Genomic DNA, 57,671 nt, shown 5'->3' with positions numbered 1-57,671 from the left:
AGGTAGAAGGTTATGACGAGGCAATGAGAACGATAGAACCAAGTACAGTTTGTAAAAAAGTAAATAAAGTTGCACAGAAGAAATAAAGCATTTAGACATGATGAAGATTGAAGACTATATTAGAAACATTCAGGATTTTCCGAAAGAAGGGGTAGGGTTTAAAGATATCACACCTCTGCTTAATTGCCCTGAAGCGATGGAAGAAGCAACTAAGCGATTATTAACCCTAGTAGGAGATAAAAAAGTTGATCGCGTGGTGGGAATGGAAAGTCGCGGTTTTTTCTTTGCTACCTTGTTGGCAAAAGAACTAGGAGCGGGTTTTGTACCCGTTAGAAAACCAAGAAAGTTGCCTTTTGAGACGATTGCTCAAGAGTATCAATTGGAATACGGGACTGATATTCTAGAAATGCATGCAGATGCAATTAAACCTGGAGAGAAAGTATTGATTCACGATGATGTATTGGCAACTGGTGGAACAGCAGAAGCGGTTTGTAAATTGGTAGAACGCTTAGGTGGGGAAATTGTTCAAGTTAATTTTTTAATGGAACTTTCTTTTTTACATGGGCGTGATAAGCTGAAATCGTATGAAGTGAAAAGTTTATTGACGTATTAAAAAATATAGAATTCACATTTATATTAGATATAAAAGGCGTATAGTGCACACTATATGCCTTTTTTTTATTCAAAAGAAACAAGAAGAAGGCGCGTTTTTTTTAATTAATAGAATGATACGAGAGTTAAGGAATCACTTAATCGACGATGTTAAGGGATATTCACCGCACTATTTAAAGGGAATTGATCATTTTGAGCATAGCGTGAAAGATGTTTTTTACACGTCTTTTTCGTTAGGCTGTTTATTTTTATCATTCGCATTCTTTTAATTTAAAAATAAACATACTTTCTAGTCGAATTTGTACTTCTATTTTGAAAGTTTCACTTTCATATTTAATCTTGAAAAACAAGTAGAAAATTTATTTTTAAATGCTATTTGTTTGTGTTTTAGTGATTTATTTGCTTGTAAAAAGAAAAAAATGATTATGAAACTTTTTAAATTTATGCTAGGTAGTTTATCGGTGGTATTGTTTGCGAATTGTTCTTCATCCGATGTGCAGATAGATGAAGAAAAAGAAGGAATACTTGTAGTAAGTAGAATTATGTATGATTATGAAATTGCATCTGTGACAAATGTAGAAGATCATGCTATCTATCATGAGCCTACACACTATATTTCTTATGATAGCAAGGGAAAAATCGCTTTTGTAGATAAAGTTGAATGGCTAGAAATGGGAGAAGATGTGGATAATAGAAAATACACCAAAATTGTTTATGCTTATGATGATAGGGAAAGATTAGTTTCCCTTACCCGTATGGATACCCAAAGTATGAAAGTATTCAGTAAACTGAATTTGAGCTATAATGGTTTAGGACTATTGATCCAATCTGTGGATGAAATAGAAAATACAGTGCTAAATTATGGGTATAATGCAAAGAATGAAATGATTTCAATTAAAGGACAGGACAAAGGACAAGTGGTTTCAATGAAATTAACCTATAATCCTACAGGGGATTTAATAGGAGTTTACGATTTGGATCATGCTAGTTCAAAGAAGAAGGATCATGCGTTTTCTAGGGAAAGCATTAAAAAGAATAAAAATTTAGATTTTTTATTTTCAAATTTTCCTTTGACTCCTTGGATAAATACTAAAGTAGAGGAAGGTTTTTTGGATTGCGATGACAAAACTTGGCAAATCAGGAATGATGTTTTTACGACTAATCCTTTGTATTCAAAACATGAAATAAGTTATACGGACAACGAGGTTACGTTAAAGTACCATTACAGTTTGGTTTATAAAAGGCTGCGTATAGCAAAGTGAATCAGCGATAAAAAAAGTTTATCCTGGTATAGAGGATATACCAATGTAAGATACATCCTTTAATCATCTTCAAACGCTTGCAAGAGAGTATTCGTATATACTTTTGCAAGCGTTTTTTTTTTGGAATTATCTCTGATGCTGTAGCTGTAAATAAAGAATTGTTTATCCCAGTGTATGCTTAGTATTGAGTATACAATGGGGCGTTTTTCCATAAGAGGTTCAGGAGTGATAGCGCAACGCTAGCCATTTCTATCTTGTATTTTCTAGTTTTCGATGGGCTTTTTAATCCAATTTAAAGGTCTTTTTTATAATCGAAATTCGATAGGAAGTGAATTTTTTATGGTGTAAAAGAAGAAAGAAAAGAGATTTCAATTAAAAAAACAGTTCTTCTCATACGTAAAACAACATAATGTAGAGCTAATTTATCATTTTGAAGACAAGTTGAGATGTTGGTTTAAAAAATTTTTTAGGCGTAGTATATGGATTGCCTTTAAGGGTTGTTTTGGTTTTAAAATAAATACATTTTTTTAGAGATAATTTGGTTGTATTTTGAAAAATACAGTTTTGTTTACAAAGTTTAAGCAGATAGGAAAAATAGACATTTAGTTGTTAACTGTTTGTTTTTAAGTGGTTTGTTTGCTACTGTATAATTTTAAATAAGTAATTATGAGTTTATGTCGATTTGTAAGAAACTGCTTTTTAGCCGCTTTCTTTTTTAGTTGTTCAACAGAGAACCAAACGGATTCAGAAGAAGCATTAATTGTCGTCGATAAAATGGTGCGTTCCTATGTGATAACTCCAAAAGTGTTTGATGGAAAAAATAGCCTTCAATATGAGATTGTATATACTTTTAATTATGATAAAAGAGGGCGTATTATTTTTGTAGATGGGAATCACTACCTCAATGTGCCAAACAATTGGTATCGAAAGTATACTAGAACAACGTATACATATGATGAGGTAGGAAACATTGTGGGTCTAGTTTGTATTGATTCACAAAATGGAAAAACACTGAATGAATTAAGTTTGGAGTATAACAAGTTAGGGTTACTTATTAGATCCGTTGATAAAGTGAGTAATGAGGTTTTAAATTATGAATATAACACAAAGAATGAGGTTGTATCCATTAAAAGAAAAGTGAATGATACCTGGTTGGTTTTGCGTTTAGAATACAATATTGCAGGTAATTTGAGTCGAGTGTATAATCCTAATCACGAGACAAAAGAAAAAGATAAGCATTCTGAAGTTAGACATAGTGAAGAAAATTTAAATTTTTTATATGCAAATCTTTCTTATGGAGTTCAATTGGTACCTTGGATTGACACAAAAAGTAAAGTAAATTTTTTGAATTGTGATGGTATGACATGGGCCATTGAGAATCAGTATTCTACTGACTATATGTTACCTTCTGCACATGAAGTTCGCTATCAAAAGGATGATGCTACATTTGTTCATTTTTACACACTTGATTATAAAAAAGTCCATATGAAAAAGTAAAAAAACAATACGAAAGGCAATGGAAAGGCAAGGTATTGGTTGGAATATTTTGCTTTTTTTGGTTGTAATTTGTTGATATAGAGGGTTGTGGTTGTGTAATGTTATTTTTTTCAAAAATACTTGCATATTAAAATTATTATTAGAAAACTTTGTACCAACCCAATAGGGGTATACACAAGAAATGAAGAAAACAGTAGTACATATTACTTTAAAAACGACTAGCATGGCTTCGGCTACTGCTGCTGTTTTCTTGTTATCTACTTCGCGGTCTTCGCGGTCGCGGGCTTAATTTTTTAAGCATTCTTTTTTCATTGGGAATTTTGTTGTTCCCAATCCTATAAATCTATCAAATTTTAATGTATTTCAACGAGATTGAAAGAGAGGTTCGTGCGTTTTAGCAGGTTCTGTTTTTGGCTTTGTTGAATTCTAACTATCTGTTTTTGAGATGAATTCAAATCAGTTTATTGTTATACCAGCGAATGAAACACACGTTGGTTATGCCGCACAAATTTGCGATGAAATGGCACTTTCTGCTCAAGCTCGTGGTACGGGAATTGCAAGGAGAAAACCTGAATATGTGGCAAACAAAATGCTAGAAGGAAAGGCTGTGATTGCTTTACATCAAGATGGAACTTGGGCAGGATTTTGTTATATCGAGACGTGGAGTCACGGCGAATATGTAGCCAATTCAGGTTTGATTGTCAATCCAGTATTTAGGAAGGAAGGATTAGCCAAAGCAATCAAGAAACGCATTTTTGACCTGTCGAGAGCCAAGTATCCTCAAGCTAAAATCTTCGGATTGACTACGGGTCTTGCTGTAATGAAAATCAATTCTGACCTAGGCTATGAACCCGTTCCTTATTCTGAGCTTACACCGGATGAATCCTTTTGGAAAGGATGTGAGAGTTGTGTCAACTTTGCGATTTTACAGAGCAAAGAACGAAAGAATTGCCTGTGTACCTCCATGTTGTGGGATCCGATAGAAAAAGAAAGAGAACTGCGATCAAAAATTGACCAGAAGACCAAAGCGAAAGTACGCTTGAAAGAAATGCAGAAAAAATATTCTTTACTGAAAAAACTGCAAATGAAATTCAAACAAACGGTAAAGAAAACGCATCTATTTTAAATTTAACAAGAAACAAAATGAATAAAAAAATAGTTTTAGCCTTCAGTGGTGGATTAGATACTAGCTTTTGCGTGATCTACCTAAAAGAAGAATTGGGATATGAAGTACACTCTGTAGTAGTAAATACTGGGGGGTTTTCTCCAGAGGAATTGAAAGAGATTGAATCTAAAGCCTATAGTCTTGGAGTAGCCTCTCATACGACAATAGATGAAACAGAAGCATACTATACCGATTGTGTGAAATATTTGATTTTTGGGAATGTGTTGAAGAATGCAACTTATCCTTTGTCAGTGAGTGCAGAACGTGTATGTCAAGCAACGGCAATTGCAAACTATGCAAAGAAGATACAAGCAACAGCTGTAGCACACGGCAGTACTGGAGCAGGAAATGATCAAGTGCGTTTTGATATGATTTTCAATATTTTAATTCCAACTATTGAAATTATCACGCCGATTCGCGACTTAAAATTAAGCAGAGAAGAAGAGATTGATTATTTAGCCAAGCACGGTGTCAAAATAAATGCTGAAAAAGCAAAATATTCTATTAACAAAGGATTGTGGGGAACTTCAGTAGGTGGAAAAGAAACCTTAACTTCTAATCTATATTTACCAGAAGAAGCCTGGCCAACTCCAGTGAGCAAAGCAACCTCAGAGGTTGTTGAAATTGTGTTTGCTCAAGGAGAACCAGTTGCCTTAAATGGTGTTCCAATGACCCCTACTGAAGTCATCCAACAATTGCAAGAACTCGCACAACCCTTTGGTATTGGAAGAGATATACATGTGGGAGATACCATTATTGGAATTAAGGGAAGAGTAGGATTTGAAGCAGCTGCTCCTATTATTTTAGTAAAGGCACATCATGCCCTTGAAAAACATACCCTCACCAAATGGCAGTTGAGTTGGAAAGAACAATTGAGTACTTTTTATGGCAACTATTTACACGAAGGACAATTTCACGACCCTGTGATGCGCGACCTAGAAGCGTTCTTGTCTAGTACCCAACAAACGGTTCATGGAAAAGTATGGGTTGAACTTCATCCTCACCGTTTTATCGTACAAGGAATTGAATCAAATAACGATTTGATGTCCAATGCATTCGGTAGTTATGGAGAAATGAATAATACCTGGACAGGAGAAGATGTGAAAGGGTTTTCGAAAATATTTGGCAATCAAGTGATGATCTGGCATAAAGTAAATCAACAGGAAGATGAATAAGGATAAAATTAAAGTAGGTATTGTTGGTGGTGCAGGTTATACAGGTGGAGAGCTTCTTCGTTTGTTACTGAATCACCCAGCTGTTGACTTGGTCTTTATTCATTCTAAAAGTCAGGCCAATAAACCTGTTTACACCGTGCATGCAGATTTGTTCGGCGATACGGAGATGCTGTTTACTGCCGTGATTCAACAAAATATTGACGTTGTTTTTTTGTGTTTAGGACATGGAGATTCACAAGTATTCTTAAACGAAAACCATTTTGACCAATCAATTAAAATTATTGATTTGAGTCAGGATTTCAGATTGAAAAAAGAAGGAAACCCCTTTGTTTATGGCTTGCCAGAGTTGAATAGAGATTTGATTAAACAAGCTAATTATATTGCCAATCCTGGTTGTTTTGCCACGGCTATTCAATTGGCTTTATTGCCGCTAGCAAATCAACAAGAGTTGCCGAAATCGATTTATATACAGGCTGTTACGGGTTCAACAGGGGCAGGTCAAAGTTTAGCAAATACGTCTCATTTTAGCTGGAGAGCCAATAATTTGTCTGTGTACAAAGCATTTACGCATCAACATCTAGGAGAAATAGGTGAAAGCTTAGCTCAATTGCAACCCAATCACCCAGCTATGCTCAAATTTATACCAGAACGCGGTGATTTCGCAAGAGGAATATTCGCTAGCGTAGTGATGGAATCAACGCTGAGTATTGAAGAATTACAGGCCTTGTATGCTAATTTTTATGAAACGCATCCCTTTACGCATTTTAGTAAAGAAGGTATCCATTTGAAACAAGTAGTAAACACCAATAAATGTTTGATTTCTATAGATAAAAATCAAGACGATGTATTGATTACAAGTGCGATTGACAACTTACTGAAAGGAGCTGCTGGTCAAGCGGTTCAAAATATGAATCTCCTTTTTGGATTAGAGGAGAAAACAGGATTAAAACTGAAAGCATCTGCTTTTTAAACCAGATAAATTATGATGAAATTATATGATGTATATCCTTTAAATCCCATTGAGATTGTTAAAGGACAGGGAAGTTATGTTTGGGATAACAACGGACAAGCGTATTTAGATTTATATGGAGGACATGCTGTTATCTCTATCGGACATACACACCCTCATTATGTTAACCGTTTAAAAAAGCAGTTGGATCAAATTGGATTTTACTCTAATTCAATTGAAATTCCCTTGCAACATCAAGTAGCGGCTCTATTAGGAGAAGTATCTGGATTATCCGATTATCAGTTGTTTTTGTGCAATTCGGGAGCTGAAGCGAATGAGAATGCATTGAAAATTGCTTCTTTTCACAACGGAAGAAAAAAGGTAATTGCATTCGAAAAGGCATTCCACGGCCGAACTTCTTTAGCGGTTGCAGCAACGGATAATCCAAAAATTGTAGCGCCAGTCAATGAGACAGAAAACTTAATCTTCTTGCCGTTTAATGACGAAGAAGCATTAGAAAAAGCATTTGCTACTTATGGAGAAGAAGTAGCAGCGGTTATCATCGAAGGGATTCAAGGGGTTGGAGGAATTCAGGTAGCCACTCCTACTTTTTTACAACAAATAAGAACCTTAACAATACAATATGGTGCCGTTTTTATCGCAGATGAAATTCAATGTGGATACGGTAGAACGGGATCTTTTTATGCGGTTAATGATGCAGGAGTACAAGCAGACATTTATACGATGGCGAAAGGAATGGGGAATGGATTTCCGATTGGTGCTCTGGCATTAGCTCCAATCTTCAAACCTTGGCATGGTCAATTGGGAACAACATTTGGAGGAAACCATCTAGCTTGCGCCGCAGCATTAGCCGTTTTAGAAGTGATGCAACAAGAGCAATTGGTCGTTCATGCTAAAGCAATTGGAGATTATCTATTGACAGAGTTGAAAAAACTGGATAAAATACAAGAGGTGAGAGGAAAAGGATTGATGATTGGTATTGATCTTGCGCCAGAATTAAAAGAGGTTCGCAAGGACTTGCTAATGAAAGATCACATCTTTACAGGGAATGCGAGTCCAAATGTGATTCGTTTACTACCAGCCTTGACAATAAGTGAAGTAGAAGCAGATCTCTTTCTCGATAAATTCAGTAAAAGATTACAACAGTATTAAAAGCAAAAACCAATGAAACAATTTTTTTCAGTACACGATATACCTTCTTTATCAGAAGCAGTGAAAACAGCATTGACTTGTAAGGCAAATCCTTTTCAAAATGAAGCCTTAGGAAAGCATAAGGTAATTGGATTGGTATTCTTGAATCCGAGCTTGAGAACGAGAATGAGCACCCAAAAAGCAGCCATGCAATTGGGAATGCAAGTGATGGTGATGAATATGACTTCAGATGGCTGGGCATTGGAAACAAAAGACGGTGTGGTGATGGATGGCAATACAGCGGAACACATCAAAGAAGCCGCTGCTGTAATGGGGGAATATTGTGATATTTTAGGGTTGCGTTCTTTTCCTGGATTGAAAGATGCTGCAGAGGATTATAGTGAAGAGCTCTTTCACAAGTTCGTTCAATACTGTGGGAAACCAGTAGTGAGTTTAGAAACTGCAACCAGACATCCCCTACAAAGTTTTACGGATCTTTTGACCATCATTGAAAAGGGCAACTTTCTATTTGATGAAAGCAAAAACAAATATGTGCCCCAAGGGAAAAAACCAAAGGTTGTATTAACCTGGGCTCCTCATGTGAAAGCTTTGCCACAAGCGGTTCCCAATTCATTTGCCGAATGGATGATTCAAGCTGAAAAAGAGGGATTAATCGACTTTGTTATTACTCATCCAGAAGGATATGCCTTGAAAGAAGAATTTACACAAGGCGCAACAATAACAACGAACCAAATGGAAGCTTTACAAGACGCTGATTTTGTGTATGTAAAAAATTGGTCAAGCTATGAGAACTATGGGCAAATTACGTGTACAGACCCTACTTGGATGTTGACTTTGGATCATTTACAAGATACGAATCAAGCCAAAGTAATGCACTGTTTGCCTGTAAGACGCGATGTGGTGATTGCTTCAGAAGTGTTGGATAGTGCGCATTCAATTGTCATTGAAGAAGCGGGGAATAGAGTTTGGGCAGCTCAAGCAGTTTTACAAGAAATGTTGAAAAATAAAGAATGATGCAAAAATTAACCGTAATTAAAATAGGCGGAAATATAGTTGATGACGAAAGAGCGCTAAAGGATTTCTTGGATGCTTTTGCACAACTTAACTCGCCTAAGATTCTGGTACATGGAGGAGGTAAATTAGCCACTAAATTAGCCACTGAATTGGCTATTCCCACAGCAATGGTAGAGGGTAGAAGAATTACCTCTGAGGCGATGTTACCCCTTACTGTTATGGTTTATGCAGGATTGATTAATAAGCAACTTGTGGCTCAGTTACAGCAGCGACATTGTGATGCCTTAGGGGTTTCTGGAGCAGATGCACAGCTCATCAAAAGTCATAAACGCCCGATAGCGCCTATTGATTATGGTTTTGTGGGAGATTTTTCACCTCAAGATGTGCATCATACTCGATTAAAACAACTGTTAGAAATCGGACTATGCCCTGTTTTTTCTGCGATTACAGCCAATCAAGAAGGACAACTATTAAATACAAATGCAGATACAATTGCGTCAAACCTAGCCATCGCTTTAGCAACAGACTATCAAGTTGAATTGGTTTATTGTTTTGAACATGCAGGAGTATTACGCGATATAAAGGATAAAAACTCAGTTATTCCCTCTATTCATCCGTCGAATTTCGATCAATTGAAAGAGGAGGGCATTATTTCAGAGGGCATGTTACCTAAAATAGCAAATGCTTTAGCTGCTGTTGAACAAAAGGTGCATCGAGTTTGCATCAAATCAGCACAAGAACTGTTGATACAAACAGCGGGGACAATCATTAGTCAATAAACAAGAAAGAAGAAATGAAAAAAGAGCTAACTATAGAAGCGATTCAGTTGTTACAAAGTTTGATTGCAACTCCTTCATTTAGTAAAGAAGAGGGAAATACGGCAGCATTAATTGCACAATTTCTCGTGAAACACGGCGTTTCTATTCACCGTGATTTACACAATGTTTGGGCATTTAATAAGCAGTATGATCCAAAGAAACCAACAATTTTGTTGAATTCACATCACGATACAGTGCGTCCAAATAAGGACTATACTAGAGATCCGTTTCAACCGGAAATAATTGATGGCAAGCTCTATGGATTGGGAAGTAATGATGCAGGAGGTTGTTTGGTTTCACTCTTGGCTACTTTTTTATATTTCTATGAACAAGAAGGACTAAAATACAATTTTTGTATGGCAGCAACAGCAGAGGAGGAAATATCAGGAACGGATGGTTTGGAATATGTAATCCCCCAATTAGGGGAATTGTCTTTTGCGATTGTGGGAGAGCCTACTCAAATGCATTTAGCGGTAGCAGAGCGTGGATTAATGGTGTTGGATTGTGTGGCTCACGGCCGTTCGGGACATGCAGCACGTAGTGAAGGTGAAAATGCTATCTTAAAAGCGATGCAAGATATAGACTGGTTTACTTCGTATCAGTTCCCTAAAGTATCAGAAGAATTTGGGCCGATTAAAATGAGTGTCACCATGATCCAAGCGGGAACTCAGCACAATGTTGTACCTGCAAGCTGTGATTTTGTCGTAGATGTTCGCGTTACAGATGCCTACACCAATGAGGAAGTCTTAGCTTTAGTTCAGGAGCATGTGAACTGTGAGGTACATGCGCGTTCTACGCGTTTAAAACCTTCCTCCATAGCAAAAGAACATCCCATCGTCCAAGCAGGAATCCAACTAGGACGTAATACCTATGGATCGCCAACGACAAGTGATCAAGCGTTGTTGGATATTCCTTCGCTAAAATGTGGTCCTGGCGATTCCGCTCGTTCACATACTGCAGATGAGTTTGTGTATGTCAGTGAAATCGAAGAAGGAATCTCACTTTATATTGAAATGTTGAATCAAATCGTGAAGTAAAATGAAGTTATGGCAAAAAAATACAACAGTAAATCAGGCAGTAGATACGTTTACTGTTGGACAAGATAGAGCGTTGGACCTGAATTTGGCTCCATTTGATGTGCTGGGTTCGTTGGCGCATACTCAAATGTTAGAAGAGATAGGCTTATTAACTCAAGAGGAATTAGCGCTTATTCAAAAAGAATTAAAAGTGATTTACCAAGAAATCATACAAGGGAATTTTGAAATTGAAGAGGAGGTAGAGGATATCCATTCTCAAATAGAATTGCTCCTGACGAGAAGAATTGGTGAAGCGGGAAAGAAAATTCACGCGGGTCGTTCGAGAAATGACCAGGTATTGGTGGATTTAAAGCTGTATTTCCGTTACGAAATTGAGGAAATTGTAGAACAAGTGAAAAGCGTATTTGAGACGTTTCAACGTTTGAGCAATCAACACAAAGAAGTACTGATGCCTGGGTATACGCATCTACAAATTGCCATGCCTTCTTCTTTTGGTTTATGGTTTGGTGCTTATGCAGAGAGTTTAGTTGATGATTTAGAAATGATGTTAGCCGCTTGGAAGGTAGTCAACAAAAATCCGTTGGGTTCAGCAGCAGGTTATGGTTCTTCTTTTCCTTTAGATAGACAAATGACAACTGATTTATTGGGATTTCAATCGATGAATTACAATGTTGTCTATGCGCAAATGGGAAGGGGAAAGAGCGAGCGTATTTTAGCCCAAGGGTTAAGTGCTATTGCTGCGACTTTAGCGAAATGGGCAATGGATTGTTGTTTGTATATGGGACAGAACTACAACTTTATTGGATTTCCAACGCATTTGACTACGGGGTCAAGTATTATGCCTCACAAGAAAAACCCAGATGTATTGGAGTTAATTCGATCTAGATGTAATAAGATTCAAGCCCTCCCCAATGAAATTGCATTGATGACCACAAATTTACCTGCGGGATATCACCGAGATTTACAATTGTTGAAAGAAAATCTTTTTCCTGCATTTACTTCTTTGAAGGAGTGTTTGGAAATGACGCAATTGATGTTGGACAATATACAAGTGAACACTTCCATTTTGACAGATGCTAAATATGATTATCTATTTAGTGTTGAGGTGGTTAATCAATTAGTATTACAAGGTACACCTTTCAGAGAGGCTTATAAAAGCATCGGTTTAGCCATTGAAGAGGGAGGGTATCAACCGAGTAAGGAAGTGAATCATACTCATCAAGGAAGTATAGGAAACTTAATGAATGAGGAGATAAAGGAGGCTTTTGAGGTTGTATATCAAACCTTTGAGTTTGATCAAATAAAGAATAAACTAGTACGTTTAGTGTTGTGATAGATTGTAAAAAGGCTTAGAAAATTTTTTCTAAGCCTTTTTTTGTTAAATTTGTAAAAAAATATACATATTGTAAGATGAAAAAATTAATTGGGTTGATGTGTTTATGCCTTGTAGGATTAGTATCTTGTTCGAAAGATGATAATAAAGATGATGATGTGGATCCTATTTTCGAATTAGAGTATAAACCTCTAAAAAGTTTGAAAGAGTTGGAGACCAATGACACCTATTATTATGCAGGAATAAAAATAGGAGATCGCAAAGTAGGATTGTTACCTTCTAATTCAACTTCGTGTACCAGACATGATAGGATTCACGCAAAGTTTGGTAATAATACACTGAATTATATTGTTTTCTATAGAAATGGCAGAGGTTGCGATGGTGTTCAAGAAGTTAGATTAGTTAAGAATGTATTAGAAAACGACGGGATTTTACATACCGTTGTCTTAGGGTCCTTAGATAAATTAGATAAATTGGTTATTGATGATGAAGGTCGTATTCCTTTAGAAATTGGATTCCAAGGAGAGTATCTACGTATTGAAGATAGAATGTCTAATTATAAACGCACAAAACAAAATGAGAAAGTATATCTTTATTTTGAGAAGATAAGCTTGTAAAATAAAAAAGGCTACTTTATGTAGCCTTTTTTTATTATATATCGTCATAATTGATGTGAATTTCATCTGAGGTAACAATCGCTTGACAAGATAAGATCAACCCTTCTGCAACTTCGTCATCGGATAAGATACTATTGCGTTTCATTGTAGCAGAACCCTTAGTTACTCTACACATACAAGAACTACAAATACCACCTTGGCACGAATAAGGAGCATCAATTCCTGCTTCTAATACACCGTTTAATAACGCTTGACTTTTCGGCATCTCAAAAGTAGATTCCTCATCGTCTACAATTACGGTCACTTTAGTACTTCCTCCTCCTGTTTCTACTGGATTATTTCCATCAGTATTAGGAGTGAAAATTTCAAATAGAATTTGGTCTTTCGCTATTCCTTTTGCTTGTAGTGTTTCACTTACTACATCAATCATCGTTTCAGGGCCACACAAGAAATAGTTGGTAAACGATTTATCTTGGTGTTTGTTGTTGACTACAAAATTAATGGCAGCTTTGTCAATGCGTCCAAAAAGAGAATCGTTTTCTCTCATTCTCGAATACACAAAGTGTACGTACAATTGTTCTGGATATTGCTCTTGTAATTGGTGTAGTTGGGTATGAAAGATGGTCTCTTCTGCCGATTTATTTCCATAAACCAATACAAATTTACTGTTCGGCTCTTCGTTCAATACCGTCTGTAAAATAGACATTACGGGTGTAATACCACTACCTGCAACAAATGCAGCATAGTTATTCGATGCTTCCGCATTGGGAGTAAAAGTAAAACGACCCTCAGGTGTATCTACTTCTAATTGATCTCCTACTTTCAACTCATTATTGGCATACGTGGAGAAGGCTCCCTCTTCTACTTTTTTGACCACAAGGCGAATCTCTCCACTTTGAGGAGTAGAACAAATTGAATAAGCACGTCTTATTTCTTTGCCGTTATATTCATATCTAATGTTGAGATATTGACCTGCAACAAACTCATATTCTGATTGTAAGGCTGCAGGAATATCAAATACGATAGATACCGCACTTGGAGTTTCTCTTCGAATCTCTTTTACCGTTAATTTGTTGAATCTTGACATCGTTTAGTTCTGTTTAAGTTCGCAAAAATACAAAACCCACCGAGTAAAAGGAAGTTTTACTTCTTGGTTTAACTAAAAATATTATACCTAATTGTTTTAGGTATCAAAAAAAGACTATATTCGCAATACCTAAGATTCTTATATATGGCAAAACAACAACAATTATACAAAGGGAGTTTGAATACGATTATTATGAAGTTATTGGCGGAAAATGGTCGGATGTATGGGTATGAAATTACTCAGAAAGTTAAAGAAATAACAGCAGGTGAGATGAGTTTAACTGAAGGTGCTCTTTATCCAGCGCTACATAAATTAGAAGCTGATGGTTTTTTAGATGTAGATATGGAACGCGTTGATGGACGGGTACGAAAGTATTATAAACTAACAGAGAGTGGCGTGAAAGAAACGGATAATAAACTTGAAGAATTGGAGAATTTTATCCGCAATATGCAACACATTGTCAATTTAAAATTGACGTAAAGTTTTATTAACTCTAATGCACTGCAAATCAATGAATAGATTAACTCGAGAACGGCTAAATCATATTGAAGAGCGATTACGTCAAAAATTTAAAAACGAATCAAAGCAAGCTTAGTTTATTTCTATTAATCATTACTTATGCAAATACTTACCTCCAACCAACTCCAGCATATAAATCAATTTTTAATTGAGCAGTATCGCTTGTATTATATTGATATTCAGTCAGAAGTAGCAGATCATATTGCTTCAGATATTGAAGTAGAATTGCAATCGGGAAAAAGCTACGAAGAAGCCTTTGTTCTTGTTTTTTCAAAATGGGATGCACTGTTGAAACCCGCAAAAGGTTTTTTTAGGGGTATTCCTCGTTTTGTTGCCAATCAATGGAGCAAAGATCGCTTGAAGCGGGGTGCTAAAGCTTGTTTGTTTGGTGTTCTAACTACATTACTCCTTGGAGGTGTATTTTTTCGTTGGATTGATTTAGACGAGAATATTCTATGGGGAATAGGAACCTTACTTGCACTCTATGTAAGTCTGGGAATTTTCTATTGGCTCAATCGCAATTTAGTCAAAGAGGTACCTTTGCATACGGTAGCCGGTACTTTTCTGAGAGTTGAGCTTAAGCGATTGGGATGGGTACAAAGTGTTTTTGTCATTATGCCTTTGTTGGGGCAAATGAAGTTGATACCACAAGGAGAGTTGATTTTTTATAGCTATCTCTTCTTGGGATTTGTAATGCTATTCTACCTGATTCATTGGAGAATAGATTATCAAAAAGAAAAGTTATATCAGATAAAATGGAAAACCTTATAGCTATTGTTTATGAGAAAAGTGACGCTAGAAGAAATAGAACAATTACATCTTTTTGTTCGTAAACATTATGTTGAATTCTACGATGTAGAGATGGAATTGGTGGATCACTTAGCCAATGATATCGAGATACAATGGCAAGAGGATCAACAATTGTCGTTTGATGTTGCATTGAATCGAGCGTTTAAAAAATTTGGCATCTTTGGTTTTAGCGATGTCGTGGAACAAAAAGTAAACGAATTGAGTACTAGTTACTATAAAAAGAGCTTTCGTTTGTTGCTGCACTGTTTTACAATTCCTAAGATTGTAGTTTCAACGGCTTTGTTTTTGGTGCTTTATGTGTTTTTTCGATACCTAAGTAATGCCTATGCTCTTTATGCTAATGAGGTTATTAAAGGTATATTGATGGGATTAATAGTGATTCAATTTATTCAATTGATGCGAAGACGAATCAGATACAAAAAAGAAAATCGAAGACAATGGTTACTGCATGCGGTGTTGTTTAATTTAGAAATTTGGCCGTACTATTTGATGTTCATTTTTTTGTTCCAGAGTTTTTTGCTCGCGAGAACAACTACTTTTTTATTGGTATTACAGGCATTTGTTGTGACATTGAGTATTTTGTATGTCTATGTTTTAAAAGCAATTGTTGTTCCTCAAATAGAAAGGGATCTAGAACAACAAAAAAGGCAACTCTTGTTTGTCGGATAAAAAGAAATATACAGCGACCTATAGGTCGCTTTTTTATGTTTTAAAAAGGGAAATTTAAATCGCATTTTGTAAAAGTGTAACAGAAACGAAAGAGTAGCGTCTTATTCTATATCAACCAAAAAAATAGAGTATGAAACAACTATTCACCTTGTTTTTGTGCTTTTTATCGCTCGTTTCTTTTGCGCAGGTAACAGGAACGATAGTCGATCAAGAAGGAAAACCCATTAGTTATGCTACAATTATGCTGGAACAAACCCAGCAGGGAGCCATAAGTAATGATAAGGGATTATATGAGATTAAACCTAAAACCCAAGGAGATTTTACACTTGCTTTTCAGTTTTTAGGCTATAAAACGGAACGCAAAAAAATTTCCTACCAAGGAAAACCACTAACGGTAGATATCGTTTTGCAAGAGGAGGAATTCCAACTAGACGATATCGTAATCAAGGTAGGTAAAAACCCCGCGGATGATATTATCCGCAGAGCTATCGCTAATAAAGAGCAAAATACAAAGGGAATGGCTGCTTTCTCTGCAGACTTTTATTCTAAAGGAATGATCAAGAGTTTGAAAATTCCAAAATTCGCCCAAGATAAAGTATTGGTAAACGGAAATAAAATGGCTGGATTGGATTCTCTTGGACAAGGAATTCTATATTTATCTGAGACCGTTTCGGAATTAAAATATCAAAAACCCAATCAGTTAAAAGAGCATATTATCGCTTCTAAAGTTAGCGGTAATAATAATGGTTATAGTTTTAATACTGCAGATGAATCATTTTATGATTTCTATGAGAATCAACTGAATATTGGTGATTTTGGGATGCAAATGATTTCTCCTTTGTCTAATCAGGCTTTTGCCTTCTATAAATATAGTTTAGATGCGACTTTTAAAGACAATGGTGTGCTCATTAATAAGATAAAAGTGACGCCAAAGGTTAAGAATCAACCTGTTTTTTATGGGGATATTTATATTGTAGATACGTCTGCTGCTTTATATGGAGTAGATATGACTGCAACAGGGGTGAGTCTACAACAGCCCTTTATTGAAACCATCACAGTTAGTCAAAATTTCTTTTTTAATGCGGAGAATCAAACTTGGGTCAAACGTTCACAAACGTTGGATATGATGATTAGCTTATTGGGTATTAAAGGACAAGGAACTTTTTTAAGTGTGTTTAATAATTACAACTTTACACCTAATTTCACCAGAGCAGATTTTGGAAAAGAAGTGTTGTCTTTTGCCAAAGATGCTAATAAAAAAGAAGATGATTTTTGGACCAATCACCGTTTGTATCCCTTGTCAACAGAAGAGGTGAAAGATTACCATTTTAAAGACAGTATCCGAGTACATAAAGATTCACCAGCGTATAAAGATAGCATTCGTATGGCACATAATCGTTTTGAGGTACTATCTCCTATTACAGGTTATACTTACAAAAGTAAAAGCGAGCGTTTTGCTTTCAATTACAAGGGGTTAATTGAATTGGATAAAATAGGATTTAATACGGTACAAGGATTCTTTATGGGGACGGGACTTGATGCTACGTTCTATGGAGCAGATAAGAAGTCCTATACGCGTGCAGCGGTAGAAATGAATTATGGTTTTGCTTCAGAACGCTTCAGAGCGTACGGAAGTTTGAGTCATCGTTTTAATGATGTTCATAAGTCATTGATTTATGTAAAAGGAGGAACGAAGATTGAACAGTTTCACTCCGATAATATTAGCGAGCAATTCAATAGTTTATTTTCGCTGTTGTTCCGAAAAAACTTTGCTAAGTACTACAACAATGAAAAGGCCTATATTGGATATCAGGGTAAATTTATGGAGGAAGCTTTATCTCTTACCTCAGAGATTGGGTATGAACAAAGAAAACCGCTGTTTAACAACGCTAATGGATCTTTCTATACAGGAAGCAGAGCGTATACATCTAATGACCCTACAAACCCTTTAAATGATTTAAGTGCGCCCATCGATTTACATCATGTATATAAATTTAAAGTTGATGCCAATATCCGTTTAGGTATGACTTACGTTTCTTATCCTGATAATCGTTGGTATATTCCAAATGCAAACTATCCTAAAATCAATGTTGGCTATGAAAAAGCTTTTGGGGGAAGTTTAAATAACTACAATTACGATTTAGTTAAGATGGGTATTTCACAAGAAATTTCATTGAGCAATAAAGGGGAATTCTCGTATAATATTAAGGGAGGACACTTTTTCAATGCAGATGGTATTTCTTACGTGGATCGCAAGCATTTTACAGGGAATCAAACCCACTTAAATATAGAGAATGATCGTTTGAGTTCTTTTAGTTTGTTGCCTTATTACAGTTTAAGTACCAATAAATCATATGCGGAAATGCATGTAGAATACAATTTCAAGGGGTTTATTATGAATCGCTTACCTTTATTGAAATGGACGGGTTGGAATGTAGTTACAGGTTATCACAATGCAATGATGTCCGATACAAAGGCATATCAAGAATTCACAGTAGGATTGTCAAATATAGGATTTGGAAGTATGAAAGGGTTTCGCGTAGATTATGTACGCGCTTACCAAGGCAGTAACTTCTTCAAAGATGGTTTTATGTTTGGATTTAAAAAAGACTTTTAAAGTTAGTTGAATATTTTTGGATTGGAAGAGAATTTAGTTTATTAAGTGTACAGTCCAATAAAAAAAGCCCGATACATTGTATCGGGCTTTTGTATAATTAGAAGTTTGATTTAAACTGCTCTAAGAAGCGAACATCGTTCTCATAGAACATGCGAATATCGCTGATTTGGTATAACAACATGGCAATACGCTCAATTCCCATACCGAAGGCAAATCCACTGTATTCATTCGCATCGATGTTGCAATTGGTCAATACGTTTGGATCAACCATACCACATCCCATAATCTCTAACCAACCTGTTCCTTTGGTGATTCTATAATCCACTTCAGTTTTCAATCCCCAGTAAATATCTACTTCAGCACTTGGCTCTGTAAATGGGAAATACGAAGGGCGTAAGCGAATTTTAGATTTACCAAACATTTCTTTGGTAAAGTAAAGTAAGGTTTGTTTTAAATCAGCAAAAGACACGTCTTTGTCGATGTATAATCCTTCTACTTGGTGAAAGATACAGTGAGAACGAGAAGAGATATCTTCATTTCTGAATACACGTCCTGGAGAAATGGTACGCAAAGGCGGTTTGTGATCCTCCATATAGCGCGCTTGTACCGATGAGGTATGCGTACGCAATAAGTGTTGTGGATTTGACTGCACGAAGAACGAATCTTGCATATCACGTGCTGGGTGATAGTCAGGAAAGTTCAGGGCAGAGAAGTTATGCCAATCGTCTTCAATTTCTGGACCTTCAGAAATAGTAAAACCAATACTGTTAAAAATATCAACAATCTGATTTTTTACAAGTGAAATAGGGTGTCTTGATCCAATAGACATAGGATAACCTGGACGTGTTAAATCGCCATATAGCCCTTGTACATTTTTAGACTCTAGTTCTTCTTGGATTGTTTTTACTTTAGTCTCAATGGCGCTTTTTAGCGTATTAATCGCCTGACCAAATTCCTTTTTCTGATCGTTGGAAACGGTTTTAAAATAGGCAAATAATTCGTTTAAGATTCCCTTTTTAGAAAGGAATTTAATTCTAAAAGCTTCTAGTTGTTCTTTGTTATCGGTTTGGAAGTGTTCTGCCTCACCAATGTATTCTTTTATTTTATCTATCATTTTAAGTAAAGTAAAAGGCAAATTTACTGCTTTTCATTTAGACATAAAATTTAAAGCAAGCTAAATTTTTTATTTATGTGCGTTTTAGTCAATATATTTTAGTTCTAAGAAATACTGCACAATGGCTTCTTTCATTAAAACACTTTGTTCTCCTGCTCGCAAAGCGGGTAAATGTTCTTTTACGTTATAATGAGGCCAGCCGTCGTTATCATAGTGATCAAATTCATAATATCCATAGGGTTCCAGTAGGCGGCATATAGCAATATGCATCAAATTAACTTTATCGTCTTTTTTATATCGTTTTTTGATTTTACCTAATTCTTGAACGCCAATAAGATAGATGATTGCTTCTAGATCGAGGACCTCTCCATCTCCAAAGCGAGTAGATATCTTTTGCACGACATCTTCCCACCTCTGTTTTAATTGTTCATCTCTTGCCATCTTGTTGTTTGTTTGAATGAAACAAAGATACAATTTACTTATGACACAGATTTATAGAAAAAATAATAATTTAGTGGAATATAAAATGAGGATAACATGATATTAGATATGTTAGTTGTATTGGCTTTGGCCTTTGGTATATTTAAAGGGTTTAAAAACGGTTTTTTTGTTTCTGTTGTTGCCTTTTTATCTCTTTTGATTGGCACGATGGGGGCCTTGAAATTTTCCAATGTGGTCAAAGATTTTCTGCAACAAAAATGGGGTTGGGAGTCTAGCTTTTTGCCTGTATTATCTTTTGTTATTGCTTTTGTATTGGCCATCTTAGCGGTTCGATTAGCCGCACAAATTACAACCAAGATATTTGAAGCTGCTTTTTTAGGTTTCTTTAATCGCGTGTTAGGAGCCCTATTTCAAATTCTTGTCGTAATTTTAATGATGAGCTTAGCTTACGCTGTTATGGATCAGATAAACAGCCGTATTACCCTGATTGGTCCCGAAACTTTAGCGAATTCTAAAAGTTATAGCGTTTATCTTTTCGTTGCGGAACACATCTTCCCTAGTTTGTTTGAAATGGTGAAACACCTATTTGAAAAAAGCGTAGATGTTTTGCAAACACCTACGCCAGAATCTATTTAAATTTCGCGAATAACATCTTTATTGATCCAACCAACTTCTTGGTTGTCTAGGCGGACTTTTAACCAGAGTCCTTTTTCTTCCAAGATATATACTTTCGTTCCTTGGTGTAATTCTTTGAGCGTAGAGGAAGTCGTCTTTGCTTCTTCTTTCATGTCTACTTTAGCTTTGAAAATAAGCGCTGTTACACTGTTTTTCGTATAATTACTTTCAAAGGAAGCTGCATAAAGACTTCCAAGACCGATGACAACACTAAGTATCATACCAACAAATAAAAGGCGTTTGATGTTGCTGTTGTGACTAATAAAGTACACCATAAAGCATATTAACAGTAGTATACTCGATAACGTTGCTACAATAGCCCAACCATCAACAGATAATTTACTCAAAGATTGATGGACAATATCTGCTTTGTCGTATTCCTCAATGAGGGTTATGTCATCTTCTAAATGCTCTTTGGTAAAGTTCAAATTGGTCTTAGCCTCTTGCATGGAAGGATTCAATTTCAACGTTTTTTCATAGTAGTAAGCCGCGTGAACATAGTCTCCCGTTTTAAAGTAAGCATTCGCCAGGTTAAAATATAACTCGGGTGAGTTTTGATATACATGCTCTAGTGCGAGATAACCTTCAATAGCCTCTTTGAAATGTTCCTTCTGAAAAGTCGCATTCACTTTGTCAAAAGACTTTTGCCAATCTGCAGGTTGAGCATAACTAACGATGCTCACTAAGGCAAAAACAAGATAAAAAGTTAGTTTTTTCATTAGGACTTAAATTGTTTTTCCAATTGATCAATGACGTCAATGGCCGTTTCGTAATCTTTAATTATATCAACTTGATCTGTTGGCGTATAACGCGCCCATTCACAAGCATTTTTCAAATTCATAAAAGAATCAATAGCGGTTTCGCTAATGGATTTTTCCTGTAAAATTTCCGTGATATTCTCATTGCTCATCTCACTGGTTTCCATGGTCAATTTGGCCTTTAAGAAGTTGTGTAAACAACGTTCTAAAGCTTCATAGAATAAGTCTTTATTATTCATGTGCTTTTTCGCCTCACTTAAGTACTTCTTCGCTAAGCGATTGTTTCTCTTTAATTTATTTCCTTCTATATCGTTTGCTTTTGCTTCTTTTAGGCGGGTTGCAATGGCGAATAAAGGCATGATCACTAGCGGTGCAAGAAGTAAGAAGTAGAACAATGTAGTATTCCAATACGTTGGTTTCTTTGATTCTACAAAGGTCAACGTGGTTTTATTTTTTTGGAATAAGTCTTGATCGTCTGCTTGATCTGTACCAGCAGCTTCTTTATTTGTTGGCAACATCGGACCATCTAATACGTGAATCTTTATCGTATCTGTAGTAATCGTCTTGTATTGTTTGGAAGCCAAATCAAAGTACGAAAACTCCATAGGATCAATGTTGTATTCTCCTTTATACTGTGGAATGATTGTATATTTATTGGTTCTATTTCCTTGCAAGCCGAAAGAAGTAGGATTAAGTTTTTCTGAATATTGAGGGTCGTAAACCTCTAAAGCAGAATGGGCTACTGGAGTAGGTATCGTAACGAGGTTGAGGTTTCCTTTTCCTGAAACAGCAACTGTTAAGTATAAAGGTTCCCCTGCCTTTAATTCAGTAGTAGAAGGAGTTGCTTTCATTGAAAACTCACCTACACCTCCTGAAAAACTGGCTGGCCTATCTTTTTGCGGTAAATCTTGTGCGTCAATGGTAATAGTTTGTGTACTGAAGTCTTTTTCAATTAAACCATATTCTGGAAAACCAAAAAAATCTCGACGTCCTGTAGGAACTTCTACCTGAACAGTTAATGAAAGAGGTTTTATGACGTGTTTACCTACTTCTTGTGCCATGATAATATCCTGTTTCAAGACGATGTAGTTGTACATTTCTCCCTTGTATTTGCCCTGTTTTAATTCAGGACGTTGAGGCATTTCAATATTATAGGTCCAAAATTTATCGTAGGTCGGGATTTGATTTCCTCTATAACCACCAACATTGGCGTTGAAATACAATTTGTATACAATCGTAACGGGTTCATTGATGAAAGGTTTCGTCTTAGAAACTTCTGCAACTAAATGAACTCGATCTAAGGTACCTTGTTGTATTTGGTTTGCTTGTTGACGAGGATCTTGACGTTCTACAGCATCCGTTACTGTAATGGTAATTGGATTGGTCGTATAGGTTTCACCTTCCATAACAATACTGGCTTTACCAATAACTATTTTCCCTTTTCTTTTAGGTCTCAAAAGGTAAGAAAATGATTTTTTGAAGGATTTTTTTCCATTCATCCATGCATAGCTTACGGCACTATTTGGTCCACCAACAACGGTAAACCCCTCGAAATTTGGAGAGCGAAATTCGTCTCCGTCGCTATTCATTGTAAATTCAATCTGAATAACGTCATTTAAAGGTACTTGTTCCTTGTTTACACTCGCTTCGAAAGTCGCTTGTGCAGCTAAAGATTGTGTGAAGAGGACACAAACCAATACAAGATATAGATGTAATGTTTTCATAATTTAAAGCTTACCAATCTTTTTTACGTTGTGTGGATACCCCTTGTGCTTCGGCTTTTTTATCTCCTTTTTTGTTCTTGTCTATCAATCGTTGTTGTACCGCCTGCTCATCGCGATTCACCGCATCTAATATACGCTCCATCTGCTCTTTGCTTTGTTGCTGTTTTTGTTGTTGCGGATTCGGTTGTTGTTTTTGATCTTGATCTTTATTGTCTTTATTGTCCTTGTTGTCTCCTTGATCTTTTTTATCGTCTTTCTGGTCGTCCCCTTTGTTATCCTGCTTATTGTCTTGCTTGTTGTCTTGCTTGTTGTCTTGCTTGTTGTCCTGGTTCTGATCTTTATTTTGATCTTGGTCTTGGTCTTGGTCTTTATTCTGTTGATTTTGATCTTGGTTTTGATCTTTATTGTCTTGATTATCCTGATTTTGATCGTTTTGAGGATTCTCTTCGTTTAGTTTTTTTGCTACGGCATAGTTGTAACGCGTTTCATCGTCTTTGGGATTATTTCTCAACGCATTTTTATAGGCTTGTTCTGCCGCTTTATAGTTTTTTTCAGCCATATAAGCATTGCCTAAGTTATGATAGGCTTGATGCTTAGCTTCTTTGGTTGTTGCTTCTTTGATTGCTCTAGTATAGGCTGAAATAGCTTCTTTGTTTTGTTTTTGACGAATAAGACTATTCCCTAAATTGTAAGTAGGGGTTTCTTTTTTCTCACTCTTTGATGAGGCAACGCGATAAGCTGCTTCTGATTGAGTGAATTGTTTGTGTTCATAGGATTCATTTCCCACCGTTAATGCGCGACCCGCTGATTGTGCCCAACTAGATAGAGAGGCAAACAAGATCAATCCAAAAGTCAAATATAGATGTTTCATTTTTTTCCAAGTATGTGCATTATTCTTTTTCATTGAAGAGATTTAACTGCTTCATCCAACTCGTTTTGCGTTCTAGAATGAATAAATCAATGCAAAGAAGTAAAAAGGCTAAGCCTAAAAACCATTGAAATTGCGATTGAAATTCAGCGATTTGTTGGGATTCGAAATCCGTTTTTTCAATTTTATTGAGTTCATTCGTAATAAGGTCAACAATTTCTTGCGTATTTGACCCATAAAAGTATTTTCCTCCCGTAGCATCTGCAATGTGTTTCAAGGTAGATGGATCCAATTTGGTGATAACAACTTCGTTGTCCCAGTCTCTTTTATATTCTATACCTTTTGCCGTTTTGATGGGAATAGGTCCTCCTTTTTCGGTTCCAACTCCGATAGTGATAATCTTGATGTTTTTCTCCTTGGCTAGTTGGATGGAGGAATCAACACCTTCACCGTGGTCTTCTCCATCGGAAATGAGAATCATTACCTTACTCGTTCTCGGGTTATCAAAGTAATTACTCGCTACGTGAATGGCTTCTTCTAAGGCCGTACCTTGTGAAGATACCATATCCGTATTCATCGATTGCAAATACATTTTGGCCGCATAATGATCGGTTGTAATTGGTAACATAGGGAAGGCACTTCCGGCATATCCAACAATCCCAATACGGTCTGGACCCAAGCTATTGATAATCTGTGAAGTTAGCTGTTTCATTTTTGCCAATCGGTCAGGAGCCATATCCTGAGCAAGCATACTCTTGGAAACGTCTAAGGTAAACACAATATCTACTCCTTGTCTTTTTACGGTAACAATGCGTGTACCTATTTTTGGATTCACAAGCGCCAATACAATACAGATTAAGGCAGCCAAGTATAAAGCTGCTTTGATGATTGGTTTATTGGCAGATTTATTTGGAGCTAATGCTTGCAACGCTTTGGACGTTGCAAACGTTTTTTGCACTTTCTTTTTCCATAGTATTTCCCATACCACTAACAAGGCAATAACAGCGATTGCTATTAGTAAAAGAAAATATTTTTTGTCATCTAATTCCCACATAATGCTATTAAATAAATCCTCTAAAAAGTGTTTTACTTAGAATAAAATCTAATGCTAATAAGATAAAAGCAAGGAGAGCGAATAATCTGAATTTTTCGTCTGTATTGACATACTTTTGCTCATCTATTTTTGTTTTTTCTAGCTGATTGATTTCGTCGTATATATTTTTAAGACTTTGCGTATTGGTTGCTCTAAAATATTGCCCTCCTGTTTCTTTGGCAATCGTTTTCATCAATTCTTCGTCCAATTCAACTGGAATTTTCTTATAGAGTAATTCTCCATTAGGATCAAATCCAACAGGTGATTCTGCTAATCCATTGGTTCCAATTCCGATGGTGTAAATTTTGATGTTGAATTCTTTGGCAATTTGAGTCGCCATTAAGGGATCTACTGTTCCTGTGTTATTTACTCCATCTGTCAATAGAATGATGATTTTACTTTTGGCTGGACTGGTTTTAATGCGGTTAATTGCAGTCGTTAATCCCACGCCAATGGCTGTTCCATCGCGTAAATCATCGGAGTATTTAATGTCGCGAAGTGAATTTAAAAGCAAGGTTTTATCACTCGTTACCGGTGTTTTTGTATAAGCTTCTGCTGCGTAAATCACAATTCCGATGCGATCAGCCACACGCTGACTAACGAAATCACCAGCCACTTCCTTCAAGGCTTCCAAACGGTTGGGCTTTAAGTCTCGGGCTAACATACTGCCCGAAATATCCATGGCCATCACAATATCAATCCCATGCGTGGAGTGGATCTGATGGTCCACACTAATCACTTGCGGACGCGCTAAAGCAATAATAAGTGCACTTAGTCCGAGGGTTTTTAATACAATGGATAGGGGCAATAAGCGTACTAATAACGAAGAATGCCCCGTAAAAGCTTCTATTGAACTTAGTTTAATCGTCGCTTTTTGTCTTTTTCTGTTTCTATACCAAATGAAGATAACAAGAGGTAATAGCAGAAACAACCAAAAGAATTCAGGATGTAAAAAGGTTGCATTTCTCATCGTTACTGGTCTTGTTTATACTGCATAGAATCGAATACTTTTTCGGTAATCTCATCTGCATATTGATCTTCTGTATGGTGAAATACCCATACCTGATTTAAAACGCTTTTACTTTCGTGACTCAACACACAAGCAAAAGTTATTTTTTGATTTTTCCCTTTGTCTTTCTCTGATTTAAGGATAAAGCTCCCTTGAACTTTTAATCCCGTTAATCCTGAAGCATTCTCAAATTTCTCATGCGTTAGCTCAATGCCATCTACTTCGTGATTTTTGATAATTAATTTCAAAGAATGATCAAGAATCTCTTCTTCTGTATATTTAAAGTCTTGACCTGTCAGAATGGTACTTAAAGTAATGAAAACAGGATCTCCTAATTCACCACTTTTGAACTGTTGGATGTTGTCAATTCCATCTATTCCACTGTCTCCAACTGTAGGGTCATTTTTTCTTACCAATACCTCAGGTGTGCTTACAGTTAATCCTATTCCACTGCCGTAAGTACTGTTAATCCACTCCTGCTGGAGTAGGCGTTTAGATGAGTTGAAGGTAAATAAGCTCAAGCTTTGTTCTGAAGTAATATTGATTAAATAGATAATACCTACCAATAACATTAAAACAGCTGAAACTGCAGTAGGAATACCAAAACGCACTCTTTTTCTCTTTCTTTTGCGTTCTTCTCTCAATCGAATACGCTCTGTTTGAGTTGCGGCAGAAATTGGATATGCCGTGTTTATTTCATTAATGATATTTTGTGTTTTAGATGTATCTGCAGCAATTTCGTTATCAGCTGGTTGTGATTTGGCAAACTTAACTAAATCGGCCGTATCTAAAACGCGTTTGAATTCGTTGATAATTTTGGGATCAATTTTGATTTCCTTATCGCGTAGTGTATTCTTTAAAATGGAAACTGTTTCAAAGGTGGTTAATTCACGGGCGGAAATGCCAAAGGTATCTTCAATAAATGCGCGTGCAATATCAGTCATCTCGGAATAATAGGGCTTTGCATCTCCACGAGTCCAATTTTGTTTTTCTTCTAATTGCTTTAACTTAGTTACTGCTTTTTCGAAAGGCGTACTATACTTGTCATCCTCTGTGAGGTTTTTATCTTGTAATTTTTTGATAAAGAAATAAATTACAACTCCAATGAGAATAGCCAAAAGGAGAAAGGCCAGGTAGTACCAATTGGTAGAAGGCGCTGCTCCTGTTTTGGATATAGATTTAATATCGTATAAAGGCGTTTTTAATGTGTCTACTACGACGTTCTGAACGTTGATGCGGATCGAATCTGTCTTAAACATCTTCGAATCAATGATAATAGGTAATTCCGGAATGGTGTAACTGCCCTCGTCGAATTGCGTTAATTCATAAGTCTTAATTAATTCAACGAAGTTGTCTTTTTCAATCGTATCAACGGGAAAAGAGGTTAAAATCTCTAAAGGGCCTAAGGTTTCCGATTCGGGAAATACGACCTTACTGCCTTTAGAAGCCATAGTGCGAATGCTATATTGAATAGGTTCACCTATCTTAATATTCGTTGTGTCTACTTTTGTTTCAAGAGGTAATTGAGCTAACATCAACTGAGATGATAACAAAAGAATAAGTACGCTTAAAAGATTGTATTTTGTTCTATTCAGTGTCATTTTATCTAGCTTTGAAATACCCTAATAATTTTTTTACATAACTCTCATCTACGCGCATGTTGATTACACCTGCCCCACATTTTTGAAAGGTCTTTTTGAATTGATCTTCTTGTTTTAAAAAATGAGCGGTATATTGATTTCTCACTTCTTTACTTCCCGTATTGATTAAGATTTCTTGTCCTGTTTCTGCATCATAAGCGTTGATAAGTCCTACGTTAGGTAGCTCTTTTTCTCGTTCATCATAAATGCGAATCCCTGTGATATCGTGTTTTTTTGCTGATATCTTTAAGGTACTTTCGTAGGGAGGTGTCACAAAATCAGACAAGAGGAAGACAATTGCTTTTTTCTTGATTACTTTTGATAGGTAAGCCAAGGCGAGACCTACATCTGTTTGTTGACTTTTGGGTTTGAAATCAATCAATTCGCGAATGATTCTCAACACGTGCATTTTTCCTTTTTTAGGGGGCACGAATAACTCAATTTGGTCAGAAAATAAAATAAGTCCAATTTTATCGTTGTTTTGCGTAGCAGAAAAGGCTAGGGTAGCGGCAATTTCTGTAACGATATCTTGTTTGAACGTATCCGTTGAACCGAAGTTTTCCGATCCACTGATATCTACCATAAGCATTAGCGTCAACTCTCTTTCTTCTTCGAAAACCTTGATATAAGGTTCATTGTAACGCGCTGTGACATTCCAATCAATAGCGCGTACATCATCGCCAAATTGATAGGGACGTACTTCAGAAAAAGTCATACCACGTCCCTTAAAGGAAGTGTGGTATTCCCCTGAAAAAATATGATCACTTAAACGCTTGGTTTTGATCTCAATTTTTTTGACCTTTTTTAAAATCTCTTTGGTTTCCATTGTAAAAGAATTATTCAAAATAACTATTCCGTACTAAGCGAAATAATTGTGAAATAAATAGTTGTAATCCACAGCTTTAAATGCTATGGAACTTCTATTTCGTTTACAATTTGATTGATGATATCCACAGAGGTGATGCTTTCTGCTTCTGCTTCGTATGTAACACCAATACGGTGACGCAATACATCGATAACTACGGCACGTACATCTTCTGGAATTACATATCCTCTTCGTTTGATAAAGGCATAACACTTCGCTGCTGTTGCTAAGTTGATACTACCACGAGGAGATGCACCAAAGCTAATAAGTGGTTTTAATTTTTCTAATTTGAATTGCTCTGGGTATCGCGTTGCAAAAATAATATCTAAGATGTATTTTTCAATTTTCTCATCCATGTATACCTTTTTAACCGCTTCTTGTGCGCGTTTAATTTGATCTAAGGTTACCACTGGATTTATCGTTTGTTTTTCACCAGCTAAATTCTGGCGAATCACTAAGCGCTCTTCTTCTAATTTTGGATAATCAATCACCGTTTTTAACATGAAACGGTCCATCTGTGCTTCTGGTAAAGGATAAGTACCTTCTTGTTCAACAGGGTTTTGCGTTGCCATTACTAAGAAAGGCTTATCTAACGCATATGTGGTGTCACTAATCGTTACTTGTTTTTCTTGCATCGCCTCTAAAAGTGCAGATTGTACTTTTGCTGGAGCACGGTTAATCTCATCCGCCAAGATGAAGTTGGCAAAAACAGGTCCTTTGCGAATTGTAAAGTCATTTTCCTTTACGTTGTAAATCATCGTACCTATAACATCCGCCGGCAATAAATCTGGCGTAAACTGAATTCTGTTGAAACTACCGTGTACCGCTTTGGCTAAGGTATTAATCGCGAGTGTTTTTGCTAACCCAGGTACACCTTCTAGTAAGATGTGTCCTTGTCCTAGTAATCCAATTAACAATCGATCAATCATGTGCTTTTGTCCAACAATAGCTTTATTCATTTCCATTGTCAAGATATCAATAAAAGCACTTTCTCTTTCTATAAGTTCATTTAATTCTCGAATATCGTAATTTGATCCGGGTGTTTCCATAATAAAAGTTTTGTCTGAAAATAACGCTCATTTAATTATTCATGCAAATTCAAAAAATATTCTCTATTAAGTTGTTAATAGATGGTTAAATCTAAAGTAGCTGTTCAACATTTGGGCGTGATTTATGGGTTTCTTTTTATAATTTTAAGAACAAAAAATAATTTGCTATGATTAATAAGCGATTACTTATTAAAAATCTACTGGCCCAATATGATGAGAATAGTTTCTACGATAAGAAAAGGCAGCTAAATTTACACACCAAATCGGGGAAAGCAAAATTTTTAAAACATATTTGTGCCTTATCTAATTCAAATCCTCAAAATAACTCCTTTATTATTGTGGGAGTAGAGGATGATAACAACGAATTAGTGGGGGTAGATTTTTATGACGATAGCAAGATTCAGAATTTAGTTAATGCTTATTTTGCCAATCCTCCGAGTATTACGTATGATAATGTCACTTTTACGAATCTTGCTGATGATAAGGTGATTGGATTGGTTACCATTGCGCCAAATTCGGATTTAACGACCTTTAAACGGCCTATTGGGGAAATTCAAGTTGGCTCCTATTTTTCGCGTGTTGGGAGTACTTCTGTTCCCAATGGGGAACTTATTTACAACGGCAATAGCAGTCATGTAGAGAGTATCGAAAAAAGTTCACAGAATAATTTAAATCACGTGCTTGAAAGTGTAGTGGGCTATATGATGCAATCTTCTAAAGATATTCACGCCAATTACAGTGTATTTAAAGAGCAATTTGTCATTTGTTGGGTAGGAAAAAAGATGAATATTCGAGGTATTCCGTTTTATTCACGCATGGATATTGAATTTGTCAACGAGCAAATTAAGTTATTTTATTCTTCTCTTGACGTGGTAACGCTTTTTTATGATGCAGAATCCTTTGTGTTAACTGAATATCTAAATCTGGGATTAAATGACGGAACGAGCTATTATCCCTTTGAAGAAGTACGCCTCAACTTTTATGATAATGGCAGCTATGCCATGGAGAGCAAGATGCTCTTCGAACCGCCGAAGTACAATGAAAATATCTTGGAACACATTTATAGAAACAGCCTGAAGGTCATTCAAAAATTAAAAGGAGGAGAGCGGTTGACCAACAAAGAAGAACGAGTGTTGAGTAAATTGTGTTACAATATGATGTTGTGTTACCTCAATGGTTTCGAGCAAGCGAAGGAGGAGTTGATTGAGGTTAAAGATTATTTAAAATTTGCCAATGACCCACAGCTGTTTATAGGCTTTAAGCAAGTTATGCGTATCTTGCGTAAGTTGAAATACGAAACAGAGAGTTATGAGTAGAACCTTGGTTATAGGAGATATACATGGAGGTTTTAAAGGGTTAAAACAACTTTTTGAACGCGCCAAAATAACACCAACCGATCAATTGATATTTTTAGGAGATTACGTAGATGGATGGAGTGAACCCCATCTGGTAGTTGAATTCTTATTAGCCTTAGAACAAACGCATTCTTGTGTTTTTTTAAGGGGAAACCACGAGAGCCTCCTCGTTAAGTGGATGTTGACCAAAGAAGAGAATCCACAGTGGTTTAGAAATGGAGGAGATGCCTCTGTCTTGGCTTATAGTCAAGTGCCAGAAGAGCAGTTTAAACGACATCTTGCTTTTTTTCAACGCTTGCAAAATTATCATATTGACGAGGCAAATCGATTGTTTGTACATGCAGGATATACGAATCCTCGAGGAATTGAAGCTGAATTTTTTGAAGAGTATCTCTATTGGGATCGCACTTTGTGGGAAATGGTTATGGCGATGGATACAACCTTAGATTCGTCAGATCCACGCTATCCAAAACGCTTGAAATTCCACAAAGAGATTTATATTGGACATACACCTGTTACTCATTTTGGATTTGATGTACCCGTTCAGTTTGCCAATGTTTGGAATATAGATACTGGTGCGGCCTTTTTCGGCAAAATTAGCGCCTTAGATGTTGATACAAAAGAATATTGGCAAAGTGATGTAATTGCTGATTTGTATCCAACAGAAGAAGGGAGGAATCACAAATAATAGTAAAATATTATATATTTGTAGGCAAAGTTTAGAACAAATGAAAAAATTAATCGCAACTGCTTTTTTAATCGGTGGGATGTTAGGCGCTAAAGCGCAAGCTGTAAATGAAGTTAAGATCAATATTCTTAATACCATTGTAGTGCCTTCAATTGAATTAGGTTATGAGCATTTTATTGATCACAATCAATCTGTTGGAGTAGATATTCACTTCATGGATCGTTTTTCGTACTATCACGAAAGCAAAAGCAAAGACCAAAAGTTTAATACAACGAGTTTAGCTTTCAATTATAAATTCTATTTTGGAGGTAAAAATGACGCGAATGGAAGTGGGTATTCAGTTTCTCCTTTCATCAAATATCGTTTTGGTAATTTCAAAGAAGATGTATTTAACTCAGAAATTAATGGGTTAGTACGCGAGAAAACAGATATGAATAGCTTTATCTTGGGAATTGGTTTCGGGCACAAATGGACTATGGGAGATTCATTCGCTATTGAACCATTTGTCAATGTAGCAAGAAACTTCAGTAGTGAAGTAAATGATCGTTTCTCAGCGATTGAATTCAACGCAGGTGTAATGATTGGATACCGCTTTTAATCATACAATATAAAAACAAAAAAGACGTCTACTAGACGTCTTTTTTTATGGTTGAATTCGATTAAAAATCAAATTTAATACCTTGTGCTAATGGAAGTTCACTTCCGTAGTTGATCGTATTGGTTTGTCTTCTCATGTAAGCTTTCCAAGCATCAGATCCAGACTCACGTCCTCCACCTGTTTCTTTTTCACCTCCAAAAGCTCCACCAATTTCAGCACCTGAAGTACCGATATTAACGTTAGCAATTCCACAATCAGAACCTGCTTGAGAAAGGAATAACTCCATTTCACGCATATTGTTTGTAAAGATTGAAGAAGATAATCCTTGAGGAACTCCATTTTGCATATCGATAGCCTCTTGGATGTTGCTGTATTTCATTACATATAAAATTGGAGCAAACGTTTCTGCTTGAACAATCTCAAACTCGTTTTTCGCTTCAATGATACATGGTTTAACGTAGCATCCACTCTCATATCCTGTTCCTTCTAGAACTCCACCTTCAACGATGATTTTTCCACCTTCTTGTTTTGCTTTTTCAATTGCATTCAAGTAATCTTGAACTGCTCCTTTGTCAATTAGTGGTCCAACGTGGTTATTTGCATCTAATGGGTTTCCAATTTTCAATTGAGCATAAGCACTTTGTAAAACTTGAATTGTTTTATCGTATACACTTTCGTGAATAATTAAACGACGAGTTGAAGTACAACGTTGTCCTGCTGTTCCAACTGCTCCGAATACTGCTCCAACTAATACCATATTGATATCTGCGTGTTCTGAAACGATGATCGCGTTGTTTCCTCCTAATTCTAAGATTGTATTTCCAAAACGCTCAGCTACTGTTTTTGATACGTGACGTCCAATACGAGTTGATCCTGTGAAAGATACTAATGGAATTCTGTGGTCGTTGTTCATTAAGTCTCCACACTCATTTCCAACTACTAGGTTACAAACTCCCTCTTGAATTCCGTTAGCTTTGAAAACTTTAGCAATAATATTTTGACATGCTACTGCACACAAAGGTGTTTTTGAACTTGGTTTCCAGATACAAACGTCTCCACAAACCCAAGCAATCATTGTGTTCCAGCTCCATACAGCCACAGGGAAGTTGAAAGCAGAAATAATACCTACAATTCCAATTGGGTGCCATTGCTCATACATTCTGTGCATGGGTCTCTCAGAGTGCATAGTTAAACCATACAATTGACGAGATAATCCTACTGCGAAGTCACAGATGTCAATCATTTCTTGAACTTCACCTAAACCTTCTTGTAAACTTTTACCCATTTCATAAGAAACAAGCTTTCCAAGGTGTTCTTTATTGTTGCGTAATTCTTCTCCGATTTGACGAACGATATCCCCTCTTTTTGGTGCAGGAACTAATCTCCATGATTTGTAAGCCTCTTGTGCTGTTTGCATTACTTTTTCGTAATCTTCAGCTGTTGAAGCTTTTACTTTTCCTATTAGTTCACCTGTTGCTGGTGAGTATGATTCGATAATTCTTCCGTTAGAAAATGAGTTTAAACCTGTTGAAGTACCGTTGTTTACTTCTGCAAGTCCTAAATGCTTCATCGCATCCAAAATTCCAAATTGGTCATTTGTTGTTGCCATTATTCTTCTTTTATAGTTTATAAGATAGTTCTTCGCTAAGATATAAAAATAATTTTAGCTAAGAGGTGTTAATAAAAACACTTCATTTTGCTATATTATTAAGTTGTTGACAATTATTTGGAATAAAAGCAACGTTTATTTTGAGCTAATTGCAAAATTACAATTAGGTTGTTAGCTCGTATAGATGATTGTGGAAAAATAAAAAAATACGGTGTTTTTAATCAGTCTCGTAAAGAGAGTGATTTAAGGCACTGTATCCATTACACAATTGCAATTTGAGCACGTTCTCAGTTTTTCAGATCCGTAAAAATGTTTAAAATGCGGCAAGAAATCCGTTTCAATATCTGTTAGTTCAAAGTAAACTTCATACAGTTTCTCATTGCAATTCTCGCAATACCAAATTAAACCATCTTTAGCATGAGGGTCTTTGCGTTTGGTTTCTACAACTAAACCCACAGAATTTGCGGTGCGTATAGGAGAATGTGGCATTTTTGCGGGGAGAAGATAAATATCCCCAGGGTTGAGTGTAATGCGCTTTCTTTCTCCCTCTTCTTGAATATCAATATAAATGGTTCCTTCCAGTTGAAAGAAAAATTCTTCATTTTCATTATAATGGAAGTCCTTTCGGTTGTTAGGACCACCAACAACCATAATGATGTAATCTTTGGAATCAACAAAAAGATTCTTATTGGATACTGGCGGTTTTAGCAGGTCTTTATTTTCATTTACCCACTGTAAAAGGTTAAAGGCTACGGCATTACTCATAGGACAAAAATGCGTTTAGTTACTTCTACTTAACCAATTTTGAGGGTTGTCAATATTGGAGTTGTGCGAAAGTAAGAATTTTAAAACAGTTTTTCCAGCGCTGTTTGTGTTAATTGTTCCGATGGTTTGCTTTAAGCTTACTTTATCACCCTTTTGAACCGTAACATTACTTAGGTTTTGATATACAGTGATATAATCCCCATGCTGAATTAACACGGCTTTATTCCCTCCGGATAAAACTTGTACTTGTAGTACTTCTCCTTCAAAAATAGCCCTTGCTTTTGCATTAGATTCTGTCGTAATTTCCACTCCACTGTTGTGAATGGTTAAGTGCGTTTGTACAGGGTGAGGTTGATCTCCATAAGGAAGAGATACGTACCCTTTTTCAACGGGCCAAGGTAATTTTCCACGGTTTGCTTTGAAGTTATCCGCTACTAGCTTGCCTTCTGGCGTTAATTCAAAAGTAGCCGCAGCAGAAGAAGTAGCTGTGGATTTTGTTGTTGATTTACCTGCTTTAGCAGCAGCCTCTCTGGCTTTTCTATTTGCTTCTTCAATAGCTTCGCGAATTAATTGCTGTATCTTGCGGTCAATGGCCTTCGTTTCGTCTTGTTTCTTCTTGATCTGTTCGTTGAATTTCTTCTGATCCTTTTTGACAATGGAAACTAAATCCTTTTGTTCCGTTAAGTCTTGTTGTAAATTCTTTTCGTTCGTTTCTTGTTCTGCTAGCAGTTTGCGCTGTTTTTCCTTTTCAACCTCTAGCTTCGCTAGTGCTTCTTTCAACAAAGCTGTTTTTTCTTTTAATTCTTCGCCTTGTTGTTTTCTGTAATCCGCATATTGCTTTAAATACTGCACGCGTTTATACGCCTGAAAAAAGTTTTCAGACGATAATATGAACATCATTTTACTTTGATTGGATCTACTTTTGTACGCTTTTACAATCGTTTTTGCATAATCATCTTTCAATTGCTCCAATTCTTTGGCTAAAGTATTGGCCTCTTTTTGATTTTTATTGATGTTGTTGTTGGTGATATTGATTTGCTTGCGCACATTGTTAATCAACTGTCTGTTTAAGGTTACTTTTCGGTTGATTTCGTCAATTTCACTTAAGATATTGCGCTCTTTGGTTTGCTCTTTGTGAAGTAACTGCTGCACAGACTTTATCTCAATGATAATCTGTTGCTTTCTGCGTTCTAACTGTTCTTGTGTCTCTTTTTGTTGGGCACACAAAGGCAATGCCATTAAAATGAACCATATAGTGCAGTATGTTTTTCTCATAGCGATTTACTTCTTAAGCCATACAATATTACGGATTTTTTACAAATTAATCATTTTGTATCCCTTTGGAACACTATAATTAAGATGTAAATCTTCGTTAAAGGAAACTTTTCGGTAACGAATGTCCAAATTTATGGTTTTTTCTCCTTCTTCTCCTATAATATTTAGTTCAGTTGGCACAATAAAATGCTTGATTTTTTGATAACCAGGGTAGGAAATAGTCACTTTTCGATTGGAATCAAGCTCTTCGATAGATTCTTTTTTTAATAAACTATTTTCGTCTTCGAAGAAATACGTCGATTGTAACTCTTCTTGCTCTACTGAACGAATTTTGTGTAATCCTTCTTCAATAGTTGCAATAAATTCTTTGTTGTTTTGACTGTCCAACACTTGTCCTAACAACAAATTTTGAAGGCGATTAAAATTGATGTCTGTACCTACAAAGTGGGTTAGTATATCAAAACCTCCTTCGAAAGCCGTTTCGTTTAATTTATTGTAATATTTGAGATTATCAGGTGTAATAAGGGCTTTGAAGATGGGAATATCGGCATAGCGAATATTAATTTGAATCTGTTTGTCTTTTTCAATTAAAATCTCAATGCCTACTTTTCTATTTTCAAATTCATCTTTGTATTGAGCAGTTCCTTGAAGGGAAACTGTTTTAAATTGTTGTGCATTTTTAGCATGATCATTTAAGATGACCAAAGCTGTTTTAGATTTTGTTGCATCTGATTCTCTCATTAGAAAGCCTTCACCTCCTTTTTTACAACTAATGAATAATAAACTTGTTAGGCATAAAAACGCAATCTTTTTCATAATTTTTGTAGCTACATCGTTTAATCCTTCGAATATAGATAAAAAAAATCCGTTTTAAAGAAAATTAAAACGGATTTAATATTTATTAGTCTAAAACAGAATAATCTCCGATGCTGATGTTCGTGTGATTTCCGTTGTATTTCGCGTGATTTCCTATCATGGCATTGTCTAAATTAGCATTTGCAATGTACGCATGTGTTTGAATCAAACTATTTTTAATTGTTGCGTTTTCTACTTTAGAATGATCTCCTAAGGAAACATTTGGACCAACCGTTGCATTTTTTAATACGACGTGATCTCCAATGTAACAAGGAGGGATAATCGTACTGTTTTCTAATTGAACAGCAGGAGATACATAATTGCTGTTCTCTGCTTCTAAGAAATTTAACATGCGATTATTTGTATCAACAGTGACATCTTTGTTTCCACAATCCATCCATTCATCTACTTGACCTGGAACAAAACGCATGCCTTTTTGTTTCATGTTTTCTAATGCGTCAGTCAATTGATACTCTCCGCCTTTAATTACCTGATTGTCTAACAAGAATTCTAATTCTTTGCGCAGTGTTTCTCCGCTTTTGAAAAAGTAAATTCCAATAATAGCTAAATCGGAAACAAAATGAGCTGGTTTCTCTACAAAATCAACAATTTCGTTTTTGTCGTTTAATTGAACTACACCAAATGCACTTGGATCTTCTACTTGTTTTACCCAAATTACGCTATCCGCCGTTTTGTCTAAGTTGAAATCTGCACGGAATAAGGTGTCTGCATAAGCTACTACAATAGGGCCTGTCATACTCTCTTTGGCACATAAAATAGCGTGAGCCGTTCCTAAAGCTTCATTTTGGTAACAAATCGTCCCTTTAGCTCCTAACTTTTCAGCAATCGCTATTAAGTCTTTCTCTGTTTGTTTACCAAAGCTTTCGTGAATGATAAACGCAATTTCTTCAATTTTGTCATTTAAAACCTTGGCAATATCCTCCACCAATCGGTGTACAATTGGTTTTCCTGCAATGGGAATTAAAGGTTTGGGTGTAGTAAGGGTATGCGGGCGTAAACGCGATCCACGTCCAGCCATAGGTACAATGATTCTCATTTTTGTAGCTTATTTATTTTTTATTTCGTTCCTGTGCTTCCAAATCCCCCAGTACCACGTACTGTTTCTGAAAGTGCTTCTGCATCTTCCCATTGGATTTGTTCGTATTTTGCAATGACCATTTGAGCAATGCGCTCTCCATTTTCAATGACAAATGCCTCTTTAGATAAATTGACCAAAATAACGCCAATTTCTCCTCTGTAATCCGCATCGATGGTACCTGGTGAATTCAATAATGTAATTCCTTTTTTTGCAGCTAAACCACTTCTTGGTCTGATTTGAGCTTCATACCCTTCCGGTAATTCGATAAATAATCCTGTAGGAACAATAGCTCGCTCTAAACTGTTTAGTGTAATTGATTCAGTAAGATTGGCTCTTAAGTCCATTCCTGCAGATTGCGTCGTCTCATAATGAGGCAATGCATGTTGAGATTTATTTATAATTTTTACAGATGTCATTCTATTTCCTATTAAAATACAGCGACAAATATAAAGGTTTGTTCTGACAATTGAATAATTGGCGTTTAGTTTTCCGCAGTTGATTTTGAAATGAAAGAAGAAAGGAAACAGTCAATGAAAGGGTAAAAAGGCGGATGGCCTTGTTTAATTTTGTACTTTCGTATTTCGAATCTTATGTTAGAAAATAGAAAAATATTCACCTTACACGCCATCTTAAATCGCGTTCAGCAAGTTTTTGACGAACTTATGCTGGGGAAATACTTTTGGGTAAAGGTGGAGGTGCTTAAAGTCTCTAAGGATCGCAGAGGACATTATTATCTGGAGCTCGTTGAACAAGTCGAGGATCAAGTACTTGCGCGTTGTAGGGCAACAATATGGAAACGAAATGTTGAACGTTGTGTCATTGATGGTGGAGAAGAACTGGATAAGGTGGTCAAAGAGGGAGCTGAGATTTTGTGTTATGGAGAGGCTATTTTTCACCCTATTTACGGTTTTTCTCTACATGTTATCCACGTAGATTATGGCTTTAGTTTAGGGGAAATTGAACGCAAAAAACAAATGACGTTGCTGCAATTGCAGCAAAAGGGATTCCTTCCGTTGAACAAGAGCAAAGTACTTCCAAGAGTACTTCAAAAAATTGCTGTTGTAGCTTCTGTAGGAACTTCGGGATACGAAGATTTTGTTCAGCATTTGAAACAAAATCCCTATGCGTTTGCTTTTAGTTTGACGTTTTTTGATACTCAAGTACAGGGAGAAGAAGCAGGTGTGAATATCCTCCAACAATTACAAGTTGTAGCAAAAGGAAAGTTTGACGTGGTGGTTCTCATTCGAGGTGGAGGGTCTAAGTTTGATTTGGATGTATTTAATTCTATCGGGGTAGCGGAGCAAATCGCGCAAATGCCTATGGCTGTTTTTACGGGAATTGGTCACGAAACAGATAGTACAGTTGCCGATTATGTAGCGCATACGTATTTTAAAACACCCAGTGCTGTAGCCGCTTATATCATTGAAAGAGCTTTGCAATTTAGTGTGTATCTCGAACAATCGACTCAAGCAGTCAAAGATGGCGCAAGACGAATGGTCTCCCAATACCAAACGACACTAGATCAGGTAGAAGAACGCATTGGGAATTTGAGTCGCTATCGACTTCGTGAAGAGAAGAGCAATTTAGCTCAACAGTCCACGGCATTAGAATATTTAGTAAAGCAATTAACCCAAGTGCAAAAAAATGATTTGCGGAGGATTGAACAAGCGATTGCTGTCGAAACGAAGATTGTGTTGAACAAGAAAAACAACGCATTGTATGACTGTGTGTCGCGATTGACTTCATGGGGAAAACAAAAAGTGTTTTTAGAGATTCAGCAGCTCCATCTTAGAAAAGAGATGCTTGCAGCTCGCGTGCGACATACGTTGACAAAAAACTCGCTTCAGTTAACACAGTCCAAAGAGCTTCTGACCTTGTATGATATGGAGCATATATTGAAAAAGGGATTTGCTGTGGTTCGACATCAAGGAAAAGTGATTACCGCACATACAATCTTGGACCAAGGAGATGAATTAGAATTGACACTATACAATAAACAATATAAAATTACGCTAGCTAGCATAGAAGAAGTAATACAATGGAAAAACTTACTTATGAAAAAGCCGCAGAAGAATTAGATGAGATTCTCACGGCATTAAAAAACGACGAAGTTACCGTAGATCAATTAGCAGAAAAAGTAGAACGCGCATCTCAGCTGATTGTTTTTTGTAAGAAAAAACTGACCACTACGGAGGAGAAGATTGAGAAGATTATGGATAAACTCGAGGAGTAGATAGATGCTCTAAGAAAAGAAAGAGTATAAAAAAAGCCTCGGATTTTATTCCGAAGCTTTTTTTGATTATACGTTCTCTTGCTGTTTAGCAGTATCATAACTATTGGCTATAAACTGTCTTACATCATCAGAAGAAGGCAATTCAAACACTTCTAAATGGAAGTAATCAATAGCGGCTAAAACATGGTCAAAAATATCAGCCATAACGGTTTCATAAAAGGCCCAAACCGTGCTATTGGTAAACATATACAGCTCGATGGGTAAGCCATGTTCGGTGGGCTGCAAATGACGTACCATTAGATGGTATTCTTTGTGAATGTTTTGATTTTGTTGGGCATAACGCAATACATAAGCCCTAAATAGCCCTATGTTGGTCATGCGACGTCCATTTACTGGCATGGATTGATCGGCATTGGTGCTAATATTGTAGTTGTCAATTTCTTGTTGTCGTTCTTCTATATAGGGTTTTAATAATTGAATTTTTTTCAATTCATTGATTTCATGTGCTTCTAAGAAGCGAATAGAGGACATCTTAATATTGATGCTTCGCTTGATTCGCCTTCCACCGGAATTTTGCATCCCTCTGTAGTTTTTAAACGAATCACTAATCAATAAATAAGTGGGTATTGTCGTAATGGTCTTGTCAAAATTCTGCACTTTTACCGTACTCAAATTGATTTCTAATACCGTTCCGTCAGCACCAAACTTGGCCATCTCAATCCAATCTCCCACGCGTACCATATCGTTCGTCGAAACCTGAATACTCGCTACAAATCCCATGATAGTATCTTTAAACACTAACATTAAAATAGCGGAGGCTGCACCCAATGAAACCAAAAATGTAACAGGGTCCTTCCCTGTAATGACAGAAAAAATAATGATCCCAGAAAAAAAGTATAGAATGATACTAGATACTTGGGAGTAGCTGTCAATCGGTTTATCTGCTAAATTCGGTTTGGTTCTAGCGTAATCTCTTGTTGTTCTAATAATAGAACGCAATAATAGGGTAAGGATTACAATGAAAATGATATTCGTCAAGGACAATACAAAGGTGATAACCTTTGGAAAACCAGTAAAGAAAATTGGAAAGAGTACACGTGCTAAAGCCACCGGAATTAAATGGGTAATATTGTGTAGAACTTTATTTTTAATGACAATGTCATCGAGTTGCGTTTTGCTGTTTGCGGCATATTTTCGAGCAATGACGATGAAAATATTCTTGAGTACGTAATCCAAAGTAAACATGACAAGGGAAAAGACAAGAAGTAGAACAATTGTCGTTATTACATGAGTTTCATGATCGGATAAACGCAAAAAGCCGAGATAATCAAAAAACCATTTATAGAAGACATTTAATTCACTAAAATCGATAATGTCATTGATATTTTTTTGATTAAGGGTTAAAAAAGGCATTGTTTGAATGTGTTTTTAGTTGTAGAACTGCAAGATAAGCAATTGTAATTGCTTTCTGTGTTAATAAAATGGGAAAGTCCAATGCAGATTTGTAACAAAAAAAGCCCTATAACTCAAGTTTATAGGGCTTTTCTATTGATGTGATGGGGTTATAATTGGTTCAACATCTCGTTGATTTTATCTAGATTAGGCGTAAGAATAACTTCAATACGTCTGTTTTTAGCCTTCCCCTCCGATGCACTATTGCTCATAATAGGAGCATATTCACTTCGACCTGCAGCAGTTAGGTTCTTTTTGTCTATGGTACTGTTTTCTGATAAGATAGAGACAATGGCTAAAGCGCGTTTGGTTGATAGGTCCCAGTTGTTTTGTACGCCCTCACCTAAATTACCTACTACTTTGTCATTGTCGGTGTGGCCTTCAATTAATACGGAAATATCTGGATTAGTTGCTAGCACTTTTCCCAATTCGATAACAGCATTTCGACCTTCGTCATTGACAGACCAACTACCTGATTTAAAAAGGAGTTTGTTCTCCATCGAAACATATACTTTTCCATTTTTCTGTTCAATGGTTAATCCACGACCTTCAAATGCATTCAATGCCTGAGATAAATTGTCCTTTAGGGCTTTCATCTGTTTGTCATTGGCTGCCAATATACCTTCCAATTCTTGTACGCGTTTCGATTTTAAATCTAGTTCAGCCTTTGCTTTAGCTAACCTTGCCGCTTCGGCTTGTAAAGATTCTTCACTGTGCTTTTCTAAGTTGGTATACGAATGTTGTAAATCTTGCAATCTATTTTGAGCAGCTGAAATCTCAGCATTTAAATTTTGACGTTCTTGCTGTAAGTCTTTTAACTGTTGAGCCAATTGCTTTTTCGCTTGTTCTAAATCACTCATCGAGCTATTTAAGGTCGCTAATTCATCCGCTAGACGTTGATTGTCGTCTAAGGCCATTTGGTAATCTTGATCAAGCTCGTTGTATAGCCTTCTTGTTACACAAGAGGATAATAAGGTCAGTGTTAGTAAACCGATGGAAAGTCTCTTTATCATGGGGTGTGTTTTTGGATGAGTTAAGCTTTAATTTCTACAACAATTGGACAGTGATCGGAGTGTTTGACTTCTTGTAAAATCGAAGCACCTAAGATTCTGTCTTTCATGGGTTCTGCTACCATATTGTAGTCAATTCTCCATCCTTTGTTGTTATTTCTTGCATTTGCTCTGTACGTCCACCAGCTATATTGGTGTGGTTCGGTATTGAATAAGCGGAAACTATCTATAAAACCGTTGTGGACGAATTGATCTACCCAAGCTCTTTCTTCGGGTAAAAATCCGGAAACTTTCGCATTGCGAATTGGATCGTGAATATCGATGGCCTTGTGACAGATGTTGTAGTCACCGCAGATGATTAAATTGGGAATTTCTTTTTTAAGTTCAGAAATATAGGTAAAGAAATCATCCATATATTGGTATTTGAAGTCCAGACGATCAATATTGGAAGCGGAAGGCAAATAGAGAGACATCACAGAAAAAGTATCGAAATCTACGCGTAAATTTCGACCTTCAAAGTCCATATAGTCAATACCTGTTCCATAGGTAATGTGATTGGGCTTTTCCTTGCAAAAAATAGCCACTCCACTATAGCCTGCTTTTTGCGCAGAAAAATAGTACTGATAAGGATAACCCGCTAAGGTGATTTCATCCGTTGGAATTTGGTCCTCTTTGGCTTTGGTCTCCTGTAAGCAAATGATGTCGGCATTTTCCTCTTGCATCCAGTCTAAAAGACCTTTTTTGATTGCTGCACGGATTCCATTTACATTATAGGATATAATTTTTTTCATGATGCCTGGTTTTTGTATGAAAATCAAAAATAGAAAAAATATACATGCTGATGCTTCAAAAGAAGTGGAGAGGTGCTTTTTTAATTTTTAATTAGCATTCCATATCTAGGGAAGGGCAAGCGAAGGTAGAAGATTGGAGTGATAAGGTTTTACGGTATAAGGCGTTAAAAAGATAAAAAAATGTAAAATTCGAATAATGAATGAGAAAGAAGAATAAATAATATTTAAAGCATATATCTTTTTTTTAATCAGTTATTTAGGTCAATATCTCGAACAATGCTAGGGATATGCAGTCAAGGTTGATAAAATAAAATAGAATACCTAAAGATTTTAGTATATTTGTCTTACTTAAATTTTCAAATTGATGGGGTTAGTAACAGCTAAGGAAGTAGCGAAGGCAATTAACGTGGACAAGTATGGTATCTTTGGTACTTTTACGGGGTGGTTGCTTATGAAGACGCTTAAGGTTACCACATTAAATAAGATTTACGATAGAAATAAACACTTAGAAGAGTTAGAGTTTTTAAACGCTATCTTAGAAGAATTTCAAATTGAATTTCAAATTGATCCAGAGGAATTAAAGCGATTACCTAAAAAAGGACCTTATATTACCATTTCCAATCATCCCTTGGGAGGAATTGATGGGATTTTACTTTTAAAGTTAATGTTAGAGCACGATCCTAATTTTAAGATTATTGCCAACTTTTTATTGCATCGAATAGAACCTTTGAAACCTTATATTATGCCTGTTAATCCATTTGAGAATAACAAGGATGTGAAATCAAGTGTATTGGGGTTAAAAGAAACATTGAGGCATTTAAGTGATGGTAAACCTTTGGGAATTTTTCCTGCTGGAGAAGTGTCTACGTATAAAGATGACCGACTTGTTGTCGACAAACCTTGGGAAGAAGGAGCAATTAAGCTGATTAAAAAAGCCAATGTGCCTGTAGTTCCTATTTATTTTCATGCGCAAAACAGTAAGTTATTTTACTTTTTATCGCAGATTAACCCAACTTTGCGTACAGCAAAGTTGCCTTCAGAATTGTTAACACAAAAAGACCGCGTTATTAAGGTACGCATTGGTCGTCCAATATCTGTTGAAGAACAAAATGAACATTATGATTTAAGCGATTATGGTAACTTTTTGCGTTTTAAAACGTATTTGTTATCTAACGCTTATAAAGATGAGGACTCCCGTAAATGGATTAAAGTTCCTTCTTTTAATTTTAAATTTCCAAAGATGGTAAAGGACATTGTCCCTCCACAACCGATTGATAGAATCAAACAAGAAATAGAAGTTTTACGCGAAAAGGATTTTAGATTACTGCAAAGTAAGAATTACGAAGTGTTTTTGTGTAAATCAGATTTGATTCCTACCATATTATTAGAACTTGGTCGACTTCGAGAGGTTACCTTTCGTGAAGTGGGTGAAGGGACCAATAATGAATTAGATTTAGATCAATACGATAAATATTATCACCATATGTTTTTATGGGATAATGAAGCTGAACAAATATGCGGGGCCTACCGCATGGGATTGGGATCTGAAATCTATAAAAAATATGGAATTAATGGGTTTTACCTTAATGAATTATTCCGTTTTGAATCAGAACTTTATCCGATGATGGCACAGTCAATTGAAATGGGACGTGCTTTTATTGTCAAAGAGTATCAACAAAAGCCAATGCCTTTGTTCCTTCTTTGGAAGGGAATTGTGCATACCACTTTGCGCTTTCCAGAACATCAATACTTAATAGGAGGGGTGAGTATTAGCAATCAATTTTCTGACTTTTCTAAGTCCTTGATGATTGAATTCATGCGATCTCATTATTTTGATCCATTTATCGCTCAATATGTGACACCAAAAATGGAGTATAAGGTAAATCTAAAAGATGCGGATAAGGATTTAATTTTTAATGAAACAGAATCCGATTTAAACAAGTTTGACAAAATTATTGAAGATGTTGAACCTGCAAAATTGAGGGTGCCTGTGTTGATTAAGAAGTACATCAAACAAAATGCAAAAGTGATTGCGTTTAATGTAGATCCTTTATTTAACAATGCCATTGATGGATTAATGTATATCAAAATCGCTGATTTACCAGAAAGTACGGTCAAACCCGTGATGGAAGAGTTTGAAGCAGAACTCGAGCGAAAAATACAAGAAGAAGCAAATAAATACAATTAAGAATACGAGAAGAGGGAATCTACAAAAGGTTCCTTCTTTTTTTTGATCCAAATCAAGAGTATGTCAGTTTTATTTGTTGAATGAAGTAAACGATATTTTGTGTTTAATTTGTTAATTAAATGTAAATAAGATAGCGGCGGCTAGTTCTTGTTACTATAAAAAAGGGGATAGTGAAAAAAGAGAAATTTAAAGGGCATTTAAATACCATAGTACGATCTATGTAAAAAATAATAGTTAAATTTTTGGATGATACAAAAAAAATCCTATTTTTGAATTGTTAAATAAAAGTAAAAGTGATGTTCGGAAAAATTAAGTTTATTGCAGTTTGTGCAGTTATTGCCCTAGGATTTTCTTCTTGTAGTTCAGATGACGGTAATCCTGTTCTTAAATTAGATAAGAAAAAGTATGATGTATTGGTAGAAATTACTGACGACGTTGAAATTGGACAGATCACAGCATTTTACTACGATGGAGTGCATGTACAAGAGGAACAATTTATAGAAGATTCTATACCTGTGGCCGTTCCAGAAAATGGAGAATTGCCAGAATTTATTAAAACAACTCAATGGACTAGAAGTTATAATTTGACCGTTGCTGAGCATGTGAGTATTGAAGCTTATGGTAAAGGGGAAAGTACCTCTTCTCAATTGACTATTACTGTTAAAGATAAGGATGGTATTATCATAAAAGAAAAAATTGCTAAGGGTAAAGATATTTACGCTGAAGTAAAATTATAATCAATCAACACTGCTTAGGGAGTGAATAATGTATAAACAATGTTTAGAAAAATAAAATTTATATTAGTTGCTTTGGTCTTTGGCGTAGGAATTTCTAGCTGTAGCTCAGACGATAGCGTAAAGACATCAGTCCCTGAAGGGGAAAAGTATCTTGTAACGGTTACTGTTTCAGAAGGTTCTACCATTGATAAAATAATGGGAGTAGTTTATGAAGGAACGGATATGAAAAATGATGTGATGGATAATTTGAAAGTAACAGAATGGTCTAAAATCTATTACAAGACGGAGGTGCAAAAATTTAGTTTTACTGCACAAGGTTCTGGACAAAATGAAGAGGCAAAAATGGAAATTAAGGTGACAAAGGAAGGTGAGGTTGTAGGAGAATCATATGCTCTTGGACAGTCTTTAATTTCAACAGTCGTTATTCAGGCAGATAAAAAGAAAAATACAAAATAAAAAAAGCACCTTATGGTGCTTTTTTTATTTTATGAAATGGAATCTTATTTTGTCTATAATCACTTGAGCAAGTTTCTCTTTACTTTCAAAAGTCCAGCCGGCAATATGAGGGGATAATAATACGTTGTCTGATTGAATCAAATATTGCATAGGTTGAGGTAATGTTTCATCAGCAAACATATGTTCAAATGAAGATTTTTCATACTCTAAAACATCTAAAGCAGCCCCTTTTACTTTGCCACTTTCTAAAGCAGCAACTAAATCCGCTGTATGTACCGATTTGCCTCGTGCCGTATTGATTAGCCAAAAAGGCTTGGCCATTTGTTCAATAAAGGTTTTATCTATCAGATTAATGGTCTCTGGTGTTTGTGGAATATGCAAACTGATAATATCTGCTTTTTGTTGCAATTCGGTTAAAGAAACTTGTTTTGCATACTGATTGCTTAAGTTTTCTTTGATATCGTGAAAAATAACTTCACAATCAAAGCCTTGTAAGCGTTTTGCGAAAGCATTTCCCATGTGTCCATAACCAATAATGCCCACAGTTTTTCCTTCAATCTCGTGGCCCCTATTGCCTTCGCGAATCCAAATACCTTGTCGCACTTCTCGATCGACAAGATTTAATTTATTGAATAAACTCAATAGCATGCCTAGTGCATGCTCCCCAACAGCAGTTTGATTACCTTCAGGAGCCGCAATTAAAGCAATGCCTTTAGCCGTGGCAAAGTCACAATCAATATTTTCTAACCCCGCTCCAACTCTGCCGATGAATTTTAGTTGTGTTGCTTTCTCAAGAAAGGACTGATCGATCTTAAAGCGACTGCGAATGATGATGCCTTCATATTCGTGTATCGTTTCTTCTATTTTTTCTTTACTAGAGGTATAATCCTCTATATTGACATACCCTATTTGAGCAAGTTGCTCTATCATTAAAGGGTGATTACTGTCTAGGTGTAATACTTTTTTTGTTGTCATCGTGTAAAATTTAGAAACCGAGAATCACTTTGGCAATGGAGAAATAAATCAAAATACCAAAAATATCGTTACTTGTTGTAATAAAAGGGCCTGTAGCCAAAGCCGGATCTACGCCATATTTATTTAATAGAATAGGAACAAAAGTTCCAATTAAACTAGCAATGATAATTACGCTGATTAAGGCAATGGATACGGTAACTCCGATGATATAATCAACACCAAGTAAAACGTGACTTCCAATCATTAATAAAATGGCTAATAAAAATCCGTTTAATAAACTTAAAGAGACTTCTTTCCCTAGGCGTTTCCAAATGGAACCAGAAATGGTGTTGTTGGCAAGTCCTTGTACAATAATAGCAGAGGATTGCACTCCTACATTTCCTGCCATTGCAGCAATTAAAGGTGTAAAAAAGAAGAGCACGCCGAATTTTTCCATGGCATCTTCAAAACTTCTCGATACATTCACTGCCACGAAACCACCAATCATCGCTAGGATTAGCCAAGGCAATCTCGCTTTGGTTAAGGTCAAAATACTGTCATTGGTATCAACATCTTGCGAAATACCTGCAGCTAATTGATAATCTTTGTCTGCTTCATCTTTAATAACATCGACAATGTCATCAATGGTAATTCTACCGACTAAACGCCCCATTTCATCAACCACAGGAATAGCTTCTAAATCGTATTTTTGCATAATACGCGCTACTTCGGTATCTTCTGTATCTACTTTTACATAGTCCACTTTGGGAATGTACACATCACTAATATGCGTTGTGGTAGAGGAAGTAAGTAAATCTTTTAAGGATAAACGTCCTTTTAAACGTCCTTCATCATCTACGACGTAGATAGAGTGAACACGTGAAACGTGTTCGGCTTGTTTGCGCATTTCTTTGACACAAGTGAGAATTGACCAATTTTCATTGACCGAGACAAACTCTTTTGCCATTAATCCTCCAGCTGTATCTTCGTCATAACGCAACAACTCGACAATGTCCTTGGCGTGTTCTAAATCTTCTAATTCTAAAAGAACCTCTTCTTGTCTTTTTTCAGATAATTCTGCGATGATATCTGCCGCATCATCGGTATCTAATTCATCTAATTCTTCGGCAATTTCTTTAGGAGAGAGACTTCTTAAAATCTTTTCTCGTAAGTCATCATCTAAATTTAATAATATCTCAGCAGTAACTTCACTATCGAGTATGTCGAAGATATAAATGGCCTCCTCTGTATGAAGTCCATTCATAATTTCTGCTATATCCACAGCATGGATATCCTTAAGGAACTCTAATAATTCAGCTTCCTTACCTGTCGCAATTAGTTCTTCGATTTGTACAATAGTTTCATCACTGATTTTGAACTCCATGTATTTCTATTTTTTTTGTAAGATCAATAAATTCTGCTACACCTAATTGTTCTGGGCGCATATTAAAAATAGCTTCTTCTCTAATTTCATCGGGTAATCCGAAACTTTTTAAGCTATTTCTCAAGGTTTTTCGACGTTGATTAAAGGCCGTTTTCACCACTGTAAAGAATAATTTCTCATTGCAAGGCAGGGTGTAATTCTCCTTTCTGCGCATGCGCATCACGCCTGATTTAACTTTGGGCGGAGGATTAAACACATGCTCAGAAACGGTAAACAAATATTCAGTATCATAAAAAGCTTGCGTCAATACGGAGAGAATCCCGTAGGTCTTGCTTCCTTTCTTTTCACATATGCGTTCTGCTACTTCTTTTTGAAACATACCCGAAAATTCCGGAACAAAATCGCGAAGCTCTAAAACGCGGAATACAATCTGAGTCGAGATATTATAAGGAAAGTTTCCAATTACAGCAAAAGGCTCTTGATTAAACGCTTGTACAATGTTGAATTTTAAAAAATCTTGTGCAAAAATATGATCGTGTAATTTAGTATAGTGCTTGTGTAAGTAGTCTACGGATTCCGTGTCGATTTCTACGACAAAGGTTTCGATGGGCTTTTCCAAAACATATTTAGTCAATACTCCCATTCCAGGACCAATCTCCAGTACTTTTTTATATCCTTCTAAGGTAAGCGTATCGGCGATGCGCTTGGCAACATTCTCATCTGTTAAAAAGTGCTGTCCCAGGTGTTTTTTTGCTCTAACTTTGTCCATTAATTCTCGGTTTAGTGTTCGCTTATAAGCTCTAATTCTGTTTTAAACGTAAGCATCATATCGCCAAACTTCTTGCGTGATTCCATTTCGAAGAAATCGTGTTCTTCGTTGTAAAAGGCCTGTAAAAGTTCAGCATTGGCTGTTTCAAATTGAATGGAATAGGTGATTCCCCCCATGTCTTCCTCTACTAAAACCTTAACCATTCGAGCTTTATTGAATTTTTTTGTGTTTAAGATACCAGGAATATAAAATTCTTTGATCCAAGTCATCCAAGCGTCGTGTACACTTTCGTGAATGTTTATTGTGATATTGTAAATAATCATAAGTTTCAATTAGGGTTATGCAAAGATAAAAAAAGCACCAAATGTCTTTTTAGGATTTGGTGCTTTTCATATACTTATACGCTTCGTGTAAAATTAATCAATAATATCAAATCCTGTGTACGGTCTTAAGACCTCAGGTATCACAATGCCCTCAGGAGTTTGATAATTTTCTAAAATACCAGCGAGTACACGTGGTAATGCTAGTGAACTACCATTTAAGGTATGAGCCAATTGATTTTTTCCTTCCTTATCTTTAAAACGCAATTTTAAGCGATTTGCTTGGAACGTTTCAAAGTTAGAAACTGAACTAATCTCCAACCATCTGTCTTGTGCAGTTGAGAATACTTCGAAATCATACGTTAAAGCAGAGGTGAATCCCATATCTCCTCCACATAATCTCAAAATGCGGTAAGGGAGTTTCAATTCGTGTAACAATTCTTGTACGTGTTCAACCATGCCATCCAATGCTTCATAAGAACGGTCTGGGTGTTCAATGCGCACAATTTCTACTTTGTCAAATTGGTGTAAGCGGTTTAATCCTCTTACGTGTGCACCATATGATCCAGCCTCTCTACGGAAACAAGGAGTATAACCTGTACACAGTACAGGGAAATCGCTCTCTTGTAAGATGACATCTCTGAACATATTGGTAATTGGCACTTCAGCTGTTGGAATTAGATACAAATCATCTACTCCAATGTGATACATCTGCCCTTCTTTATCTGGCAACTGTCCTGTTCCAAATCCAGAGGCTTCGTTGATTACATGCGGTACTTGGTATTCTTTATATCCTGCTGCTGTATTCTTGTCTAAAAAGTAAGAAATCAAGGCACGTTGTAAACGAGCTCCTTTCCCTTTATATACAGGAAATCCAGCTCCAGTAATTTTATTTCCTAATTCGAAATCAATTAAATCATATTTCTTCGCCAACTCCCAATGAGGTAAAGCTCCTTCGTGTAAGGTAGGAATCTCCCCATGTTGGTGTACAGTAATGTTGTCCTCTGCATCTTTTCCAGCTGGTACAATGTCTGTAGGTATATTGGGAATTGTATATAATTTATCTGTTAGCTCCGCAGAAACTTGATTTAACTGTTCCGTTAACGCTTTGCTTTGTTCACGTAGATGGGATGTCTTTTCTTTGATGAGTTCTGCTTTTGCTTTTTCTCCACTCTTCATCAACTCGCCAATACTTTTGGATAGCTTGTTGGATTCTGCTAAGACATTGTCTAATTCAACTTGTGTTGCTCTTCTTTTTTCATCCAAAGCAATCACTTCGTTTAGCACTTCCGTAACATCAAGATTTCTTTTTGCCAAGCCTTTAATCACTTGTTCTTGATTCTCTCTAATAAAAGCTATCTGTAACATAGTATAAATAATAGTTTAAGATAACAAAGTTAGAAAATACTTTTTTATTATCCGTCTTTTTGTTGTATTTCATCTTGATTCTTGATTATAAAACGATAAAAAAGAGAGGCAAAAGTCAATTCTTCTGTTGATTGTGATTATCTGTGCTCAAGGTGTGGGTTTTTCTAAAGAATCCAAAACATACTATAAGATAAGAATTGACATCGTATGGTTTTCGATTTCTGGGGGGATTACGCAAAATAAAGTGATGAACTAAAAAAAATAATAGTTTGCTAAAATATAGTAGTTAGTTCAACTAATATTTTATTTTTGCTTATTATTCAGATTTGAAACGAAATTAGACAATGGAAATAGTGATTAAACTTTCTCAATTCTTATTGAGCTTATCCTTTTTGATTATTCTGCACGAATTGGGGCATTTTATTCCAGCAAAATTATTTAAAACGCGCGTAGAAAAATTCTACCTCTTCTTTGACGTAAAGTTCTCTTTATTTAAAAAGAAAATTGGAGACACCGTTTACGGTATCGGATGGTTACCGCTTGGAGGATATGTGAAAATCTCGGGTATGGTTGATGAGAGTATGGATACTGAGCAATTGAAGAGTGAGCCACAGCCTTGGGAATTTCGTTCAAAACCAGCTTGGCAACGTTTAATCATTATGTTAGGAGGAGTTACTGTAAACTTTATCTTGGCTTTTGTTATTTATATCGGTATGACGTATGCTTATGGCGATTTGTATATCTCAAATAAAGATATGGATCACGGGGTATGGGTACAATCACCGATTCTACAAGAGGCTGGAATGAAAACGGGAGATAAAATCATTGCTGTTGATGGAAAGGAAATTGACCGTTTCAATGATGTTGGATACGCAATTATGATGGGGCATCAAGTGGAAGTTGAACGCGATGGTGTAAAGGAAAATATTGATTTACCCGTTAATTTACTAGGACAATTAAGTGAGGGAAGTAAGGCAGGTGGACTTGTTGGTTTGCGTATTCCATTTGTAGTAGTTGGTTTTAATGAGGAAGGGGATCAAACCAATGCACAGGCTTTGCAGTTGAAAGATCAAGTAAAAAGTATTAATGGAGTAAGCACGCCTTTCGTGGATCAAGTACAAGCTGTATTAGCGGAAAATAAAGGCAAAGTTGTGCCTGCTGTAATTGAAAGAGAGGGTAAGGAAGTAACCGTTGATTTAAAGGTTGATCAAGAGGGGAAATTGAATCTCTTTTTCGCTCCAGTTTTAACGATTGATACACTTGAAAAAATGGGATTGTACCATATTAGTCAAGTGAAGTACTCTTTAGGAGAATCAATCTCTGTGGGAATAAACAAAGGAGTTGATAAAGTAGGTGGTTACTTTGATCAATTAAAGAAAATTGTGAAACCTGAAACAGGAGCATATAAAGGAGTTGGTGGGTTTAAAGCGATTTACGATATCTTTCCTTCAGTTTGGAGCTGGGAGTATTTCTGGAATATCACAGCCTTGTTATCTATTATGTTGGGTGTTATGAATTTATTGCCTATCCCTGCTTTAGATGGAGGACACGTGATGTTTTTATTGTATGAAATGATTACAGGAAGAAAACCGAGTGATAAGTTCTTAGAAAATGCACAAATGGTTGGTTTCTTTTTACTTATAGGGCTGTTGTTGTTTGCTAACGGAAATGATATTTACAAAGCGATATTCAAGTAAATAAAAAATAAAGCGAATGTATTTGCAGAAATAAAAAATGATGTTATATTTGCACTGCATTTAAGGTAAGATACCTTCCTCCTTAGCTCAGTTGGTTAGAGCATCTGACTGTTAATCAGAGGGTCCTTGGTTCGAGCCCAAGAGGGGGAGCAAAAAAAGCCTGACAAGTAATTGTCAGGCTTTTTTGTTTCTATTTATTTGAAAGAATCGGACTTTGTATACCAAGTCCTGCAAAGGTTTAAAAAAAAACCTGCCATTTGGCAGGTTTTTTTTTATGTTTATTGACCATTAGTCGATAATAGCAAAGTCTTTTGTTGTATTTGCTTTAGCGTCTTGTACGTTTAATACATCGCCATTAGCATCTCTGATAACAACGATAGCTCTTAGATTATCAGCGTTAGCAGTTTTGTATACAGAAGAAAAACGTTCTGCAACAAAGATGTTCCCTTTTTTCGATTGTGCTGCAGGGATTGCTATTCCTGTGATTGCAGGAGTAGCTGCTTTTAATACTGCATGGTGAAGATAGTTAGCTCCAATTCCCGCTTGAGAATGTTGTACATCGTCCTCTACAATATAGTAATCCATCGTTAGTCCATCGTAATCTTGTGAAAAAGCGATTTCAGCTTCTGCATAACCAGCTGTTGTAGTTAATCCAGATGTGATTTTGATTCCGATTGAAGATGTTTTTTGAACTAATGTCATTGGATGGTTTTGACCTGCTGCTGTAGTCATTGTTCTCGTATCCCACTCTGCTTTTCCATTAATTACAATAAATGGTGCCCAACGCATCCCCTGTGTTTCCGGATCATTGACTACTTTACTGTTGTAATAGTCAAATAAAGGATGTGCAAATCTAGGAAGTGCAAATGGATCAGGTCCTGGAATACTAACGTGAATTCCTACAACTACAATGCTTGAATAGTCTACTGGGTAACCATTACCAGAAAAGGTGTGAGTTTCCAAACGCTCTAAAGCTCGAATGGCGCTTGCACATGGTCCACATTGAACTCCTGTGAAATCTTCCATTAATACGCGATGTTGATATTTTAAATCACCAGTAGGTGTTACAGGAACTTCGTCTTTAAATACTTTTATTGTAACGATATTACTGTTTTTGTAGCCGTCTTTTTTGGCCATTACTGTATAGGTTCCTTCTGTTGTAAACGTATACGGATTTTCTGAAATCTCTGCATCATTAACGAAAAGTTTGGCATCGGCAAGTGTATTGCCTTCTCCTGTTACTTTGAATAGTACAGCTGTGTTTTCTAAAACTCTTGTGTCGCCTTCTGCTTGTAATATAAGCGTTTTGTCTTTGCCTTTACCTCCGTCGTCATCTTTTTTGCCACCGTCATCACTGCCACATGAATATACTGTAACTAATAGAATTAGAGATGAAAGAAGCACCTTCGTAAAAGCTGCTAATTTGTTCTGTTTCATAAAATAATTTGTTAAAGTTGTTTTCGTAAAAATAAATATAAATTTCGGTTAATAAAAAGTTAAAGATATGTTTTTTTTCCTATTTTTGAACTTTACAACTAAAACTAAAAAATTATGAAAGTGTTCTATGCATTTATTTTATTGTTTGTTTTTTCTACTGCGACTGCGCAGCAAAAGGATTTGCCAGCAGTAACTCTTACTGACTTAGATGGAAAGAAAGTGGATTTTTCTTCTTTTGCAAATGAAGAAAAGCCTATTATTGTGAGTTTTTGGGCTACTTGGTGTGGACCTTGTTTGAAGGAATTAGCAGCTATTAATGATGTATACAGTGATTGGCAAAAGGAAACTGGGGTTAAATTAGTAGCTGTATCTATTGATGATGCAAAATCAGTAAAACGCGTAAAGCCGTTAGTTAATGGTAAAGGATGGGACTATACTGTGTTATTAGATACCAATCACGATTTGAAAAGAGCAATGAATGTGGTAAATGTACCTTTTACTGCAGTGCTATATAAAGGTAAAGTTGTATACAAACATACAAGTTATACTCCTGGAGTTGAGAAAGAGTTAATTAAGCAAGTAAAAGCTGTATTGAAGTAAAAAGATGAAAAAAATATTTTTTACACTATGTGGATTGGTTATGTTTTTAGGAGCGAAAGCACAGGTGCGTGTCGGTTTTGAAAACAATTCACAATGGTATGTTGATGATAAAAAAATTAAAATTGATGAGTTTGAAGCTGAAGACCGTTTTCGTTCAAATTCATATTTAAAGGCTGACTACAATTGGAAAAATTGGAGTTTCGGTGCTCAAATTGAAGGATATGAACCTAAAGCAATTTTAAATTATTCTCCAGAATACAAAGGTTTTGATATTGGGGCAATTTATGCTCGTTATAATAATAGAGAATTGGGGTTGGACGTTACTGCTGGACATTTTTATGATCAGTTTGGAAGCGGATTGTTATTCCGTTCTTGGGAAGATAGGCAAATTGGAATCAATAATGCTATTTTTGGATTAAATGTTAAATACAATATACTAGATCATATTAACTTAACTGTATTAGGAGGTAAACAACGTATTGGAATGGGATTTGACTTGTCTGATTCTTACGTTTTTGGTGGTAATGTTGAAGTTGATGTCGCTGAGTTTTTAAAATTTGAGGAATTTGGACTTCGTGCCGGGGTTAGTTATTTAGGTAAAGTAGAAAAGGATAAAGATTATGTAGAAGAAATGAATCAAAATCTAAGAAAGATGCAAAGTGCTTTTTCTGGAAGATTAGGCTTTGATTATAAGAATTTCTTCGGAGAAATCGAATATGTATACAAGGGTAAAGATGCATTAGTAGAATCTGGTGTTAAAGGTAATACGGAGCAAACTGGAAATGCATTGTTATTTAATGGAGGATATTCTGCAAAGGGAACTAGTTTTAGTTTTAACTTGAGAAGATTGGAAAACATGGCTTTTTATTCGGATAGAGAATTAACAGCCAATGTGTATAATAGAGGTGTTTTAAATTATGTGCCTGCATTGACGAAACAATATGATTATTCTTTACAGAATATTTATGTATATCAAGCACAATATTTATTGAGTACTTTTGATCTTCAACAAAAAATTGGAGAAATCGGAGGACAGTTTGACTTTTATCACAATTTTGAAAAGGGGACTACATTCGGAGGAAAGTATGGGACCAATGTTGTAATCAATGGGTCATACTGGGCTGGATTAAAACCAGAGTTTGTTGAATATGAAGATGAACGTCAAATCGTAAAAACGGGATTCTTTGATTTCGGTGAAAAATACTATCATGATTTTGGAATCGAGGTTCGAAAAAAATGGAATAATAACTGGTCGTCTATCTTTATGTATTTGAATCAATATTACAACCAAAGAGCTTTAGAAAGTTTATTTGAAGGTGTGAAAGCTAATATTGTAAGTGCTGAAGCAACCTATCAGTTTATGGGAAATAAATCAGTTCGTTTAGAAGCTCAGCATTTATGGACAAATGAAGATAAGAAAAATTGGGCTGCAGGAACGTTGGAGTTTGCTTACAACTCTAATTGGTCTTTTTTCGTAAGTGATATGTACAATTATGGAAATGATCAAGAACTAGTTACATTTGATGAAGAGACAATGGAAGAAAAATCAGAAAAAGTACGTCTTCACTATTATAATGTTGGGGCTAGCTTTACTAAAGGGTCGACTCGTGTTTCTGCTAGTTATGGTAGACAAAGAGGAGGGTTACTATGTGTAGGCGGAGTTTGTCGTTATGTATCAGAAGCTGCCGGATTAACGTTTGGTATCACAACATCATTTTAAAATTTAGAATTTTAGAATTATTATTTTGTTTTTGTATGAAAAGGAGAGCTTAGGCTCTCCTTTTTTTGTTGGTGAAGGTGGGGGAGTTCGAATGAAATCTATTTTTTCTAAATAGGAGGCAAATGGGAATTTGCCTATTATGTCCAAAATATTTTTTCCGATGGAAGATATATTTCTATGCAAAAGGGCACATGGCCATGTGCCCTTTTGCATGAAAGATGATTTTATTTGATTCCCTCCTTATATATAGATAAGAGCAAATGGGAATTTGCCTATTATGCTCAAATTTTTTTTCTGATGGAAGATATATTTCTATGGAAGAGGGCACATGGCCATGTGCCCTTTTGCATGAAAGATGATTTTATTTGATTCTTTCCTTATATATAGATAAGAGCAAATGGAAATTTGCCTATTATGCTCAAATTTTTTTTCTGATGAAAGCTATTTTTTCTAAATAGGAGGGCAGATAGCTATCTGCCCCTTTGTTTGAAACACTCTTTCCAAAAGCAATTTTCTTTTATTTGCTGCCTTTCTCCAAAAAGCAACTTTCAAAAAAACAAAAAAGCAAAAAAACTTCAAGGTGTAAAAGATGTCATATTAGCGAGTTGCGAATAAAATCAAAAAAACATTAAAAAAAAGGCGGTGAATAATTTGGAAGTGGCGAAAAAGGTACTACTTTTGCATCCGCATTAAACAAGCAGACGTTCATAGAAAAGCACAG

At 35.9% G+C, this 57,671-nt stretch carries 55 protein-coding genes and 1 tRNA gene (1 of these 56 running past the window's edge); 30 read left to right on the top strand and 26 right to left on the bottom strand.

The window, feature by feature from the left end; translation table 11 throughout:
• From HX004_RS00280 to HX004_RS00220, 13 genes are all read left to right on the top strand, one after another.
• Positions 1 to 86 carry the 3' portion of a glycosyltransferase family 9 protein gene (locus HX004_RS00280; RefSeq protein ID WP_286440267.1) on the top strand. The gene continues 958 nt to the left of window position 1, outside the view, so 86 of the gene's 1,044 nt are visible here — the last part of the coding sequence; its start codon lies beyond the left edge, outside the window; the stop codon is at positions 84 to 86.
• A 14-nt stretch (positions 87 to 100) separates the two neighbouring features.
• Entirely contained in the window at positions 101 to 613 is a 513-nt protein-coding gene (locus HX004_RS00275) for an adenine phosphoribosyltransferase (RefSeq protein WP_286440808.1), read from the top strand.
• Between the two features lie 424 nt (positions 614 to 1,037).
• On the top strand, positions 1,038 to 1,874 hold the full coding sequence (locus tag HX004_RS00270; RefSeq protein ID WP_286440266.1) for a hypothetical protein: 837 nt from the start codon (positions 1,038 to 1,040) through the stop codon (positions 1,872 to 1,874).
• A 666-nt stretch (positions 1,875 to 2,540) separates the two neighbouring features.
• Positions 2,541 to 3,371, top strand: coding sequence for a DUF3836 domain-containing protein (locus HX004_RS00265; protein ID WP_286440265.1), 831 nt, complete (start codon positions 2,541 to 2,543; stop codon positions 3,369 to 3,371).
• 445 nt (positions 3,372 to 3,816) lie between these two features.
• A complete protein-coding gene (locus HX004_RS00260; protein WP_286440263.1) occupies positions 3,817 to 4,497 on the top strand; it encodes a GNAT family N-acetyltransferase in 681 nt (226 codons plus the stop codon).
• Between the two features lie 17 nt (positions 4,498 to 4,514).
• Entirely contained in the window at positions 4,515 to 5,711 is a 1,197-nt protein-coding gene (gene argG / locus HX004_RS00255; protein WP_286440262.1) for an argininosuccinate synthase, read from the top strand.
• Positions 5,704 to 6,681 (top strand): N-acetyl-gamma-glutamyl-phosphate reductase, encoded by a 978-nt coding sequence (gene argC / locus HX004_RS00250; RefSeq protein ID WP_286440261.1) that lies wholly within the window; start codon positions 5,704 to 5,706, stop codon positions 6,679 to 6,681. Before argG ends, argC begins: the two co-directional genes overlap by 8 nt.
• A gap of 12 nt (positions 6,682 to 6,693) precedes the next feature.
• Entirely contained in the window at positions 6,694 to 7,833 is a 1,140-nt protein-coding gene (locus HX004_RS00245; protein ID WP_286440259.1) for an aspartate aminotransferase family protein, read from the top strand.
• 12 nt (positions 7,834 to 7,845) lie between these two features.
• A complete protein-coding gene (locus HX004_RS00240; protein ID WP_286440257.1) occupies positions 7,846 to 8,847 on the top strand; it encodes a Rossmann-fold NAD(P)-binding domain-containing protein in 1,002 nt (333 codons plus the stop codon).
• Entirely contained in the window at positions 8,847 to 9,626 is a 780-nt protein-coding gene (argB, locus tag HX004_RS00235; protein WP_286440256.1) for an acetylglutamate kinase, read from the top strand. The genes HX004_RS00240 and argB overlap by 1 nt, the downstream gene beginning before the upstream one ends.
• A 14-nt stretch (positions 9,627 to 9,640) precedes the next feature.
• Positions 9,641 to 10,702, top strand: coding sequence for a M20 family metallo-hydrolase (locus HX004_RS00230; RefSeq protein ID WP_286440255.1), 1,062 nt, complete (start codon positions 9,641 to 9,643; stop codon positions 10,700 to 10,702).
• Between the two features lies 1 nt (position 10,703).
• Entirely contained in the window at positions 10,704 to 12,035 is a 1,332-nt protein-coding gene (argH, locus tag HX004_RS00225; RefSeq protein ID WP_286440254.1) for an argininosuccinate lyase, read from the top strand.
• A 77-nt stretch (positions 12,036 to 12,112) separates the two neighbouring features.
• Positions 12,113 to 12,652: a hypothetical protein gene (locus tag HX004_RS00220; protein WP_286440253.1), complete on the top strand. Its 540-nt coding sequence runs from the start codon at positions 12,113 to 12,115 to the stop codon at positions 12,650 to 12,652.
• 34 nt (positions 12,653 to 12,686) lie between these two features.
• On the opposite strand, the gene HX004_RS00215 is transcribed toward HX004_RS00220, so the two are convergent.
• Positions 12,687 to 13,739, bottom strand: a complete 1,053-nt coding sequence (locus HX004_RS00215) for a ferredoxin--NADP reductase (protein WP_286440252.1) — start codon at positions 13,737 to 13,739, stop codon at positions 12,687 to 12,689.
• A gap of 144 nt (positions 13,740 to 13,883) precedes the next feature.
• Here HX004_RS00215 and HX004_RS00210 point away from each other — a divergent pair, with 144 nt between their 5' ends.
• The 4 genes from HX004_RS00210 to HX004_RS00195 all read left to right on the top strand — a co-directional run bounded on the left by HX004_RS00210 (position 13,884) and on the right by HX004_RS00195 (position 18,354).
• Positions 13,884 to 14,219 (top strand): PadR family transcriptional regulator, encoded by a 336-nt coding sequence (locus HX004_RS00210; protein ID WP_286440251.1) that lies wholly within the window; start codon positions 13,884 to 13,886, stop codon positions 14,217 to 14,219.
• 138 nt (positions 14,220 to 14,357) lie between these two features.
• Complete coding sequence (locus HX004_RS00205) at positions 14,358 to 15,029, top strand: hypothetical protein (protein ID WP_286440249.1); 672 nt, start codon at positions 14,358 to 14,360, stop codon at positions 15,027 to 15,029.
• A gap of 9 nt (positions 15,030 to 15,038) precedes the next feature.
• Positions 15,039 to 15,737 carry a hypothetical protein gene (locus HX004_RS00200; RefSeq protein ID WP_286440248.1) on the top strand — a complete coding sequence of 233 codons (699 nt, stop codon included), beginning with the start codon at positions 15,039 to 15,041 and terminating at the stop codon, positions 15,735 to 15,737.
• A gap of 130 nt (positions 15,738 to 15,867) precedes the next feature.
• Positions 15,868 to 18,354, top strand: coding sequence for a DUF5686 and carboxypeptidase regulatory-like domain-containing protein (locus HX004_RS00195; RefSeq protein ID WP_286440247.1), 2,487 nt, complete (start codon positions 15,868 to 15,870; stop codon positions 18,352 to 18,354).
• Between the two features lie 97 nt (positions 18,355 to 18,451).
• Here HX004_RS00195 and pheS read toward each other — a convergent pair whose 3' ends face one another.
• Both pheS and HX004_RS00185 read right to left on the bottom strand, forming a co-directional pair.
• Positions 18,452 to 19,468: a phenylalanine--tRNA ligase subunit alpha gene (gene pheS, locus HX004_RS00190; protein WP_286440246.1), complete on the bottom strand. Its 1,017-nt coding sequence runs from the start codon at positions 19,466 to 19,468 to the stop codon at positions 18,452 to 18,454.
• 84 nt (positions 19,469 to 19,552) lie between these two features.
• On the bottom strand, positions 19,553 to 19,909 hold the full coding sequence (locus tag HX004_RS00185) for a hypothetical protein (protein WP_286440245.1): 357 nt from the start codon (positions 19,907 to 19,909) through the stop codon (positions 19,553 to 19,555).
• Positions 19,910 to 20,005: 96 nt separating this feature from the next.
• On the opposite strand from HX004_RS00185, the gene HX004_RS00180 reads away from it, so the two are divergent.
• On the top strand, positions 20,006 to 20,545 hold the full coding sequence (locus HX004_RS00180) for a CvpA family protein (protein ID WP_286440244.1): 540 nt from the start codon (positions 20,006 to 20,008) through the stop codon (positions 20,543 to 20,545).
• Here HX004_RS00180 and HX004_RS00175 read toward each other — a convergent pair.
• The 8 genes from HX004_RS00175 to HX004_RS00140 form a co-directional block, all read right to left on the bottom strand.
• Positions 20,542 to 21,303: a tetratricopeptide repeat protein gene (locus HX004_RS00175; protein ID WP_286440243.1), complete on the bottom strand. Its 762-nt coding sequence runs from the start codon at positions 21,301 to 21,303 to the stop codon at positions 20,542 to 20,544. The genes HX004_RS00180 and HX004_RS00175 overlap by 4 nt on opposite strands.
• The gene (locus HX004_RS00170; RefSeq protein WP_286440242.1) at positions 21,303 to 23,066 is read right to left on the bottom strand and encodes a BatD family protein; all 1,764 of its coding nucleotides are present in this window, start codon (positions 23,064 to 23,066) and stop codon (positions 21,303 to 21,305) included. The genes HX004_RS00175 and HX004_RS00170 overlap by 1 nt, the downstream gene beginning before the upstream one ends.
• Before the next feature lie 10 nt (positions 23,067 to 23,076).
• Positions 23,077 to 23,937 carry a tetratricopeptide repeat protein gene (locus HX004_RS00165; protein ID WP_286440241.1) on the bottom strand — a complete coding sequence of 287 codons (861 nt, stop codon included), beginning with the start codon at positions 23,935 to 23,937 and terminating at the stop codon, positions 23,077 to 23,079.
• A 19-nt stretch (positions 23,938 to 23,956) separates the two neighbouring features.
• Positions 23,957 to 24,988: a VWA domain-containing protein gene (locus HX004_RS00160; RefSeq protein WP_286440239.1), complete on the bottom strand. Its 1,032-nt coding sequence runs from the start codon at positions 24,986 to 24,988 to the stop codon at positions 23,957 to 23,959.
• A gap of 7 nt (positions 24,989 to 24,995) precedes the next feature.
• Complete coding sequence (locus tag HX004_RS00155) at positions 24,996 to 25,997, bottom strand: vWA domain-containing protein (protein ID WP_286440237.1); 1,002 nt, start codon at positions 25,995 to 25,997, stop codon at positions 24,996 to 24,998.
• Positions 25,998 to 25,999: 2 nt separating this feature from the next.
• Complete coding sequence (locus tag HX004_RS00150; RefSeq protein ID WP_286440236.1) at positions 26,000 to 27,637, bottom strand: BatD family protein; 1,638 nt, start codon at positions 27,635 to 27,637, stop codon at positions 26,000 to 26,002.
• A gap of 1 nt (position 27,638) precedes the next feature.
• Positions 27,639 to 28,502: a DUF58 domain-containing protein gene (locus HX004_RS00145; protein WP_286440235.1), complete on the bottom strand. Its 864-nt coding sequence runs from the start codon at positions 28,500 to 28,502 to the stop codon at positions 27,639 to 27,641.
• Positions 28,503 to 28,585: 83 nt separating this feature from the next.
• The gene (locus HX004_RS00140) at positions 28,586 to 29,590 is read right to left on the bottom strand and encodes an AAA family ATPase (protein ID WP_286440233.1); all 1,005 of its coding nucleotides are present in this window, start codon (positions 29,588 to 29,590) and stop codon (positions 28,586 to 28,588) included.
• A gap of 167 nt (positions 29,591 to 29,757) precedes the next feature.
• Here HX004_RS00140 and HX004_RS00135 point away from each other — a divergent pair, with 167 nt between their 5' ends.
• From HX004_RS00135 to HX004_RS00125, 3 genes are read left to right on the top strand one after another with little or no spacing between them, the layout of a single operon-like run.
• A complete protein-coding gene (locus HX004_RS00135; protein ID WP_286440231.1) occupies positions 29,758 to 30,906 on the top strand; it encodes a DUF5929 domain-containing protein in 1,149 nt (382 codons plus the stop codon).
• The gene (locus HX004_RS00130) at positions 30,899 to 31,633 is read left to right on the top strand and encodes a metallophosphoesterase family protein (protein WP_286440230.1); all 735 of its coding nucleotides are present in this window, start codon (positions 30,899 to 30,901) and stop codon (positions 31,631 to 31,633) included. The genes HX004_RS00135 and HX004_RS00130 overlap by 8 nt, the downstream gene beginning before the upstream one ends.
• Positions 31,634 to 31,673: 40 nt before the next feature.
• Positions 31,674 to 32,231, top strand: a complete 558-nt coding sequence (locus tag HX004_RS00125) for a DUF3575 domain-containing protein (protein ID WP_286440229.1) — start codon at positions 31,674 to 31,676, stop codon at positions 32,229 to 32,231.
• Between the two features lie 61 nt (positions 32,232 to 32,292).
• Here HX004_RS00125 and amaB read toward each other — a convergent pair whose 3' ends face one another.
• The 6 genes from amaB to dut form a co-directional block, all read right to left on the bottom strand.
• Positions 32,293 to 33,840, bottom strand: a complete 1,548-nt coding sequence (amaB, locus tag HX004_RS00120; protein ID WP_286440228.1) for an L-piperidine-6-carboxylate dehydrogenase — start codon at positions 33,838 to 33,840, stop codon at positions 32,293 to 32,295.
• A 243-nt stretch (positions 33,841 to 34,083) separates the two neighbouring features.
• Positions 34,084 to 34,605 carry a 3-hydroxyanthranilate 3,4-dioxygenase gene (locus HX004_RS00115; RefSeq protein WP_286440226.1) on the bottom strand — a complete coding sequence of 174 codons (522 nt, stop codon included), beginning with the start codon at positions 34,603 to 34,605 and terminating at the stop codon, positions 34,084 to 34,086.
• A gap of 15 nt (positions 34,606 to 34,620) precedes the next feature.
• Positions 34,621 to 35,880 (bottom strand): murein hydrolase activator EnvC family protein, encoded by a 1,260-nt coding sequence (locus HX004_RS00110; RefSeq protein ID WP_286440225.1) that lies wholly within the window; start codon positions 35,878 to 35,880, stop codon positions 34,621 to 34,623.
• Between the two features lie 39 nt (positions 35,881 to 35,919).
• The gene (gene lolB1, locus HX004_RS00105) at positions 35,920 to 36,696 is read right to left on the bottom strand and encodes a lipoprotein insertase outer membrane protein LolB1 (RefSeq protein ID WP_286440224.1); all 777 of its coding nucleotides are present in this window, start codon (positions 36,694 to 36,696) and stop codon (positions 35,920 to 35,922) included.
• Between the two features lie 85 nt (positions 36,697 to 36,781).
• On the bottom strand, positions 36,782 to 37,792 hold the full coding sequence (locus HX004_RS00100; RefSeq protein ID WP_286440223.1) for a sugar phosphate nucleotidyltransferase: 1,011 nt from the start codon (positions 37,790 to 37,792) through the stop codon (positions 36,782 to 36,784).
• A 20-nt stretch (positions 37,793 to 37,812) separates the two neighbouring features.
• Positions 37,813 to 38,250: a dUTP diphosphatase gene (gene dut, locus HX004_RS00095; protein ID WP_286440221.1), complete on the bottom strand. Its 438-nt coding sequence runs from the start codon at positions 38,248 to 38,250 to the stop codon at positions 37,813 to 37,815.
• A 174-nt stretch (positions 38,251 to 38,424) separates the two neighbouring features.
• Between dut and xseA the strand changes: the two genes are divergently transcribed.
• Entirely contained in the window at positions 38,425 to 39,912 is a 1,488-nt protein-coding gene (xseA, locus tag HX004_RS00090; protein WP_286440220.1) for an exodeoxyribonuclease VII large subunit, read from the top strand.
• Complete coding sequence (gene xseB, locus HX004_RS00085) at positions 39,873 to 40,067, top strand: exodeoxyribonuclease VII small subunit (RefSeq protein WP_286440219.1); 195 nt, start codon at positions 39,873 to 39,875, stop codon at positions 40,065 to 40,067. Before xseA ends, xseB begins: the two co-directional genes overlap by 40 nt.
• Positions 40,068 to 40,133: 66 nt before the next feature.
• Here the strand turns inward: xseB and HX004_RS00080 are convergent, their stop codons facing one another.
• The 3 genes from HX004_RS00080 to HX004_RS00070 form a co-directional block, all read right to left on the bottom strand.
• Complete coding sequence (locus tag HX004_RS00080) at positions 40,134 to 41,480, bottom strand: mechanosensitive ion channel family protein (protein WP_286440218.1); 1,347 nt, start codon at positions 41,478 to 41,480, stop codon at positions 40,134 to 40,136.
• Between the two features lie 149 nt (positions 41,481 to 41,629).
• Complete coding sequence (locus HX004_RS00075; RefSeq protein ID WP_286440217.1) at positions 41,630 to 42,532, bottom strand: OmpA/MotB family protein; 903 nt, start codon at positions 42,530 to 42,532, stop codon at positions 41,630 to 41,632.
• Positions 42,533 to 42,552: 20 nt separating this feature from the next.
• Complete coding sequence (locus HX004_RS00070; RefSeq protein WP_286440216.1) at positions 42,553 to 43,320, bottom strand: exodeoxyribonuclease III; 768 nt, start codon at positions 43,318 to 43,320, stop codon at positions 42,553 to 42,555.
• A gap of 364 nt (positions 43,321 to 43,684) precedes the next feature.
• Between HX004_RS00070 and HX004_RS00065 the strand changes: the two genes are divergently transcribed.
• From HX004_RS00065 to HX004_RS00055, 3 genes are all read left to right on the top strand, one after another.
• Complete coding sequence (locus tag HX004_RS00065) at positions 43,685 to 45,508, top strand: GNAT family N-acyltransferase (RefSeq protein ID WP_286440215.1); 1,824 nt, start codon at positions 43,685 to 43,687, stop codon at positions 45,506 to 45,508.
• Positions 45,509 to 45,804: 296 nt separating this feature from the next.
• Positions 45,805 to 46,245 (top strand): hypothetical protein, encoded by a 441-nt coding sequence (locus HX004_RS00060; RefSeq protein WP_286440214.1) that lies wholly within the window; start codon positions 45,805 to 45,807, stop codon positions 46,243 to 46,245.
• 39 nt (positions 46,246 to 46,284) lie between these two features.
• A complete protein-coding gene (locus tag HX004_RS00055; RefSeq protein ID WP_286440213.1) occupies positions 46,285 to 46,701 on the top strand; it encodes a hypothetical protein in 417 nt (138 codons plus the stop codon).
• Positions 46,702 to 46,725: 24 nt separating this feature from the next.
• Here HX004_RS00055 and HX004_RS00050 read toward each other — a convergent pair whose 3' ends face one another.
• The 5 genes from HX004_RS00050 to serS form a co-directional block, all read right to left on the bottom strand.
• Positions 46,726 to 47,676, bottom strand: coding sequence for a 2-hydroxyacid dehydrogenase (locus HX004_RS00050; protein ID WP_286440211.1), 951 nt, complete (start codon positions 47,674 to 47,676; stop codon positions 46,726 to 46,728).
• A gap of 10 nt (positions 47,677 to 47,686) precedes the next feature.
• Entirely contained in the window at positions 47,687 to 49,039 is a 1,353-nt protein-coding gene (mgtE, locus tag HX004_RS00045; protein ID WP_286440209.1) for a magnesium transporter, read from the bottom strand.
• Entirely contained in the window at positions 49,020 to 49,808 is a 789-nt protein-coding gene (gene rsmA / locus HX004_RS00040; protein WP_286440208.1) for a 16S rRNA (adenine(1518)-N(6)/adenine(1519)-N(6))-dimethyltransferase RsmA, read from the bottom strand. The genes mgtE and rsmA overlap by 20 nt, the downstream gene beginning before the upstream one ends.
• Positions 49,809 to 49,819: 11 nt before the next feature.
• The gene (locus HX004_RS00035) at positions 49,820 to 50,131 is read right to left on the bottom strand and encodes a DUF4286 family protein (RefSeq protein ID WP_286440207.1); all 312 of its coding nucleotides are present in this window, start codon (positions 50,129 to 50,131) and stop codon (positions 49,820 to 49,822) included.
• A gap of 93 nt (positions 50,132 to 50,224) precedes the next feature.
• The gene (gene serS, locus HX004_RS00030) at positions 50,225 to 51,496 is read right to left on the bottom strand and encodes a serine--tRNA ligase (RefSeq protein WP_286440205.1); all 1,272 of its coding nucleotides are present in this window, start codon (positions 51,494 to 51,496) and stop codon (positions 50,225 to 50,227) included.
• Positions 51,497 to 51,840: 344 nt separating this feature from the next.
• Between serS and rseP the strand changes: the two genes are divergently transcribed.
• Entirely contained in the window at positions 51,841 to 53,193 is a 1,353-nt protein-coding gene (rseP, locus tag HX004_RS00025) for an RIP metalloprotease RseP (protein ID WP_286440204.1), read from the top strand.
• Positions 53,194 to 53,269: 76 nt separating this feature from the next.
• Positions 53,270 to 53,343, top strand: a tRNA-Asn gene (locus HX004_RS00020).
• A 138-nt stretch (positions 53,344 to 53,481) separates the two neighbouring features.
• Here the strand turns inward: HX004_RS00020 and HX004_RS00015 are convergent.
• Complete coding sequence (locus tag HX004_RS00015) at positions 53,482 to 54,630, bottom strand: Omp28-related outer membrane protein (protein WP_286440202.1); 1,149 nt, start codon at positions 54,628 to 54,630, stop codon at positions 53,482 to 53,484.
• 114 nt (positions 54,631 to 54,744) lie between these two features.
• Here HX004_RS00015 and HX004_RS00010 point away from each other — a divergent pair, with 114 nt between their 5' ends.
• The gene (locus HX004_RS00010) at positions 54,745 to 55,230 is read left to right on the top strand and encodes a TlpA family protein disulfide reductase (protein ID WP_286440200.1); all 486 of its coding nucleotides are present in this window, start codon (positions 54,745 to 54,747) and stop codon (positions 55,228 to 55,230) included.
• A gap of 4 nt (positions 55,231 to 55,234) precedes the next feature.
• A complete protein-coding gene (locus HX004_RS00005) occupies positions 55,235 to 56,950 on the top strand; it encodes a DUF6029 family protein (RefSeq protein ID WP_286440198.1) in 1,716 nt (571 codons plus the stop codon).
• The last annotated feature ends 721 nt before the right edge of the window (positions 56,951 to 57,671 follow it).

Origin of the sequence: Myroides sp. 1354 (assembly GCF_030324495.1) — a bacterium.
Taxonomy (GTDB): Bacteria; Bacteroidota; Bacteroidia; order Flavobacteriales; family Flavobacteriaceae; genus Flavobacterium.
The sequence above is the reverse complement of the archived record's forward strand: the minus strand, read 5'-3'. Positions and strand labels throughout refer to the sequence as shown.

Excerpts from the sequence above, each read along its gene's own strand:
- HX004_RS00185 (WP_286440245.1), bottom strand. The coding sequence starts at position 19,909 with ATGGCAAGAGATGAACAATTAAAACAGAGGTGGGAAGATGTCGTGCAA.
- HX004_RS00240 (WP_286440257.1), top strand. The coding sequence starts at position 7,846 with ATGAAACAATTTTTTTCAGTACACGATATACCTTCTTTATCAGAAGCA.
- HX004_RS00150 (WP_286440236.1), bottom strand. The coding sequence starts at position 27,637 with ATGACACTGAATAGAACAAAATACAATCTTTTAAGCGTACTTATTCTT.
- HX004_RS00010 (WP_286440200.1), top strand. The coding sequence starts at position 54,745 with ATGAAAGTGTTCTATGCATTTATTTTATTGTTTGTTTTTTCTACTGCG.
- argB (WP_286440256.1), top strand. The coding sequence starts at position 8,847 with ATGCAAAAATTAACCGTAATTAAAATAGGCGGAAATATAGTTGATGAC.
- argG (WP_286440262.1), top strand. The coding sequence starts at position 4,515 with ATGAATAAAAAAATAGTTTTAGCCTTCAGTGGTGGATTAGATACTAGC.
- HX004_RS00035 (WP_286440207.1), bottom strand. The coding sequence starts at position 50,131 with ATGATTATTTACAATATCACAATAAACATTCACGAAAGTGTACACGAC.
- HX004_RS00195 (WP_286440247.1), top strand. The coding sequence starts at position 15,868 with ATGAAACAACTATTCACCTTGTTTTTGTGCTTTTTATCGCTCGTTTCT.
- HX004_RS00055 (WP_286440213.1), top strand. The coding sequence starts at position 46,285 with ATGTTTAGAAAAATAAAATTTATATTAGTTGCTTTGGTCTTTGGCGTA.
- xseA (WP_286440220.1), top strand. The coding sequence starts at position 38,425 with ATGTTAGAAAATAGAAAAATATTCACCTTACACGCCATCTTAAATCGC.
- HX004_RS00260 (WP_286440263.1), top strand. The coding sequence starts at position 3,817 with ATGAATTCAAATCAGTTTATTGTTATACCAGCGAATGAAACACACGTT.
- HX004_RS00075 (WP_286440217.1), bottom strand. The coding sequence starts at position 42,532 with ATGATAAAGAGACTTTCCATCGGTTTACTAACACTGACCTTATTATCC.
- lolB1 (WP_286440224.1), bottom strand. The coding sequence starts at position 36,696 with ATGAAAAAGATTGCGTTTTTATGCCTAACAAGTTTATTATTCATTAGT.
- HX004_RS00160 (WP_286440239.1), bottom strand. The coding sequence starts at position 24,988 with ATGTGGGAATTAGATGACAAAAAATATTTTCTTTTACTAATAGCAATC.
- HX004_RS00155 (WP_286440237.1), bottom strand. The coding sequence starts at position 25,997 with ATGAGAAATGCAACCTTTTTACATCCTGAATTCTTTTGGTTGTTTCTG.
- HX004_RS00050 (WP_286440211.1), bottom strand. The coding sequence starts at position 47,676 with ATGACAACAAAAAAAGTATTACACCTAGACAGTAATCACCCTTTAATG.
- argH (WP_286440254.1), top strand. The coding sequence starts at position 10,704 with ATGAAGTTATGGCAAAAAAATACAACAGTAAATCAGGCAGTAGATACG.
- HX004_RS00165 (WP_286440241.1), bottom strand. The coding sequence starts at position 23,937 with ATGAAACATCTATATTTGACTTTTGGATTGATCTTGTTTGCCTCTCTA.
- HX004_RS00100 (WP_286440223.1), bottom strand. The coding sequence starts at position 37,792 with ATGAGAATCATTGTACCTATGGCTGGACGTGGATCGCGTTTACGCCCG.
- HX004_RS00115 (WP_286440226.1), bottom strand. The coding sequence starts at position 34,605 with ATGAGTAATGCCGTAGCCTTTAACCTTTTACAGTGGGTAAATGAAAAT.
- rseP (WP_286440204.1), top strand. The coding sequence starts at position 51,841 with ATGGAAATAGTGATTAAACTTTCTCAATTCTTATTGAGCTTATCCTTT.
- argC (WP_286440261.1), top strand. The coding sequence starts at position 5,704 with ATGAATAAGGATAAAATTAAAGTAGGTATTGTTGGTGGTGCAGGTTAT.
- HX004_RS00140 (WP_286440233.1), bottom strand. The coding sequence starts at position 29,590 with ATGGAAACACCCGGATCAAATTACGATATTCGAGAATTAAATGAACTT.
- HX004_RS00060 (WP_286440214.1), top strand. The coding sequence starts at position 45,805 with ATGTTCGGAAAAATTAAGTTTATTGCAGTTTGTGCAGTTATTGCCCTA.
- HX004_RS00220 (WP_286440253.1), top strand. The coding sequence starts at position 12,113 with ATGAAAAAATTAATTGGGTTGATGTGTTTATGCCTTGTAGGATTAGTA.
- HX004_RS00265 (WP_286440265.1), top strand. The coding sequence starts at position 2,541 with ATGAGTTTATGTCGATTTGTAAGAAACTGCTTTTTAGCCGCTTTCTTT.
- HX004_RS00215 (WP_286440252.1), bottom strand. The coding sequence starts at position 13,739 with ATGTCAAGATTCAACAAATTAACGGTAAAAGAGATTCGAAGAGAAACT.
- HX004_RS00170 (WP_286440242.1), bottom strand. The coding sequence starts at position 23,066 with ATGAAAACATTACATCTATATCTTGTATTGGTTTGTGTCCTCTTCACA.
- HX004_RS00180 (WP_286440244.1), top strand. The coding sequence starts at position 20,006 with ATGATATTAGATATGTTAGTTGTATTGGCTTTGGCCTTTGGTATATTT.
- HX004_RS00275 (WP_286440808.1), top strand. The coding sequence starts at position 101 with ATGAAGATTGAAGACTATATTAGAAACATTCAGGATTTTCCGAAAGAA.
- pheS (WP_286440246.1), bottom strand. The coding sequence starts at position 19,468 with ATGATAGATAAAATAAAAGAATACATTGGTGAGGCAGAACACTTCCAA.
- serS (WP_286440205.1), bottom strand. The coding sequence starts at position 51,496 with ATGTTACAGATAGCTTTTATTAGAGAGAATCAAGAACAAGTGATTAAA.
- HX004_RS00015 (WP_286440202.1), bottom strand. The coding sequence starts at position 54,630 with ATGAAACAGAACAAATTAGCAGCTTTTACGAAGGTGCTTCTTTCATCT.
- HX004_RS00065 (WP_286440215.1), top strand. The coding sequence starts at position 43,685 with ATGGGGTTAGTAACAGCTAAGGAAGTAGCGAAGGCAATTAACGTGGAC.
- HX004_RS00005 (WP_286440198.1), top strand. The coding sequence starts at position 55,235 with ATGAAAAAAATATTTTTTACACTATGTGGATTGGTTATGTTTTTAGGA.
- dut (WP_286440221.1), bottom strand. The coding sequence starts at position 38,250 with ATGACATCTGTAAAAATTATAAATAAATCTCAACATGCATTGCCTCAT.
- HX004_RS00205 (WP_286440249.1), top strand. The coding sequence starts at position 14,358 with ATGCAAATACTTACCTCCAACCAACTCCAGCATATAAATCAATTTTTA.
- xseB (WP_286440219.1), top strand. The coding sequence starts at position 39,873 with ATGGAAAAACTTACTTATGAAAAAGCCGCAGAAGAATTAGATGAGATT.
- mgtE (WP_286440209.1), bottom strand. The coding sequence starts at position 49,039 with ATGGAGTTCAAAATCAGTGATGAAACTATTGTACAAATCGAAGAACTA.
- HX004_RS00210 (WP_286440251.1), top strand. The coding sequence starts at position 13,884 with ATGGCAAAACAACAACAATTATACAAAGGGAGTTTGAATACGATTATT.
- HX004_RS00230 (WP_286440255.1), top strand. The coding sequence starts at position 9,641 with ATGAAAAAAGAGCTAACTATAGAAGCGATTCAGTTGTTACAAAGTTTG.
- HX004_RS00080 (WP_286440218.1), bottom strand. The coding sequence starts at position 41,480 with ATGCCTTTTTTAACCCTTAATCAAAAAAATATCAATGACATTATCGAT.
- HX004_RS00245 (WP_286440259.1), top strand. The coding sequence starts at position 6,694 with ATGATGAAATTATATGATGTATATCCTTTAAATCCCATTGAGATTGTT.
- HX004_RS00135 (WP_286440231.1), top strand. The coding sequence starts at position 29,758 with ATGATTAATAAGCGATTACTTATTAAAAATCTACTGGCCCAATATGAT.
- HX004_RS00130 (WP_286440230.1), top strand. The coding sequence starts at position 30,899 with ATGAGTAGAACCTTGGTTATAGGAGATATACATGGAGGTTTTAAAGGG.
- HX004_RS00110 (WP_286440225.1), bottom strand. The coding sequence starts at position 35,880 with ATGAGAAAAACATACTGCACTATATGGTTCATTTTAATGGCATTGCCT.
- HX004_RS00070 (WP_286440216.1), bottom strand. The coding sequence starts at position 43,320 with ATGAAAAAAATTATATCCTATAATGTAAATGGAATCCGTGCAGCAATC.
- HX004_RS00145 (WP_286440235.1), bottom strand. The coding sequence starts at position 28,502 with ATGGAAACCAAAGAGATTTTAAAAAAGGTCAAAAAAATTGAGATCAAA.
- HX004_RS00125 (WP_286440229.1), top strand. The coding sequence starts at position 31,674 with ATGAAAAAATTAATCGCAACTGCTTTTTTAATCGGTGGGATGTTAGGC.
- HX004_RS00175 (WP_286440243.1), bottom strand. The coding sequence starts at position 21,303 with ATGAAAAAACTAACTTTTTATCTTGTTTTTGCCTTAGTGAGCATCGTT.
- HX004_RS00200 (WP_286440248.1), top strand. The coding sequence starts at position 15,039 with ATGAGAAAAGTGACGCTAGAAGAAATAGAACAATTACATCTTTTTGTT.
- rsmA (WP_286440208.1), bottom strand. The coding sequence starts at position 49,808 with ATGGACAAAGTTAGAGCAAAAAAACACCTGGGACAGCACTTTTTAACA.
- amaB (WP_286440228.1), bottom strand. The coding sequence starts at position 33,840 with ATGGCAACAACAAATGACCAATTTGGAATTTTGGATGCGATGAAGCAT.
- HX004_RS00270 (WP_286440266.1), top strand. The coding sequence starts at position 1,038 with ATGAAACTTTTTAAATTTATGCTAGGTAGTTTATCGGTGGTATTGTTT.